58 protein-coding genes, 1 tRNA gene, 2 pseudogenes and 1 riboswitch (2 of these 62 cut by a window edge) are annotated in these 57,671 nt (G+C 42.3%); of the genes and pseudogenes, 34 read left to right on the top strand and 27 right to left on the bottom strand.

Annotated elements, in window-relative coordinates:
• Positions 1 to 166 carry the end of a GNAT family N-acetyltransferase gene (locus tag EAE90_RS11670; protein WP_214053641.1) on the top strand. 434 nt of this gene lie to the left of the window's left edge, so the window shows 166 of its 600 coding nt (coding positions 435–600); its start codon lies beyond the left edge, outside the window; its stop codon occupies positions 164 to 166.
• Between the two features lie 55 nt (positions 167 to 221).
• Here the strand turns inward: EAE90_RS11670 and EAE90_RS11665 are convergent, their stop codons facing one another.
• The gene (locus EAE90_RS11665) at positions 222 to 1,157 is read right to left on the bottom strand and encodes a VirK/YbjX family protein (RefSeq protein ID WP_036780354.1); all 936 of its coding nucleotides are present in this window, start codon (positions 1,155 to 1,157) and stop codon (positions 222 to 224) included.
• A gap of 552 nt (positions 1,158 to 1,709) precedes the next feature.
• On the opposite strand from EAE90_RS11665, the gene idi reads away from it, so the two are divergent.
• Positions 1,710 to 2,237 carry an isopentenyl-diphosphate Delta-isomerase gene (gene idi / locus EAE90_RS11660; protein ID WP_214053640.1) on the top strand — a complete coding sequence of 176 codons (528 nt, stop codon included), beginning with the start codon at positions 1,710 to 1,712 and terminating at the stop codon, positions 2,235 to 2,237.
• A 136-nt stretch (positions 2,238 to 2,373) separates the two neighbouring features.
• The gene (locus EAE90_RS11655; protein WP_214053639.1) at positions 2,374 to 3,318 is read left to right on the top strand and encodes an SAM-dependent methyltransferase; all 945 of its coding nucleotides are present in this window, start codon (positions 2,374 to 2,376) and stop codon (positions 3,316 to 3,318) included.
• A 663-nt stretch (positions 3,319 to 3,981) separates the two neighbouring features.
• Here EAE90_RS11655 and EAE90_RS11650 read toward each other — a convergent pair.
• Positions 3,982 to 4,194, bottom strand: a complete 213-nt coding sequence (locus EAE90_RS11650) for a hypothetical protein (RefSeq protein WP_214053638.1) — start codon at positions 4,192 to 4,194, stop codon at positions 3,982 to 3,984.
• On the opposite strand from EAE90_RS11650, the gene dinQ (EAE90_RS24690) reads away from it, so the two are divergent.
• From dinQ (EAE90_RS24690) to dinQ (EAE90_RS24685), 3 genes and pseudogenes are all read left to right on the top strand, one after another.
• Positions 4,187 to 4,258, top strand: a complete 72-nt coding sequence (gene dinQ, locus EAE90_RS24690) for a damage-inducible type I toxin DinQ (RefSeq protein ID WP_376744740.1) — start codon at positions 4,187 to 4,189, stop codon at positions 4,256 to 4,258. The genes EAE90_RS11650 and dinQ (EAE90_RS24690) overlap by 8 nt on opposite strands.
• Positions 4,259 to 4,308: 50 nt before the next feature.
• Positions 4,309 to 4,608 (top strand): annotated as a pseudogene (locus EAE90_RS11645) (hypothetical protein); the annotation flags it as partial.
• A 488-nt stretch (positions 4,609 to 5,096) separates the two neighbouring features.
• Positions 5,097 to 5,168, top strand: coding sequence for a damage-inducible type I toxin DinQ (gene dinQ / locus EAE90_RS24685; protein WP_369293964.1), 72 nt, complete (start codon positions 5,097 to 5,099; stop codon positions 5,166 to 5,168).
• Between the two features lie 446 nt (positions 5,169 to 5,614).
• On the opposite strand, the gene EAE90_RS11640 is transcribed toward dinQ (EAE90_RS24685), so the two are convergent.
• Complete coding sequence (locus EAE90_RS11640) at positions 5,615 to 5,842, bottom strand: hypothetical protein (RefSeq protein ID WP_214053636.1); 228 nt, start codon at positions 5,840 to 5,842, stop codon at positions 5,615 to 5,617.
• Between the two features lie 142 nt (positions 5,843 to 5,984).
• On the opposite strand from EAE90_RS11640, the gene EAE90_RS11635 reads away from it, so the two are divergent.
• Positions 5,985 to 6,158, top strand: coding sequence for a type II toxin-antitoxin system HicA family toxin (locus EAE90_RS11635; RefSeq protein WP_214053635.1), 174 nt, complete (start codon positions 5,985 to 5,987; stop codon positions 6,156 to 6,158).
• Between the two features lie 53 nt (positions 6,159 to 6,211).
• Positions 6,212 to 6,622, top strand: coding sequence for a type II toxin-antitoxin system HicB family antitoxin (locus tag EAE90_RS11630; RefSeq protein ID WP_036780360.1), 411 nt, complete (start codon positions 6,212 to 6,214; stop codon positions 6,620 to 6,622).
• Between the two features lie 628 nt (positions 6,623 to 7,250).
• Here the strand turns inward: EAE90_RS11630 and EAE90_RS11625 are convergent.
• The 5 genes from EAE90_RS11625 to EAE90_RS24255 all read right to left on the bottom strand — a co-directional run bounded on the left by EAE90_RS11625 (position 7,251) and on the right by EAE90_RS24255 (position 11,982).
• Positions 7,251 to 7,327: transfer RNA gene (locus EAE90_RS11625), tRNA-Ile, on the bottom strand.
• Positions 7,328 to 7,738: 411 nt separating this feature from the next.
• Positions 7,739 to 9,589, bottom strand: coding sequence for an RNA polymerase sigma factor RpoD (gene rpoD / locus EAE90_RS11620; protein WP_214053634.1), 1,851 nt, complete (start codon positions 9,587 to 9,589; stop codon positions 7,739 to 7,741).
• Between the two features lie 170 nt (positions 9,590 to 9,759).
• Entirely contained in the window at positions 9,760 to 11,502 is a 1,743-nt protein-coding gene (gene dnaG, locus EAE90_RS11615; RefSeq protein ID WP_214053633.1) for a DNA primase, read from the bottom strand.
• A gap of 120 nt (positions 11,503 to 11,622) precedes the next feature.
• Positions 11,623 to 11,838, bottom strand: a complete 216-nt coding sequence (rpsU, locus tag EAE90_RS11610) for a 30S ribosomal protein S21 (protein ID WP_001144069.1) — start codon at positions 11,836 to 11,838, stop codon at positions 11,623 to 11,625.
• Between the two features lie 12 nt (positions 11,839 to 11,850).
• Entirely contained in the window at positions 11,851 to 11,982 is a 132-nt protein-coding gene (locus EAE90_RS24255) for a hypothetical protein (RefSeq protein ID WP_281422333.1), read from the bottom strand.
• A gap of 150 nt (positions 11,983 to 12,132) precedes the next feature.
• Here EAE90_RS24255 and tsaD point away from each other — a divergent pair, with 150 nt between their 5' ends.
• Positions 12,133 to 13,146 (top strand): tRNA (adenosine(37)-N6)-threonylcarbamoyltransferase complex transferase subunit TsaD, encoded by a 1,014-nt coding sequence (tsaD, locus tag EAE90_RS11605; protein WP_214053632.1) that lies wholly within the window; start codon positions 12,133 to 12,135, stop codon positions 13,144 to 13,146.
• Between the two features lie 59 nt (positions 13,147 to 13,205).
• On the opposite strand, the gene plsY is transcribed toward tsaD, so the two are convergent.
• Complete coding sequence (gene plsY, locus EAE90_RS11600; RefSeq protein WP_214053631.1) at positions 13,206 to 13,853, bottom strand: glycerol-3-phosphate 1-O-acyltransferase PlsY; 648 nt, start codon at positions 13,851 to 13,853, stop codon at positions 13,206 to 13,208.
• A 106-nt stretch (positions 13,854 to 13,959) separates the two neighbouring features.
• Here plsY and folB point away from each other — a divergent pair, with 106 nt between their 5' ends.
• Positions 13,960 to 14,310, top strand: coding sequence for a bifunctional dihydroneopterin aldolase/7,8-dihydroneopterin epimerase (gene folB / locus EAE90_RS11595; protein ID WP_214053646.1), 351 nt, complete (start codon positions 13,960 to 13,962; stop codon positions 14,308 to 14,310).
• A 176-nt stretch (positions 14,311 to 14,486) separates the two neighbouring features.
• Positions 14,487 to 15,305, top strand: a complete 819-nt coding sequence (gene bacA / locus EAE90_RS11590; protein WP_214053630.1) for an undecaprenyl-diphosphate phosphatase — start codon at positions 14,487 to 14,489, stop codon at positions 15,303 to 15,305.
• A gap of 64 nt (positions 15,306 to 15,369) precedes the next feature.
• On the opposite strand, the gene EAE90_RS11585 is transcribed toward bacA, so the two are convergent.
• Positions 15,370 to 16,635: a multifunctional CCA addition/repair protein gene (locus EAE90_RS11585; protein WP_214053629.1), complete on the bottom strand. Its 1,266-nt coding sequence runs from the start codon at positions 16,633 to 16,635 to the stop codon at positions 15,370 to 15,372.
• 16 nt (positions 16,636 to 16,651) lie between these two features.
• Positions 16,652 to 17,272, bottom strand: coding sequence for a TIGR04211 family SH3 domain-containing protein (locus EAE90_RS11580; RefSeq protein ID WP_214053628.1), 621 nt, complete (start codon positions 17,270 to 17,272; stop codon positions 16,652 to 16,654).
• 262 nt (positions 17,273 to 17,534) lie between these two features.
• On the opposite strand from EAE90_RS11580, the gene EAE90_RS11575 reads away from it, so the two are divergent.
• The 6 genes from EAE90_RS11575 to EAE90_RS11550 all read left to right on the top strand — a co-directional run bounded on the left by EAE90_RS11575 (position 17,535) and on the right by EAE90_RS11550 (position 25,065).
• Positions 17,535 to 18,473 carry a CYTH domain-containing protein gene (locus EAE90_RS11575; RefSeq protein ID WP_214053627.1) on the top strand — a complete coding sequence of 313 codons (939 nt, stop codon included), beginning with the start codon at positions 17,535 to 17,537 and terminating at the stop codon, positions 18,471 to 18,473.
• Positions 18,474 to 18,506: 33 nt separating this feature from the next.
• Positions 18,507 to 21,362, top strand: coding sequence for a bifunctional [glutamate--ammonia ligase]-adenylyl-L-tyrosine phosphorylase/[glutamate--ammonia-ligase] adenylyltransferase (glnE, locus tag EAE90_RS11570; protein ID WP_214053626.1), 2,856 nt, complete (start codon positions 18,507 to 18,509; stop codon positions 21,360 to 21,362).
• A gap of 85 nt (positions 21,363 to 21,447) precedes the next feature.
• A complete protein-coding gene (gene hldE, locus EAE90_RS11565; protein WP_214053625.1) occupies positions 21,448 to 22,872 on the top strand; it encodes a bifunctional D-glycero-beta-D-manno-heptose-7-phosphate kinase/D-glycero-beta-D-manno-heptose 1-phosphate adenylyltransferase HldE in 1,425 nt (474 codons plus the stop codon).
• Positions 22,873 to 23,347: 475 nt separating this feature from the next.
• A complete protein-coding gene (locus tag EAE90_RS11560) occupies positions 23,348 to 24,019 on the top strand; it encodes a CsgG/HfaB family protein (protein WP_214053624.1) in 672 nt (223 codons plus the stop codon).
• A gap of 21 nt (positions 24,020 to 24,040) precedes the next feature.
• The gene (locus EAE90_RS11555; protein WP_214053623.1) at positions 24,041 to 24,400 is read left to right on the top strand and encodes a DUF4810 domain-containing protein; all 360 of its coding nucleotides are present in this window, start codon (positions 24,041 to 24,043) and stop codon (positions 24,398 to 24,400) included.
• Positions 24,397 to 25,065, top strand: coding sequence for a DUF799 domain-containing protein (locus EAE90_RS11550; protein ID WP_214053622.1), 669 nt, complete (start codon positions 24,397 to 24,399; stop codon positions 25,063 to 25,065). The genes EAE90_RS11555 and EAE90_RS11550 overlap by 4 nt, the downstream gene beginning before the upstream one ends.
• A 69-nt stretch (positions 25,066 to 25,134) precedes the next feature.
• On the opposite strand, the gene ubiK is transcribed toward EAE90_RS11550, so the two are convergent.
• Positions 25,135 to 25,425, bottom strand: coding sequence for a ubiquinone biosynthesis accessory factor UbiK (gene ubiK, locus EAE90_RS11545; RefSeq protein WP_214053621.1), 291 nt, complete (start codon positions 25,423 to 25,425; stop codon positions 25,135 to 25,137).
• 136 nt (positions 25,426 to 25,561) lie between these two features.
• Positions 25,562 to 25,739, top strand: a riboswitch (FMN riboswitch).
• A gap of 154 nt (positions 25,740 to 25,893) precedes the next feature.
• Here ubiK and ribB point away from each other — a divergent pair.
• Both ribB and ygiD read left to right on the top strand, forming a co-directional pair.
• Positions 25,894 to 26,547, top strand: coding sequence for a 3,4-dihydroxy-2-butanone-4-phosphate synthase (gene ribB / locus EAE90_RS11540; RefSeq protein ID WP_214053620.1), 654 nt, complete (start codon positions 25,894 to 25,896; stop codon positions 26,545 to 26,547).
• 194 nt (positions 26,548 to 26,741) lie between these two features.
• Entirely contained in the window at positions 26,742 to 27,527 is a 786-nt protein-coding gene (gene ygiD / locus EAE90_RS11535) for a 4,5-DOPA-extradiol-dioxygenase (RefSeq protein ID WP_214053619.1), read from the top strand.
• Positions 27,528 to 27,765: 238 nt separating this feature from the next.
• Here the strand turns inward: ygiD and EAE90_RS11530 are convergent, their stop codons facing one another.
• On the bottom strand, positions 27,766 to 28,041 hold the full coding sequence (locus EAE90_RS11530; RefSeq protein WP_011148093.1) for a type II toxin-antitoxin system RelE/ParE family toxin: 276 nt from the start codon (positions 28,039 to 28,041) through the stop codon (positions 27,766 to 27,768).
• Between the two features lie 2 nt (positions 28,042 to 28,043).
• Complete coding sequence (locus EAE90_RS11525) at positions 28,044 to 28,292, bottom strand: CopG family ribbon-helix-helix protein (protein WP_036778328.1); 249 nt, start codon at positions 28,290 to 28,292, stop codon at positions 28,044 to 28,046.
• 542 nt (positions 28,293 to 28,834) lie between these two features.
• Between EAE90_RS11525 and EAE90_RS11520 the strand changes: the two genes are divergently transcribed.
• Positions 28,835 to 29,200, top strand: coding sequence for a hypothetical protein (locus EAE90_RS11520; protein ID WP_214053618.1), 366 nt, complete (start codon positions 28,835 to 28,837; stop codon positions 29,198 to 29,200).
• A gap of 256 nt (positions 29,201 to 29,456) precedes the next feature.
• Here EAE90_RS11520 and EAE90_RS11515 read toward each other — a convergent pair whose 3' ends face one another.
• From EAE90_RS11515 to EAE90_RS11505, 3 genes are all read right to left on the bottom strand, one after another.
• Complete coding sequence (locus tag EAE90_RS11515; protein ID WP_214053617.1) at positions 29,457 to 29,936, bottom strand: Hcp family type VI secretion system effector; 480 nt, start codon at positions 29,934 to 29,936, stop codon at positions 29,457 to 29,459.
• 113 nt (positions 29,937 to 30,049) lie between these two features.
• Entirely contained in the window at positions 30,050 to 31,210 is a 1,161-nt protein-coding gene (locus tag EAE90_RS11510) for a glutathionylspermidine synthase family protein (protein WP_214053616.1), read from the bottom strand.
• 6 nt (positions 31,211 to 31,216) lie between these two features.
• Entirely contained in the window at positions 31,217 to 31,924 is a 708-nt protein-coding gene (locus tag EAE90_RS11505) for a DUF1190 family protein (protein ID WP_214053615.1), read from the bottom strand.
• A gap of 424 nt (positions 31,925 to 32,348) precedes the next feature.
• Here EAE90_RS11505 and EAE90_RS11500 point away from each other — a divergent pair, with 424 nt between their 5' ends.
• Positions 32,349 to 32,750: a DUF2628 domain-containing protein gene (locus EAE90_RS11500; protein ID WP_214053614.1), complete on the top strand. Its 402-nt coding sequence runs from the start codon at positions 32,349 to 32,351 to the stop codon at positions 32,748 to 32,750.
• 121 nt (positions 32,751 to 32,871) lie between these two features.
• On the opposite strand, the gene tolC is transcribed toward EAE90_RS11500, so the two are convergent.
• The gene (gene tolC, locus EAE90_RS11495) at positions 32,872 to 34,245 is read right to left on the bottom strand and encodes an outer membrane channel protein TolC (protein WP_214053613.1); all 1,374 of its coding nucleotides are present in this window, start codon (positions 34,243 to 34,245) and stop codon (positions 32,872 to 32,874) included.
• A gap of 359 nt (positions 34,246 to 34,604) precedes the next feature.
• Here tolC and nudF point away from each other — a divergent pair, with 359 nt between their 5' ends.
• The 7 genes from nudF to ftsP all read left to right on the top strand — a co-directional run bounded on the left by nudF (position 34,605) and on the right by ftsP (position 43,822).
• Positions 34,605 to 35,246 carry an ADP-ribose diphosphatase gene (nudF, locus tag EAE90_RS11490; RefSeq protein WP_214053612.1) on the top strand — a complete coding sequence of 214 codons (642 nt, stop codon included), beginning with the start codon at positions 34,605 to 34,607 and terminating at the stop codon, positions 35,244 to 35,246.
• A gap of 99 nt (positions 35,247 to 35,345) precedes the next feature.
• Positions 35,346 to 36,185 (top strand): 3',5'-cyclic-AMP phosphodiesterase, encoded by an 840-nt coding sequence (gene cpdA, locus EAE90_RS11485; protein WP_214053611.1) that lies wholly within the window; start codon positions 35,346 to 35,348, stop codon positions 36,183 to 36,185.
• A 131-nt stretch (positions 36,186 to 36,316) separates the two neighbouring features.
• Complete coding sequence (gene yqiA / locus EAE90_RS11480) at positions 36,317 to 36,925, top strand: esterase YqiA (RefSeq protein ID WP_214053610.1); 609 nt, start codon at positions 36,317 to 36,319, stop codon at positions 36,923 to 36,925.
• A gap of 72 nt (positions 36,926 to 36,997) precedes the next feature.
• Positions 36,998 to 38,893: a DNA topoisomerase IV subunit B gene (parE, locus tag EAE90_RS11475; RefSeq protein WP_214053609.1), complete on the top strand. Its 1,896-nt coding sequence runs from the start codon at positions 36,998 to 37,000 to the stop codon at positions 38,891 to 38,893.
• A gap of 43 nt (positions 38,894 to 38,936) precedes the next feature.
• Positions 38,937 to 41,198, top strand: a complete 2,262-nt coding sequence (parC, locus tag EAE90_RS11470; RefSeq protein ID WP_214053608.1) for a DNA topoisomerase IV subunit A — start codon at positions 38,937 to 38,939, stop codon at positions 41,196 to 41,198.
• Between the two features lie 68 nt (positions 41,199 to 41,266).
• Positions 41,267 to 42,010: a 1-acylglycerol-3-phosphate O-acyltransferase gene (locus tag EAE90_RS11465; protein WP_214053607.1), complete on the top strand. Its 744-nt coding sequence runs from the start codon at positions 41,267 to 41,269 to the stop codon at positions 42,008 to 42,010.
• 390 nt (positions 42,011 to 42,400) lie between these two features.
• On the top strand, positions 42,401 to 43,822 hold the full coding sequence (gene ftsP / locus EAE90_RS11460; protein ID WP_214053606.1) for a cell division protein FtsP: 1,422 nt from the start codon (positions 42,401 to 42,403) through the stop codon (positions 43,820 to 43,822).
• A gap of 98 nt (positions 43,823 to 43,920) precedes the next feature.
• Here the strand turns inward: ftsP and dkgA are convergent, their stop codons facing one another.
• Both dkgA and EAE90_RS11450 read right to left on the bottom strand, forming a co-directional pair.
• Positions 43,921 to 44,799: a 2,5-didehydrogluconate reductase DkgA gene (gene dkgA / locus EAE90_RS11455; RefSeq protein WP_214053605.1), complete on the bottom strand. Its 879-nt coding sequence runs from the start codon at positions 44,797 to 44,799 to the stop codon at positions 43,921 to 43,923.
• A 273-nt stretch (positions 44,800 to 45,072) separates the two neighbouring features.
• On the bottom strand, positions 45,073 to 45,744 hold the full coding sequence (locus EAE90_RS11450) for a DedA family protein (protein ID WP_214053604.1): 672 nt from the start codon (positions 45,742 to 45,744) through the stop codon (positions 45,073 to 45,075).
• A 111-nt stretch (positions 45,745 to 45,855) separates the two neighbouring features.
• Between EAE90_RS11450 and EAE90_RS24250 the strand changes: the two genes are divergently transcribed.
• On the top strand, positions 45,856 to 45,981 hold the full coding sequence (locus tag EAE90_RS24250; protein ID WP_281422332.1) for a hypothetical protein: 126 nt from the start codon (positions 45,856 to 45,858) through the stop codon (positions 45,979 to 45,981).
• Here the strand turns inward: EAE90_RS24250 and EAE90_RS11445 are convergent.
• The 4 genes and pseudogenes from EAE90_RS11445 to metC all read right to left on the bottom strand — a co-directional run.
• Positions 45,978 to 46,184: pseudogene (locus EAE90_RS11445) on the bottom strand (type II toxin-antitoxin system RelB/DinJ family antitoxin); the annotation flags it as partial. The gene EAE90_RS24250 and the pseudogene EAE90_RS11445 overlap by 4 nt on opposite strands.
• Positions 46,151 to 46,378: a type II toxin-antitoxin system YhaV family toxin gene (locus tag EAE90_RS23805; RefSeq protein WP_339921306.1), complete on the bottom strand. Its 228-nt coding sequence runs from the start codon at positions 46,376 to 46,378 to the stop codon at positions 46,151 to 46,153. The gene EAE90_RS23805 and the pseudogene EAE90_RS11445, both read right to left, overlap by 34 nt.
• A gap of 185 nt (positions 46,379 to 46,563) precedes the next feature.
• Positions 46,564 to 46,914 carry a type II toxin-antitoxin system PrlF family antitoxin gene (locus EAE90_RS11435; RefSeq protein WP_214053602.1) on the bottom strand — a complete coding sequence of 117 codons (351 nt, stop codon included), beginning with the start codon at positions 46,912 to 46,914 and terminating at the stop codon, positions 46,564 to 46,566.
• 149 nt (positions 46,915 to 47,063) lie between these two features.
• Positions 47,064 to 48,254, bottom strand: coding sequence for a cystathionine beta-lyase (gene metC, locus EAE90_RS11430; protein WP_214053601.1), 1,191 nt, complete (start codon positions 48,252 to 48,254; stop codon positions 47,064 to 47,066).
• A 356-nt stretch (positions 48,255 to 48,610) separates the two neighbouring features.
• Between metC and exbB the strand changes: the two genes are divergently transcribed.
• The gene (gene exbB / locus EAE90_RS11425) at positions 48,611 to 49,573 is read left to right on the top strand and encodes a tonB-system energizer ExbB (protein WP_214053645.1); all 963 of its coding nucleotides are present in this window, start codon (positions 48,611 to 48,613) and stop codon (positions 49,571 to 49,573) included.
• A gap of 3 nt (positions 49,574 to 49,576) precedes the next feature.
• Positions 49,577 to 50,002 (top strand): TonB system transport protein ExbD, encoded by a 426-nt coding sequence (gene exbD / locus EAE90_RS11420; protein WP_015835631.1) that lies wholly within the window; start codon positions 49,577 to 49,579, stop codon positions 50,000 to 50,002.
• A gap of 107 nt (positions 50,003 to 50,109) precedes the next feature.
• On the opposite strand, the gene EAE90_RS11415 is transcribed toward exbD, so the two are convergent.
• The 3 genes from EAE90_RS11415 to EAE90_RS11405 all read right to left on the bottom strand — a co-directional run bounded on the left by EAE90_RS11415 (position 50,110) and on the right by EAE90_RS11405 (position 52,866).
• On the bottom strand, positions 50,110 to 51,225 hold the full coding sequence (locus EAE90_RS11415) for a helix-turn-helix domain-containing protein (protein WP_214053600.1): 1,116 nt from the start codon (positions 51,223 to 51,225) through the stop codon (positions 50,110 to 50,112).
• A 21-nt stretch (positions 51,226 to 51,246) separates the two neighbouring features.
• The gene (locus EAE90_RS11410; protein WP_214053644.1) at positions 51,247 to 51,537 is read right to left on the bottom strand and encodes a helix-turn-helix domain-containing protein; all 291 of its coding nucleotides are present in this window, start codon (positions 51,535 to 51,537) and stop codon (positions 51,247 to 51,249) included.
• A 138-nt stretch (positions 51,538 to 51,675) separates the two neighbouring features.
• Entirely contained in the window at positions 51,676 to 52,866 is a 1,191-nt protein-coding gene (locus tag EAE90_RS11405; RefSeq protein WP_246550629.1) for an MFS transporter, read from the bottom strand.
• 181 nt (positions 52,867 to 53,047) lie between these two features.
• Between EAE90_RS11405 and EAE90_RS11400 the strand changes: the two genes are divergently transcribed.
• The 3 genes from EAE90_RS11400 to EAE90_RS11390 all read left to right on the top strand — a co-directional run.
• Positions 53,048 to 53,941, top strand: a complete 894-nt coding sequence (locus EAE90_RS11400) for a LysR family transcriptional regulator (RefSeq protein WP_214053598.1) — start codon at positions 53,048 to 53,050, stop codon at positions 53,939 to 53,941.
• A gap of 384 nt (positions 53,942 to 54,325) precedes the next feature.
• Positions 54,326 to 56,074 carry a GH39 family glycosyl hydrolase gene (locus EAE90_RS11395; RefSeq protein ID WP_214053597.1) on the top strand — a complete coding sequence of 583 codons (1,749 nt, stop codon included), beginning with the start codon at positions 54,326 to 54,328 and terminating at the stop codon, positions 56,072 to 56,074.
• Positions 56,075 to 56,606: 532 nt separating this feature from the next.
• Positions 56,607 to 57,671 carry the 5' portion of a GH39 family glycosyl hydrolase gene (locus tag EAE90_RS11390; protein ID WP_214053596.1) on the top strand. 690 nt of this gene lie beyond the right edge of the window, so the window shows 1,065 of its 1,755 coding nt (coding positions 1–1,065); the start codon lies at positions 56,607 to 56,609; the stop codon falls past the right edge of the window.

The raw sequence follows: 57,671 nt of genomic DNA, 5'->3' as shown, positions 1-57,671 counted from the left end.
TCGGAAGGCGATAGAGCGACTGGGCGCAAAACTTGATGGGATTCTGCGTAGTCATGCTGTATCTAAAGATGGCAGTATCAGGGATACTTGTGTTTACAGCATTATTAATTGTGAATGGCCTGCGGTTAAAATGCATCTTGAATGGCAGATGGTTAAACCGAGGTAAGAGTCGTCGTAAAATTAGGCCGTCTCCGGTGAAAGGTAGCGGCCTGATATCTGATTTAATTTGAAGGTAGGGAATGCCGCATGCCATTGTCCAGTTCATCTAGTAATTGATAACGGCGACGATATTCCGCCCGTTTCTTGCTGGCTATATCTTCAAGAGGTTTTCTTTCAATAGATAATGGCAGATGGAAATCTTTATTTTTTTCCTTTGTTCCACCTAATGATTCCCAGAAAGAATCGTAATCAGCGACTAATTTATCTTTCTTTTTATGCCAATAGCGTAGGCTTTTATAGATGTGGGTATCGTTGCTGGCTGCCAGAATTTGCTGACATTCAAAGTGGGCAGCAAAACGGCAAATAGATTCAAGCAGTAAGCGTTTTGGAAATAATCCGAAACAATCTTTTGTTGCATCGCGGATAATTTCAAGGGTTGCATCGCCTTTGGAGCCTTGTAGCCCACCGATGAACAATGTTTTTTTACCGGCAATAGTGAGTAGTGTGAAGGCGCATCTTGCCAAAGTTTTATTATCTTCTGTTGTAATAAATAGAGTAAGCTCGCCTTCTTTATTAAAACAGTCCATAGAATCTAAAGAAATAGTATATGTTCCACTCTTACCATTGATAACCGCTAATGGATATGCATTGGAACGAAATATTTTATTAACAATAGATTGATTCAAACCAGTAAACAGTAGCTGGTAATGTTCATTTATTGCACGTAACGTCTGCCCTCTATTGAAGTTTATGCTTAGATAGGGACGATGTAGTTTAGAAGGTAAACAAGGTTGTTTCTTCAAAATATCCAGATAAAACGGTGTATTAACTATCTGGTTTAATAGTTTTAACGTCGATATTGGCATCAGGGCGCTGCGTAAAGCAAATTTAGTGCGATTCTGCGCAGAATACCAATGGGGACTCGGGCTGATTTTTTTTCCGACTAAATCTGTGAACAGTCGGATTCCTGAACTGGCAGGTTGATACATATATTCCATGTCTTTATCTAGCTATAAAATACGGGAGGAAAGATGAATTGTAAGTGATGAGTATACTTCCCTAGTATTAAACAAAACTTCAACGGATGTTTATTTTTGTTTTTTTAAGGTAAAAAATCAACAGTTGTTTAATGATTGTTTAGTTATTGAGGGGGTTTTTTCTTGTTTGTTTATTATTCGTTTAGTTTTCTGTTGTAAAAGCACATCCAAAAAAATGAGAGAAATGGCTATGATTTTGGTGTGATACCTGAGGTCATGAGCTGTAACAAATTTAGCAGATGAATATTGGTGGTAAATGATTAATATTAGATATATTCTTTTTTGAATCCATTTAATGAAGGCATTAATAATTATTCTATTAATTTATTTTTTTTCATTGATGCAGAATGGAATGGATGAAATGTTTTTATTTTGTGATTTATATCATATTGTTATGAAAAATATTCTTATCCTTGTGAAGTTAATTTAGTACTTGCTGAATATGGATTATATTTTATTGTTAATTAAAGTTTGTGATTTTATGTTATTCAATACACACAAAGGCTATTAATAATGGATGAAATACTTGTTCTTGTTGATAAATATGACAATCCCATTGGTTCGGCGGGAAAAAATGATATTCACCAGAAGGGTATGTTACATCGGGCCTTTTCTATCTTTATTTTTGATAATAAAGGGAATTTACTCCTACAGAAGCGGGCGGCAACCAAATATCATTCAGCCGGACTTTGGACTAATAGCTGTTGTGGTCATCCCAGAGTTGGTGAAGCTCTGGAAGCCGCTGCGTGCCGGCGTCTTGGAGAAGAGATGGGTTTGGACTGTCCATTGAAAAAGGTTTCGTCATTTATTTATCACGCAATACTGCCTAATGATTTGATTGAATATGATCATGTTTTTATCGGGCGCTTTGATAAAGGACCGATAATTAACCCTGATGAGGTGTCCGATTACAAATGGGTTAATCCACTGAAATTGAGTGAGCTAATTAACAATGATCCTGATGTGTATACGGTTTGGTTCAAAAAAATTATTGATGGTCTTTCGTATCAAGATATTGAAGAGTGGCAAAGACTAATCTGATAGTAATGTAATTTATCAGTAATCACGGTATTAAATTAATTAGATATGAATATTTTATTGATATTTACCAATACGCCGCAAATCCCAGCAAATTAAGGGTGCGACGCTTTTAAAAACCTTTAATAAGGAAAAGCTCATGAGTAGCTTTAATAATATGTTTTGCACTGATGTTGAACCTGTCCTGCCCTATCACATCATCCGAGGGGAAACTACCAACGACTACGAAAGTAAAGTGGTACAAACTTATTGCGAAGATCCAGAACGTTGGCGCAAGGTGATTGGCGATACACTGTTATTCCAATGTGGTATTTATGATGATCCGGCTTCAAAACCACCAATTTCATTGGATGAGTCAGGTATTCGTTATTTTGATCGTCAATTGCTTTTAGCTGGTTTGGAAACAAAGATTGAAAGGCCACCAATTCGGCGTATTTTGGATATCGGTTGTGGTTGGGGTTATATCTTGAAATATCTGGCTGAGCGTTTTCCTGAATGTAAGCGTTTGGATGGTGTGAATATCAGCGAGCAGCAGTTGCGGTATTGTGCTGAATTTCATGCACAATATGGACTTTCTGAGCGTATCAATCTGTATCTATGTAATGCACAGGATATTGATCGCTTACCTGATCCGCAGGAACCTTATGATCTGGTGATTATCCGTGGTGTTATTTCACATTTTCCGAACTCGTTGTATGAAAAGGCTATGTGTGCATTATTCAAACGTATGAACACGGGTGGTCAGGTGATTATTTCTGACAATCTCTATAATGTGGAGTTGGACAACTATAAATCGGATACTCCTGACATTATTGATCGTCTCGCTTGTGCTAACCGCAAAACATCTGGTTATTTTAGACAGGTGTTAGAGGAAAGCGGTTTCGTCATTAAAGATATGAGGGTACTGCCGTCTAATATTGATGCAATGCATTGGTTATTAGATGTTAAGGCCAATATCGAACGAAACTTTCCTAAAGGCGTTGGTGGTCCTCTGGAAGAGTTGCGTGTACTGGCTGAAAACTTTTCGGTCGCTCTGGTGAAAAACTATATGTCGGTCTATAGCGCTGTTGTACAAAAGCCATAGCAAGTAGCCTTGTTTTCTTGGCTGAAGGGTAGAGCGGTCAAGAAAATCTTTGTCGCCGTTTTGTTGTTACTGACCGTTAGAAATAAAATCTATGGTTCTCCCTCTTTTTTACGGAGTAGCCTCATCAGATTGCGTCAGCATTGATGGCGAGAGAGAAATTGCTAATTGAAAAGTTTTCAATAAATTTTAGTTTTTGGGCCTTACACACTTATGGTTTGAGGGGGAAACCAGCAAATTAATGTCATGCAATTGATGTTAAAGACGTTGGATGTGTTAAAGCACTGGCGGAGCTGGCTGCTGTCCATACTTACTACAACACAGGCACGTCGGAGAACGCCAGCGCCATTAGGAACACGGTTTATAAATCCGATGGATTGAAACAGAAGTATTCGTCTGTGACTGGATGAATATCATTCTATTTATGTGAGGTTGTTACGCTATAGCATAAGTTGATAACACCTTTTTTAAGGTGTAGACTGATTGTGTTAGCAGGAGAATGTCGCGCTGGAACCGAGGCTACCAATCTCGTATAGCGCAAAGACGAATCGCCCTATCCAAGGGTAAAAGTAAAAAAACCAACCTCACCAGTTGGTTTTTTACTTTTATCTACTCATCATTTTAATTGATTGAATCATTTGAAAATAAACCTATAATCAACGGCTGTTAGTTTGGGGTAGTGTTCTGACCTGTGTATCTCTGACGCAAGTTTTCGTAAGTCCTGGCTGAGTACAGGTGGTGCTGATTCAGTGCCTCGGTCAGAGCGCGATATTCTCCTGCTAACACAGATGAGGGCCAGCCAGACAGGCAGCGTAAAGGCAATGGCTGGTTAAGTCGTGCTCCTAACTGGAGCAAACGGGTGAAAGCATTTATTGACATTGCTATCATCGTTCTCAAAGCGTTAATCGCGCTTTTAGAGCTGATCCGTGCATTTCTGAAATAGATAACGGAAACGTAGCTAAGGCCATCGGGGGAACCTCCCGGTGGCCTTTAACATCATCAAATTTCGTTGCCAGTGTGGGGAAAGAGACCAATGTTGAAGTCGGGCAAAAGCTGATAGAGAAGATTGTCCTGCTTAAGCAGAGCATCGCCGGAGCCAGGCAAGAAATCATTGCGCCCGTGGTTTGGGTGGGCAGCCAGCAAATCAACGTCATGACCTTGATGTTAGAGACATTGGATGTGGTTAAAGCACTGGCGGAACAGACTGCCGCCCATACGCACTACAACACAGGTACGCCGGAGAACGCCTGTGCGATAAGGAACACGGTCTATAAATTCGATGGATTGAAATAGAAGTATTCACCTGTGATTGGGTGAATATCATTCCATTTATGTGAGGTTTTTTTACTCCGCACCCTAGGTTGATATTTTATGCTATAGGCATTAGACTGGTTATGTCAGTTAAGGAATATCGCGCTAGGACTGAGGCCACCAATCTCGGTAATAGCACAAAAGATACCCGCGCCCTTTATGTGTAAAACAAAAAAGCCAACCTCACCAGTTGGTTTTTTGTTTTTACCAACTCACCATTTTAATTGATTGAATCATCTGAAAATAAACCTATAATCAACTGCTGTTAGTTTTGGGTAGCGTTCTGGCCTGTGTATCTCTGACGTAAGTTTTCGTAAGTCCTGGCTGAAGAACAGGTGGTGCTGCTTCAGTGCCTCGGTCAGAGCGCGATATTCCTTAACTGACTTGATGGAAGTCAGCCGGACAGGCAGCGTAAAGGCAATGGCTGGTTAAGTCGTGCTCCTAACTGGAGCAAACGGGTGAAAGCATTTATTGACACTGCTATCATCGTTCTCAAAGCGTTAATCGCGCTTTTAGAGCTGATCCGTGCATTTCTGAAATAGATAACGGAAACGTAGCTAAGGCCATCAGGGGAACCTCCCGGTGGCCTTTAACATTTACCGCCTTTGATCAAGCAAGCCACTCTTGTTTAAGTGGCCCAATATATTGATCTAACAGCTTAAATTTGGTAATCCCGACTGGACTTGAACCCGTGTTCAAGCGGTTATTGCTCCGGTAGTATGGGAGGATAGCCAACAGATTAGTGTAGTTTACCGCGAGTCATACACATAATAACATTGGGACACCTTTTTAAATGCGGTTTCAATCAATGCTACTGGTTCGTGTTTTGATGGTCTGAAATAAAATTATCTCGCCCGCAACATGCGGATTTTTTTACGCTTTTATAGCGCTATGAATACAATTCTGATATTAAAGAATGGGAAGTGAGTGTAATAAAAAAACCGAGAATTCATAGCGTTATATTAGTTTAGTGGTTTAAAAGTTGCCGTTACTTTTTCGGATATAGAAATAATTTATGTGATATCAGGATTGCTTGGTAAATCATTTCGAGCGGTTCGTTTGATAGGCTGCTTATTTTCATCAAAATACCGACTGTCCATATCTCAGCAGGTGTGACACCAATTTCCTGAGCAATCATACGCGCCACAACACAGGTACGACGGGGAACGCTAGTGCGATAAGGAACACGATTTATAAATCCAATGGATTGAAACAAAAATATTCTCCTGTAATTAGCTAGATTGATTGGCCTCTCTTTGATGAGGTTTATTTTTACCCTTTCATATGGTAAACAAGAATGTTGACATGGTAATCATAAATGTTTACTGTGTTTGTATGTTCAACAGAATGGAGAAGTGGTGAAGCAAAGCGAGTTTAGGCGGTGGCTGGAAGCTCAAGGCGTCGAAGTTTCAAATGAGACAAACCATCTGAAACTGAGATATCAGGGGAAACGAAGCATTATGCCGAGACACCCTAGCCAAGAGATCAAAGAGCCGCTGAGGAAAGCAATCATTAAGCAATTAGGATTGTGATAAAAACCCGCCTCGCAAGGGGCGGGTTCTCGCACAGGTTTACCATTAAAAATATGCGATATCCAGTCACACTAGAGCCAGTAGAAGAGGGCGGTTATTTCGTCTCGTTCCCGGATATCCCCGAAGCTTTAACCCAAGGGGATACACGGGAAGAGGCGCTAGAGATGGCGCTCGATGCGCTAATAACCGCCTTTGAATTTTACTTCGAAGATAATGAAAAAATCCCGCTTCCTGGCCCCGTAGGGCAGGATTATGTTGATGTGCCCTTAAGCGTGGCCTCTAAGGTGCTTATGCTCAATGCGTTTCTTGATTCCAAATTAACGCAAATTGAATTAGCCAACCGTATGGGGGTGAAAAAGCAGGAAGTGACCCGTATCTTTGATTTACGGCACGCAACTAAAATTGATACGGTGGGTAAGGTCGCATCGGCTATCGGACATCAGTTAACTTTGTCCATTGAATGAAAATCACCATTAATTAACAGGCTGCGTTAATACGTGGCCTTTTTTATATCCTGATAAACTGCAACCAGATGCACACAGCACTGTTATCAATCAAACCAATATGTACCAGATTAATCATGTGGTATCAATCAGCGCTACGGGTTCGTGTTGTGATGGTCTGAAACCTGCCTGAACCACCATAGAAGCGATAGCAAGGCGCACTGGTATTGTGGGAGAAGCGGCAAACTGAAATTGATTGAAAAGATTTTCAGGACATTTCAGTTTGTAGATCTAGGAAGGATCATGGCAGAAAAGTTAACATAATGATAGTAAGGAAATATTTCTATTTTACGTAAGAAGTAAGATCACGAAGATAAGCCGAAGGAAATTTCAAAACACAGTACTAGAGCGGTCTCGTAGCTATTAGAAAATTGAAATCAACTAAGTTAAGTAGATATATTTTCATTGGCAGAAAATTTTTTTCGCGTTTGGTTCGTTAGGTCAAAAAACAATCTTCCTTGTGTATGAACAATGGCACAACAGGGACATGAAAATTTTCTCAGGGGACAAAAAGGGGACACTGGCTAAAAGACATAAAAAAACCACTCTTGCTTGAGTGGTCTATCTATCTGTTTTCACATAGAAAATCTGGTGGCCCCTACTGGACTTGAACCAGTGACCAAGCGATTATGAGTCGCCTGCTCTGACCAACTGAGCTAAGGGGCCGTTGGATGGGAGGGATTATACGTACAGTTTTGCTCGCGGTCTAGCTTTGTAAATTCGTATGATCATTTTATGTGCAAAATTGCGTTTTTAGTAAGTAGTGAAAACGGGGAGTGATATATATTAGCTGTTTTTATGGTCTATTTAACATTTCTATCCGTCACTGAATTAATTTTTCCGAAGCGATTTTGCGTTATCTGGTCATATTATTATTCCGATGAAAATCTATTTTATGAACGATTATTTGAATGACAACTATATGCCTTTCATTATGCCTTTCATTGTTATTTAATCACTAAGTGGAAAACGGCTTCTTTATCTATCGGCTGGAGAGAATGTTAATTGAGTGAGATCAAAAGATAAAAGCGTCTACCGGAGCAGACGCTTTTTAGTCAGAATGAATAAAATTTTTGATTATTCATCAAGGAAGCTACGCAGAACTTCAGAACGGCTTGGGTGACGTAGTTTACGTAGTGCTTTCGCCTCTATCTGGCGGATACGTTCACGGGTAACGTCAAACTGTTTACCAACTTCTTCCAACGTATGGTCGGTATTCATATCAATACCAAAACGCATACGCAGTACTTTTGCTTCACGAGCGGTCAGACCCGCTAAAACATCGTGGGTTGCTGAACGCAGGCTTTCTGAGGTTGCAGAGTCCAGCGGCAGTTCCAGCGTTGTATCTTCAATGAAATCACCTAAATGTGAATCTTCATCATCACCAATTGGCGTTTCCATTGAGATAGGTTCTTTGGCAATTTTCAGTACCTTACGGATTTTGTCTTCCGGCATCAACATTCGTTCTGCCAGCTCTTCCGGCGTTGGTTCACGTCCCATTTCCTGCAACATTTGACGGGAAATTCGATTGAGTTTGTTGATTGTCTCAATCATATGAACGGGTATACGAATGGTACGAGCTTGGTCAGCAATTGAACGTGTAATTGCCTGACGTATCCACCATGTGGCGTAAGTTGAGAACTTATAACCACGACGATATTCAAATTTATCAACCGCTTTCATCAGGCCAATGTTGCCTTCTTGAATCAGATCCAAGAATTGCAGGCCACGGTTGGTGTATTTTTTGGCAATTGAAATAACCAAACGTAAGTTGGCTTCAACCATCTCTTTTTTCGCTCGGCGGGCTTTTGCTTCACCGATGGACATACGACGGTTGATATCTTTCACCTGTTCAATGGTTAAACCCGTTTCTTCCTCAATTTGACGAAGTTTTTGCAGGCTGCGCTGTACTTCTTCTTCCACCTCAAGTAGTTTTTCAGACCACGGTTTGTTCATTGCTTTTGCAGCAGTAAACCAAATGTCGCTGGTTTCATTACCGGAAAACAAAGTGATGAAGTTCTTCTTCGGCATTTTGCACTGTTCAACACACATTTTCATGATTTGGCGTTCTTGAAGGCGAACGCGATCCATCATAGAACGCATGTTGTTGACCAGATAGTCAAACTGCTTTGGCACCAGACGGAACTGTTTGAAAACTTCTGAAAGTTTTAAAATCTCGGCCGCAGTATTTGGATGGTTGCGACCGTTTTCCTTAATTTCCTGACGGGTGATGTCATACTGTTGTCGCAGTTCTTGGAATTTCTGGCGCGCTAATTCTGGATCGATGCTGTTGTCATCATCACCATCGCCATCGTCATCACTGTCTTCATCATCGTCGTCTTCATCATCATCAAGTTCTTCCTGTGGAAGCTCAGAACCAACGTGAGTAGCAGTAGGCGCAAGCTCTTCTTCTGCGTTCGGGTCAACGAAACCGGTAATGAGATCTGACAGGCGAGCCTCACCTGCTTCCACACGGTCATATTGTTCCAGTAAATAGGTGATTGCTTCAGGGTATTCAGCAACGGAGCACTGTACCTGATTGATGCCATCTTCAATGCGTTTAGCAATGTCAATTTCACCTTCCCGGGTCAATAGCTCAACGGTACCCATTTCACGCATGTACATACGTACCGGGTCGGTGGTGCGACCGATTTCAGATTCAACACTAGACAGGACTTGCGCAGCAGCTTCCACAGCGTCTTCATCTGTGTCGTTAGCGGTTTCTGCTAGCATCAGATCATCGGCATCAGGTGCTTCTTCCATTACCTGAATGCCCATGTCATTGATCATCTGGATGATATCTTCGATCTGATCGGAATCGACGATATCTTCCGGCAGATGGTCATTGACCTCAGCATAGGTCAGATAGCCTTGCTCCTTACCACGGGTGACAAGTAGCTTTAGCTGTGACTGCGGGTTTTGCTCCATAAGACGGTATCCACACTTCAGAGTATTTGGGTTGGTGTCGGTCGGCGAAATTAATCTGCCAACAATAACTTTTAAGGGCGTTTTCGTTATATTGCCGCTGCCCACTTATAGCGGCAAAATGTAGGGTTATTTCCCTACCAAATGCGGCACTTAAGCCGTGAATTCAGTGTTTACTTTCTGGCACGGGATTCATTAATCAAGCGAACTTCTTCGCGCTCTTCCGGTGTCAGACCTTCGGTTCTTGCCTTGGCGATAAGAATGTCTAAACGTTCTTCTAACGCTGAATCAACGAGATGATCCAATGCGTCACGAAATGTATTTTCTGCTATTTCTTCTACTTGTATATCGTTCCATGTAGCTAATTTTTCAAGTTGTTTACTAAATTTATTATCACGATATTGTTCTAGCAGTTGTCCAGTTGTCAGCCCTGGCTGAGTAAGACAAACCTCCACAAGCTCCGTAAATAATGATAAGCCTGCGATTTTGGCCTGCATAATTCCCTGTAGGGGAACTAAAGCGGCTAAGTGTGGGTTTTGTACCAACAGTCCTATAAGTATACGCATAGTTGTCGGTTTTAGCTGCGGCATCTGATAATTATTCCCACTTTCCAGACGCTGCGGCAATAAACGTTCCAACTGTACTGCATCAGGAATGCCTATCATATTGCCAAGTTCTTGTCTCATATAGAGACGCAAAGTTTCCCCAGGAATCTGGTTAATCAATGGTACAGAAAGTGAACTGAGTTTTGTTTTCCCTTCAGGGCTACTCAGGTCAACTTGTGGCAGTAATGATTCAAACAGAAATTCAGACAATGTATGAGATTGTTCCATTCTTTGTTCAAATGCTTTCCGGCCTTCCTTACGGACTAGTGAATCAGGATCTTCGCCATCAGGCAAAAACATAAAACGTAACTGCCTACCATCATTCAGATAAGGTAGCGCTGTTTCCAATGCTCGCCATGCTGCATCACGCCCGGCTCTGTCGCCATCGTAACAGCAGATGACGTTATCAGTAGCACGAAAAAGTAATTGAATATGTTCCGATGTAGTGGAAGTACCTAGAGAGGCAACAGCATAATCAATACCAAACTGCGCCAGTGCTACCACATCCATATAACCTTCAACCACTAATAACCGTGAAAGGTCACTGTAATTTTGTTGTGCTTCATAGAGGCCGTATAGCTGACGGCCTTTATGGAAAATTTCAGTCTCTGGTGAGTTGAGGTATTTTGGGAGTGCATCCCCTAAAACACGTCCACCAAATGCAATCACGCGCCCTCTACGGTCACGGATTGGAAACATTATTCGTTCGCGGAAGCGGTCATACGTGTGGCCATTGTCATTTGTGACCAGCATGCCGGCATCATTTAATTGTTGATGCTCTTCCGCGTTATGAGCAAACCGTTTCAAGGTGTTATCCCAACCAGCGGGAGCGAAACCAATCGAGAAACGGTGGATAATTTCTTCACTAAGCCCACGCTGAGCCAGATATTGCCGGGCTTGTTGTGCAGCGGGGGTGTTTAATACATTTTGATAGAAGCTGTTAAGCTTATCCATCAGTTGATAAAGGTTTTGTCTTTGGTGACGTTCTATCTGACTGCTACTGGAACCCGCTTCATAAGGGACTTCCAGACCATGCATGGCAGCTAATTCTTCGATGGATTCGACAAACTCAAGTCTGTCGTAATTCATCAGAAAATCGATGGCGTTGCCGTGAGCTCCGCAACCAAAGCAATGATAAAACTGTTTATCGCCATTAACAGTAAACGAGGGTGTCTTTTCGTTATGAAATGGACAGCACGCGTGGTGATTTTTACCCTGTTTTTTAAGCGGCACACGAACATCGATCAGATCGATGATATCGGTACGAGCTAATAAGTCATTGATAAATGCGCGCGGAATTCGTCCAGCCATAAGCCCTTTTACGCCTGTTGATGAACGACAATAAGCCGCGCTCCCTTTCGGAAAGCACGGCCTTTATCTGCAACTACTGTTGTCTGCAAATTCAATCACTATGCGGATCAACCGCAAGGATTAGTACAGACGAGTGCGGCGTGCGTTTTCACGAGCCAGCTTCTTAGCGTGACGTTTTACAGCAGAAGCTTTAGCGCGTTTACGTTCAGTCGTTGGTTTTTCATAGAATTCACGACGGCGAACTTCTGCTAATACACCTGCTTTTTCGCAGGAACGCTTAAAGCGACGCAATGCTACGTCGAATGGCTCGTTTTCACGTACTTTAATTACCGGCATGTGCCTCTCACCTCAATAGAAATCGGTCTTGCTGGCGTGGGATGCCAGCCATCTTAAAATGGTGCGGAATTTTACTTCAATGAACACGGCTTTGTAAAGCGCCGCAGCAAATTGAAACAACAACATCACGACGGTGGTCTGCAAATCAGTTCCGTAATATTGATGATAACCACACAGGGATTTTATGTAGAAGAGTGATTATAGACTAAGCAGCAAAAATAGTCAGCATGTAAGCCGCGCAAATTATCTTATTAATGATAAACTGACTCTCTTCTGTGGAATATAGGTAGTGTAATGCGAGTTTTAGGTATAGAAACGTCCTGCGATGAAACCGGGATCGCAATTTATGACGACAAAGCCGGTTTATTGGCAAATCAATTATACAGTCAGATTAAACTGCATGCTGATTACGGTGGTGTCGTGCCTGAATTGGCTTCACGTGACCATATCCGCAAAACAGTGCCTTTGATTCAAGCTGCTTTGAAAGAGGCCGGATTAACCCGTAAAGATATTGATGCGGTGGCTTATACGGCAGGTCCTGGTCTGGTTGGCGCGTTGTTGGTAGGGGCGACGATTGGCCGTTCTCTGGCGTTTGCTTGGAACGTTCCTGCGATTCCTGTCCATCATATGGAAGGGCATTTACTAGCCCCGATGCTGGAAGATAACAGCCCTGAATTCCCGTTTGTGGCTTTGCTGGTGTCTGGTGGTCATACACAGCTCATTAGTGTAACGGGTATTGGTAAGTATGAGCTGCTTGGTGAATCAATAGATGATGCCGCTGGTGAAGCATTTGATAAAACAGCTAAGTTACTGGGATTGGATTATCCCGGGGGGCCGATACTCTCTGGGATGGCTCAGAAAGGAGAAGCTGGGCGTTTTGTATTTCCTCGTCCGATGACAGATCGTCCTGGGCTGGATTTCAGTTTTTCAGGATTGAAAACTTTTGCTGCTAATACTATTCATAGCAACAGTGATGATGAGCAGACTAGAGCGGATATTGCTCGTGCTTTTGAAGATGCGGTAGTTGATACATTAGCGATTAAATGTAAAAGAGCGCTTGAGCAGACCGGATTCAAGCGACTGGTAATGGCTGGTGGTGTCAGCGCCAATCGTACATTGCGCACCAAGATGGAAGAGGTCATGGCAAAATTGGGTGGCGAAGTATTTTATGCGCGTCCTGAATTCTGTACAGATAACGGCGCTATGATTGCGCTTGCCGGTATGATCCGCCTAAAAGGAGGAGTGAATGATTCACTTGGCGTGACAGTCAAAGCCCGCTGGCCGTTGTCGGAATTACCCGCATTATAAATCTTCAAATAAAAGACCAGTAACTCAATGAGTTGCTGGTTTTTATCCGGTTATGTTGTTTATCTTCGTTCTTTTTTTGTTTGGTTTTTTTCTTTTTCGGTCATCTCTTTTTTCTTTTTGAGCTTGTTCCAGATACGACTTTCTTGGCCACGCCACAGACGCTGGATATTATCATGGTGACGTAGTAGCACCAGACAGCAGAGCATGGCGACGGGGAAAGTAAATTCAGGTTTAAACCACCAGACATAGAACGGTGCTATCAAGGCACTGATAATTGCCCCTAAAGAGGAATAGCCGCTTAGTAATATAGTTAGCAGCCAGGTACCCATCATCAAACCTGTTAGATCCCAACCGATTACCGCAATAGCGCCAAAAGCAGTTGCGACACCCTTACCGCCTTTAAATTGGAAAAAGATCGGGTAAATATGACCGAGACAGGCCGCCATTGCTGTAATCCCTAAATAGAACGGGGGAACATAGAGTTGATAAGCCAACCAGACGGGGATCATCCCTTTCAAAACATCACAAATTAGTACTATTGCCGCGGTACTGCGGCCGCCAATTCGCAGTACATTTGTCGCGCCAGGGTTGCCTGAGCCATATTGACGAGGATCAGGTAAACCAGCCAGACGACAAATAAGTATTGCGCTGGAGATTGAACCGCAAAGATACGCGAAGATGATCATACCAAGCGCGATAGCACTCATAATGTCTCCCCAATAATAATGGTCGTTTTCTTAGCCTAGTCATGGATAATACGCATATTTAGTCGGAAGTGGTATCCGACAAATTGAAAAACAGGAAAATGACGTGATGGATATCGTATTTATTGAGGAATTAGTCGTTATTACTACAATTGGTGTTTACGACTGGGAACAGACCATTAAACAGAAGTTAGTGTTCGATATCGAAATGGGATGGGATAATAAACGCGCATCTTCCAGTGATGATGTCGAATATTGTCTGGATTATGCCAGAGTTAGCGAAGCGATCATCAGCCATGTAGAAAATCAGAATTTTGCTCTGGTTGAAAGAGTGGCTGAAGAGGTAGCGGATCTGCTGTTAAACCGTTTTAATTCGCCGTGGGTACGGGTAAAAGTCAGTAAACCGGGCGCTGTCGCGCAGGCTCGTCAAGTTGGTGTTATTATTGAAAGAAAAAAATAATCTGATCAGTAGTGAATTCGGCTGCCATATTATTGTCATTGTTCTTACATAGACTGGCATGCAGTGATGCCAGGCTTGATAATTATGTCAATTGATTAATGACAATGGGAATAATGGTAGCTGAGTTTATTCTATGCTACTTGTTTCGGATATTTATTAATGGGCGATCTCTCTATATGACTGACCTTTCTACCTTGTTTCATGCAGCTATTCTTGGTGTTGTTGAAGGGCTAACTGAATTTCTTCCTGTTTCCTCTACCGGCCATATGATTATCGTTGGCCATATGTTGGGATTTACTGGCGATAAAGCTGAAACATTTGAAGTTATTATCCAGCTTGGATCTATCCTTGCGGTGGTAGTGGTGTTTTGGCGTCGTTTGTTTGGGCTTATTGGCATCCACTTTGGTGAAGTTCCTCACGAAGGTAAAACCAATGGTAAACTGAAATTAAGCCATATTATTTTAGCAATGTTACCTGCGGTGACGCTTGGGTTGCTGTTCCATGATGTCATCAAATCGCTGTTTAACCCACAAAGCGTGATGTACGCCTTGGTTATTGGTGGTGTGTTGCTGATTACAGCAGAAATCTTGAAACCTAAAACACCGAGAGCAGAAGGGCTGGATGATATTACTTATCGTCAGGCTTTTATGATTGGTTGTTTTCAGTGTCTGGCGTTGTGGCCGGGATTTTCCCGTTCAGGCGCGACAATCTCTGGTGGAATGCTGATGGGAGTTAATCGTTATACGGCATCAGAGTTCTCGTTTATTCTGGCTGTACCTATGATGATGGGGGCAAGTGGATTAGACTTATATAAGAGCCTGCATTTTTTGAGTGCTGCTGATATCCCAATGTTTGCTGTTGGTTTTATTACTGCATTTGTTGTCGCGTTAGTCGCCATTAAAACTTTTCTGGCATTGATTAAGCGTATATCTTTTATCCCATTTGCTATCTACCGCTTTATTGTGGCCGCCGCTGTTTACTGGGTATTTATGTAGCGAATGGTTCCCCTGATATCAATTTAATTCGAATATTATCCAATATTTGATATCAGGGGATGTTTCAGGTAGCTGTATTATTTTGAACGGTATTGCCTTGAACAGTATGGTCTTGTTGTTTCCATTCCGCTAATGCGTGCTGACGTTGACGTCGTAACTCATGACCAATGTCAGCACCAAGCAACCCACTGTCTACAATGTTTTTTACTTGAACCTGGCTGGCAATGTTGAAAGCCTGTCGCAGATAATCACCTTGTGGATATGGCGTGTTTTCAAAGCCAGTACGACCCCGTGCATCGGCTTCACTGATGATAATCAATTGCTCTATGCGCTGAGGTTTACGCCATGCATCAATGGCGTCAAACAATTTAAGTAATGTTTTTGGCCGCAATTGAGCGACGGTATGCACTAAATCATGATATTGAGCAGCCAGTTTTGCCAAATCACGGGCAGAATTCGGAATGCGCAGGCGTTGGCACAATTGATCAACTAACTTAACACCTGCTGGCCCATGTCCATAATGGTGAGGCCACTGTTCTGGCGGAGTCAACCCTTTGCCAAGATCATGGCATAGAGCAGCAAAACGGCTATCGATTTCATCTGTTAATTCAGTCGCTACTTTCAGCACCATTAACGTATGAATACCGGTATCAATCTCAGGATGCCACTTCTCTGGTGCGGGAACGCCAAACAAATTATCGATTTCAGGAAACAACACCGCCAATGCGCCACAATCACGTAAAACTTGAAAAAAGATCTGAGGGGAATGGGTGGCAAGCGCTTTTTCGGTTTCTTTCCAGACACGTTCTGGTGTGAGTGCTGATAGTTCGCCGTTAATTGCCATATTTGACATTAACGCTTGTGTTTCTGGGGCGATAGTAAACCCTAAATGGGCGAAACGAGCGGCAAAACGAGCCACTCGTAATACCCTTAGTGGATCTTCAAAGAAAGCATCAGAAACATGGCGTAAGATACGATTGTTTAAATCATCAACACCATGATAAGGATCGACAAGTTTACCTGTGGGTGTTTGAGCAATCGCATTAATTGTCAGATCACGGCGCTGCAAATCGTCTTCCAGTGTGACATCTGGCGCAGCATAGCAAGTAAAACCGGTATATCCCTGACCGGATTTTCTCTCGGTGCGTGCCAGTGCATACTCTTCGTGGGTTTTGGGATGCAGGAATACCGGAAAATCTTTGCCAACTTGCTGATATCCTTGGGATAGCAGCTCTTCTGGCGTTCCACCCACAACAACCCAATCCCGCTCATTTACAGGAAAATTTAGCAGGCGATCACGTACTGCGCCGCCAACCAGATAGACTCTCACTTAATATGTTCCTTAATCAACTCATCCAACGGTCATTACGCTTACGGCGTGGAAGCATATGTGGCAGTAATAACCCAAAGATTAAACCAGCGCCTGCAACGCCACCGCCGTACATGAACCATTGCAGAATGATATTGCGTTGTTTGTCATCAAGTTGCAGATTTGCAGCATCGAGCTTTTTTTCTGCTACCGTCAGTTTGTTTTTCAACTTCTCATTCTCTTTTTTCAACTCTGCAATAATGTTACTGCTATTGGCAACTTTCAGCTGCATATCGGCAGTGCGCTGATTCCAGTTATTGTCTATATTGGCTAACTTATCCGTCAATGTTTTTACTTCCTGTTCTAATCCTGGCAGACGGGTACGCAGGCTGGGTTTATTACTAAGCTGGTTAACTGGTAGCCAGACAACACGGCCTTTATCATCTTTAACTTGGGCGTAATTACTGTCCCGATTGATGCTTATCAATGTGACTGCATCACCGGCATTGAGTGTACCGGCTATCCGGTATTGATTACCCGGTCCGGCGTGTGTGTAGGTAGATAACTCATCAGATACATAGCGCTTTTCTTCCGCATGGGTAGTCAGCGAAAAGCTTAGGCTCAATAGTGCCGTAAGAAGTAAATGTAATTTTCGCATTGTGATTTCAACTGTTCTTTATCTATGGTGAGTTTAGAATTTGATAGTAAAGAGTTAAGTTTGCTAGAGCAATCGGTAAACCAACATGACACTTTTCTAATCGATTGAATACATGGCTTGTTGTCTGCTGAACGAAACATTTCCTGTTAATTACTATCATAACTTGCAGGAAAGAGAAATTTTAATTTTCTTCTTACTCATCGTGGAAAAAAGCGAAATCAAGGTAAGATGAAGGATAAAGATTGTTATCAATGGTACAGATATGAGTGTAGAAATTGAATTAAAACTTATCGCCAGACCGCAAGCTATTCCTGCAATTCGTCAGCAGTTACTGTTGTTTCCTCATGACTATTTTTCTCCCCAAAAGTTGACCAATATCTATTTCGAAACGTCGGATAACCAACTGCGCAGTCTTGATATGGGGTTGCGGATCCGTGGTTTTGATGATCAGTATGAGATGACGATCAAAACAGCTGGTAAGGTGGTTGGCGGGTTGCATCAGCGACCGGAATATAATGTGCCATTGGTAAAACCGGAACTGGCATTGACTCTGTTTCCACAGCATATCTGGCCCGACAATTGTGATGTGGAAGCGTTGCAATCCCGTTTGAATGCGTTATTCAGTACTGACTTTATACGCGAAAAGTGGGTGGTAACTTATGGACAAAGTGAGATCGAAGTGGTGCTCGATCAGGGCGAAATTATTGCGGCCAATCGTAAGGAGCCAATTTGTGAGTTTGAACTGGAGTTAAAGCAAGGAACTATAACCGATGTATTAGCATTGGCGGTTGAATTGGCAAAATCAAACGGCTTGCGGCAAGGAAATAAAAGTAAAGCCGCTCGTGGTTATCAGTTAGCTCAGGGAAAACCAAAGGCAGCTTTACTTTCAACTCAGGTAGAAATTGATATGCAGCAGTCATTACCTTCGGTACTCACGTCAATGTTGGCCCATTGGCAAGAACAAGAGGAGCGTTGGTTGGCCGGTTTATCGGATGGTCGGGATGGTTTAAAGCAAGTACTGACTTTGATTCATCAGACGATCGAATATCCTGGTGCGCCGGGACAGTTAGATAACCAATTAGTTGCTATCAACCAGAAATTATTGGATACGGAAACAGAAGCTGAAACGCTATGTTATAGCTCGCTCTATTTACAATGTAAGTTGGCACTGACTATGTGGTTAATAAATCCATGTGGTTAATAAATCTCTCCGCTTAAATAACAGGAATTTTCTATGTTGCCACTTTCAACCCCGCTTCTGGCTCAACTACAGCGTGTGACGGAACATTTTCAACAACTGGTATTAAGTGTTGAGCCTTTTTCTGCTCATGAGCAGGCGGTATTGTCACTGAGTGATTTTGTTGTTGAAAACCTGCAAGCTCATCCTGAGTGGTTAGCCGAGATCCGCCAACATCCACCTAGAGCGCAGGAGAGGCATCAATATGCTGAATGGCTGCAACAGTTACTCGCATCGGTAGAGGATGAAAATACCCTTATGCGGGTTTTACGTCAGTTTCGTAACAAGATTCTGGTGAGAATAGCCTGGTCGCAGGCACTGTATAGCATTACGACTCAGGAGACGCTGCAACAACTCAGTATGTTGGCTGAAACATTGATTATTGCGGCTCGTGACTGGTTATATCAGCGTTGTTGTCAGGATTGGGGAACCCCTTGTAATGAGCGGGGAGAGCCTCAACCACTGTTAATTCTCGGTATGGGAAAACTTGGCGGTGGCGAGTTGAACTTCTCTTCTGATATTGATTTGATTTTTGTCTATCCTGAAAACGGTCTTACCCAAGGCGGCCGTCGTGAAATGGATAACGCTCAGTTTTTTACCCGTCTGGGGCAGCGTCTTATCAAAGTGCTTGATCAGCAAACTGTGGATGGTTTTGTGTATCGGATGGATATGCGTCTGCGTCCGTTCGGTGATAGTGGCCCATTGGTGTTCAGTTTTGTTGCATTGGAAGATTACTATCAAGAGCAAGGGCGTGATTGGGAACGTTATGCGATGGTGAAGGCGCGGATTATGGGTTCGGGCGACCAAGTGTATGGTGAAGAATTACGCAGGATGTTAAGACCGTTTGTCTTTCGCCGTTACATTGATTTCAGTGTGATTCAATCCTTGAGAAATATGAAAGGTATGATTGAACGGGAAGTGCGTCGCCGTGGCTTGAAAAACAATATCAAACTGGGCGCTGGTGGTATCCGTGAAATTGAATTTATTGCCCAAGTGTTCCAGCTTATTCGTGGTGGGCGTGAACTGTGTTTGCAATCTCAGGCGTTGTTGCCAACTCTTCAAATATTAGCGCAGTTGGCGATTTTGCAACCATTGCAGGTGAAACAACTTGCTGATGGTTATCTCTTTTTACGGCGGCTAGAAAATCTTTTACAGTCAATTAACGATCAACAAACCCAGACTCTGCCAGAAGATGAGTTGAATTGTGCACGACTGACGTGGGGCATGGGATTTGAAAGTTGGGATGCTCTGATAATTGAATTGAACAGCAAGATGGGCGCTATTCGGGCCATTTTTACGCAATTAATTGGCGATGACAGTGATAATAGTGAAGAGGAACTTGGTCATGCGCCATTTAAAAGTCTGTGGCTGGAAGATCTCGAAAAAGAAGAATTAATCATACTAGCTCCGAATTTGGATGAAGCGATTGCACAACAGATATTGCATATCATTTCTGTATTCCGTCATGATGTGGGTAAAAGAACCATTGGTCCTCGTGGGCGTGATGTACTCGACCATTTGATGCCACGTTTGTTGACAAAAGTTTGTTTGCGACAAGATGCTAATCAAAATGCCAATATAGTGCTAGAACGGGTTATTCCGTTGCTGTTAAGTATCGTCAGCCGTACAACTTACCTGGAACTGATACTTGAATCGGAAGCTGTATTGACACATGTTATCCGGTTGTGTGCAGCTTCACCGATGATTGCGGATCAGCTTGCCTGTCACCCATTGTTGTTGGATGAACTGCTTGATCCACAATTCCTGTATAAACCTTTGCCATTGGATGCCTATAAAGATGAGTTGCGGCAATATTTGTTGCGGATACCAGAAGATGATGAAGAGCAACAACTAGAAGCGCTCCGCCAGTTTAAGCAGGCGCAATTACTGAGGATTGCGGCGGAGGATATCACTGGCGTATTGCCGGTGATGAAAGTCAGTGATCATCTCACTTATTTGGCAGAAGCGATTATTGAAGCAGTCGTTCAACAGGCGTGGGGACAAATGGCAAAACGCTATGGTGTTCCATCACATCTGAGTCAGCGGCAAGGTCTGGGATTTGCTGTGATTGGTTATGGCAAATTAGGTGGTTGGGAGTTGGGTTATAGTTCTGATCTTGATTTAGTTTTCCTGCTTGATTGCCCGGTGGATGTGATGACTGATGGCGATCGATCGATTGATGCCCGGCAATTTTATTTGCGTCTTGCCCAACGAATTATGCACTTATTCAGTGCTCGAACCTCCTCTGGCGTGTTGTATGACGTGGATGTCCGCCTGCGTCCTTCCGGGGAATCTGGCATGTTAGTCAGTACCATCGGCGCATTTGCTGATTATCAGCAAAATCAAGCGTGGACTTGGGAACATCAGGCGTTGGTACGTGCTCGCATGGTATTTGGTGATGAAAACTTACATCGGGATTTTGAGCGGATACGCCATCAGACGTTATGTACGCGACGAGAACCCGCTTTGTTGCGTCAGCAGGTAAGGGAAATGCGGGAAAAGATGCATAAACATTTAGGCAGTCGCCATTCAGATCAATTTGATATTAAAGCTGATCCGGGGGGGATCACAGATATCGAATTTATCGCTCAATATTTGGTGCTTCGTTACGCGGCTGAAAATGAGCGTCTGGTGCGTTGGTCGGATAATGTGCGGATTTTTCAATTAATGGCGGCCTATGAAATTATGGATGAAGATGAGGCGGCCGGATTAACGCAGGCTTACGTTTCTATGCGTGATGAACTGCATCATCTGGCGCTACAGACGCTTTCCAGTCGAGTATCAACCCATTGTTTCAGCGAGCAACAGGAACGGGTACGCCGTAGTTGGCAACAGTGGTTGGGTGAACAATAACGGGTTTTACTGGTTTGGTGTAGGGATTTTACAGTCGTATGATAATATTTGGCACCAATTTAATATCTAATATTTGGAGCAAGGGATGAAAATGACACTCCCGGATTTTCACTGTGCAGGAGTTTTAGTCGTCGGTGATGTGATGTTAGATCGCTACTGGTATGGGCCGACCAGCCGGATTTCACCGGAAGCGCCGGTGCCTGTTGTAAAAGTCAATACCATTGAGGAGCGTCCGGGAGGCGCTGCCAACGTTGCTATGAATATTGCGGCTCTTGGAGCAAATTCGCATTTAATCGGTTTGACTGGGATTGATGACGCAGCACATGCGCTGAATGAGAAACTGAGTAGCGTTAAGGTGCGCTGTGATTTTGTTTCTGTTCCGACACATCCGACAATTACCAAACTGAGGGTACTTTCCCGTAACCAGCAATTAATTCGCTTAGATTTTGAAGAAGGTTTCGATAATGTCGATGCGCAACCGATGTTTGAGCGCATTGAACAGGCGTTACCCCATATTGGCGCATTGGTTCTATCTGACTACGCCAAAGGTGCGCTGAGTCAGGTTCAGGACATGATCAAACTAGCAAACGCGGCCAAAGTTCCGGTGTTAATCGATCCGAAAGGTAATGATTTTGAGCGTTATCGTGGGGCAACTTTACTCACACCGAATCTGTCTGAATTTGAAGCGGTGGTGGGCCACTGCAAAGATGACAATGAATTGGTTGAGAAAGGTACTCGGCTAGTTAAGGATTTGGATCTTCAAGCATTATTGATTACCCGCTCTGAACAGGGGATGAGTTTATTGAGTGTTGATCAACCTCCATTACATTTGCCTACACAGGCGCAGGAAGTGTTTGATGTTACGGGTGCTGGCGATACGGTTATTGGCGTGTTAGCAACGGCGATTGCGGCTGGAAAGCCACTGAATGAAGCTTGTTTCCTGGCGAATGCTGCTGCGGGGGTTGTCGTTGGCAAACTGGGAACGTCGACCGTTTCGCCGATTGAATTGGAAAATGCTATCCGTGGCCGCGCTGAAACGGGTTTTGGTGTGATGACTGAATTTCAGCTTAAACAGGCTGTTGCTGATGCTCGTCAACGTGGTGAAAGGATTGTGATGACTAATGGCTGCTTTGATATTCTGCATGCAGGTCATGTCTCATATCTGGAGAATGCTCGTAAACTGGGTGATCGGTTAATTGTTGCTGTTAACAGTGATGCATCAACTAAACGTCTGAAAGGTGAGAGCCGTCCTGTTAATCCACTAGAACAACGCATGATTGTGTTATCTGCTCTGGGCGCGGTGGATTGGGTTGTGCCGTTTGAGGAGGATACGCCACAGCGATTGATTGCGGATGTTTTGCCGGATGTATTGGTAAAAGGGGGCGATTATAAACCGGGAGAAATTGCTGGCAGTGAAGAAGTTTGGGCTGCGGGCGGAGAAGTCAAAGTATTGAACTTTGAAGATGGTATTTCAACAACCAATATCATCAAGGCGATTAAAAATCAGTAAATAATGCTTTAGTTTGTCATTGAAAACAGCCGGAAGATATTACTGCATTGAACGCTGTAGATTATTTATTTGATCATATTATTAGAATGAAAGCCGGGTAAGAGATGAAATCTTCCCGGCTATTTTTTATTTAATTTGTACTTAATTGAGTGATATTTCATCATAAATAATATAGATATTTGTAATATCAGGTGCGAGTAATTTAATTAACGACACAAACATTATCAAAATATTATAAGTAAAATTTAATTTAATGTGATTTTACTATCTATACCGGTGGGGTATTAATCTGAAAAAGTGTGATGTAACAGATAGTTTTTTATCTTTGTGGCATAAAATGCTGGTCACATAACGCTGGCTTATTCATAATGATTTCTGATGTAAATGATTTTTTAATGAAATATGTTATCTATAACTTTTACCTTTTAAAGTTAGTAGATAAACGGATAAATTTTTTACGCAGGAATAAGTCTTTATGCAAGGTAAGTTGATTTTATCTTCAATTTGTTTAGCTTCGGCAATATTAGCAGGGTGTACAACTGAATCTTCTAATACCGTCCAGGTACAAAAAGTTAATTCTTATAATACGGTATATCAGGGTGTTCGTAGTCCAATTGCGATCGGTAAGTTTGAAAACCGTTCCAGTTATCAAAATGGCATTTTCTCCGACGGCGTTGATCGCCTTGGTAATCAATCTAAAACGATTTTAATCTCGCACTTACAGCAGACAGGGCGTTTTACGGTGCTGGAACGCACTAATATGGCGGAACTGAAAGCAGAAGCGGGTTTACAAGGTAAATCGCAGAAGTTGAAAGGTGCTACTTACGTTATTACCGGTGATGTGACTGAATTTGGCCGCAAAGAAGTGGGTGATCATCAGTTATGGGGCTTGTTAGGGCGTGGTAAATCACAGGTGGCTTATTCTAAGGTCATGTTGAATGTGGTGAATGTAGAAACTTCCGAAGTGGTTTTCTCTGTGGCAGGAGCAGGAGAATATAAATTATCTAACCGTGAAATTATCGGCTTTGGTGGTACTGCCAGTTATGACTCCACACTAAATGGTAAAGTATTGGATCTGGCTATTCGTGAAGCAGTAAACCGTCTGGTTGAAAGTGTTGAAACCGGTGCATGGAAGCCATCTAATTAAGAAATATAGGGATATATATTCATGATATTAATGAAAAAAGCGGGTTTATTGCTGGCAGCTATGACCTTAGCGGGTTGCGTCACGCAGCCAAAAACAATTTATGAGTGGGATAAATATCAACCTACAATTTATCAATATTATCAGCAAGATAAGATGGGGTTTGAAGAGCAGTTACAGGCTTTGCAGCAGGTAATTGAAAGAGCGAAAGCGAAAGATAAGCCTGTACCGCCTGGGTTGCATGCTCAGATTGGTCTGCTTTATAGCAAAACAGGTCGTGTTTCAGAAGCATTCCATCAGTTTGAAACAGAGAAAAAATTATTTCCTGAGTCAGCGCCATTTATGGATTTTTTATTAAGTAAAAATAAAGGAACTATGCAATGAACCGTATTCTCGTCGCATTAAGTCTATTGGCGGCATTTGTGCTGACAGGATGTAGTAAATCTGTCCCTTATGATTACACCGCATTTAGAGAAAGCAAACCTAAATCTATTCTGGTTCTGCCAGCGGTAAACAAATCTTTGGAAGTTAAAGCAGGGCACAGCCTGATTTCTCATGTGACATATCCATTGGCAGAATCTGGCTATTACGTTTTTCCTGTTGCTGTTGTGGAAGAGACATTTCAGCAAAATGGCGTGACAGCGGCACAGGATGTTCAGAATATCAGTTATAAAAAATTGCATGATATTTTTGGTGCAGATTCAGCGCTCTATTTGGATATTGAAGAATATGGTACGCAATATCAGATTATCAACAGCGATACGCGTGTAACGGCTTCAGCGAGGTTGGTGGATTTGCGTAATGGTAAACAACTGTGGTATGGCCGTGCAACGGCTTCATCAACTGAAAATCAAAACAATTCGAATAATCTTGTTGGCATGTTGGTATCTGCCGTAATTTCACAGATAGCTAATACCATTATGGATAAAGGTCATGAAATTGCTGGCATTACAAGTAACCGCTTACTGACAGCCGGTGGTAGTCATAGTTTGCTTTATGGCCCACGTTCTGAGCATTACGGCAAAGAACAGCATTTAATTTCTAATTAAGTGTGGTGATGGTAATGAGCAGATATGATATCTGCTCATTATCGCGGTTATTTTTATGTATGGTAATAATTACTCTTCTTTTTTTGCCGTGTAATCAGCAGATAGAACATTCTTATTCTCAAGCTTCGCTTCTAGTTCACTTAAACGCTGTTCCATTGCGGTTAATTTTTCACGAGTACGTAACAGAACCTGAGTTTGAATATCAAATTCTTCACGATTCACTAAATCAAGCTTGCCAAGTTGGGATTGCAAAATCATCCGTAATTTTTTCTCTACATCACCACCGAACTCTTTAACCCCCTTTGGTAAAGAATCCTGGATCTGGCGGGCAATTTGTTCAATTTTTTTGGGATCGAGCATGATGCATCCTTTTTATGACATAAATAATTTCTGAATAGTGTAATACCAGATAGTAAAACCACAAACCATTGTGAGCCAGGTTTCACATTTGATTTTGTTGATTGCTGCCGACAAATATTAGCGTTATAGTTCACTAGCTTATCTCAGGGCGGGGTGAAAGTCCCCACCGGCGGTAAACATCAGTCCATCTTTTGGATGGCATGATGAAGCCCGCGAGCGCTCCGTTTGTGGTTATCTTTATGATAAAGCGGAGGTCAGCAGATCCAGTGTAATTCTGGAGCCGACGGTGATAGTCCGGATGGGAGAGAATAACGGCATCTGTCGGGCTTTGTGCTCGTCTGTTGTTCCGGCTATGGTATTCACACATGATATTAATAATATTAATGTTATGGCGTGATGTTATAGCGAGAACTCCTCAAGACCGCCCTGATTCTGGTAATCCATAAATTTTAATGAGGTTTCTTTACCATGAATCAGACGCTACTTTCTGAATATGGCACATCATCAGAACGTGTTGAACACGCCATTAACGCTTTGCGTGATGGAAGGGGGGTGATGGTGCTGGATAATGAAGATCGTGAAAATGAAGGTGATATTATCTTTGCGGCCGAAACAATGACCGTAGAGCAAATGGCACTGACTATCCGTCATGGCAGTGGCATTGTCTGTTTATGTCTGACAGAAGAGCGCCGTCAGCAATTGCAATTGCCTATGATGGTGGAAAATAACTCTAGCCAGTTCCAGACCGCATTCACCATAACCATTGAGGCCGCTCAGGGAGTGACGACGGGGGTTTCTGCGGCTGACCGCATCACGACCATTCGTGCAGCGATTGCAAATAATGCCAAACCCAGTGATTTGAACTGTCCGGGGCATGTTTTTCCACTACGTGCCCAACCTGGCGGTGTATTGGTTCGTCAGGGGCATACTGAGGCAGCAATTGATTTAGTCAGTTTAGCCGGATTTAAACCAGCGGGTGTATTGTGCGAATTAACCAATGATGACGGTTCAATGGCGCGTACTCCGGAGGTAGTGCAATTTGCGAAACTACATAATATGCCGGTAGTCACTATTGAGGATCTAGTGATTTATCGCCAGGCAATGGAACAGAAAGCAAGCTGAAATCTAATTGTCCGATAACCGGATGAAATATCAGTTATAACCTACACGTTCTCTAAAGTCACAGTTCGCGCAAGCTGTGGCTTTTCAGTTTTTTTGACAAACTTCATCACCGTTAGCCCACTGTTTTGCTTATCTGAAAGGCGTAACCTGTCCGCAAGTATTAAAATTACCTATATTTGGTGTGAGAGGTCATTATGAATATTTCCAGAATGCCGGCTCTGTTTATTGGTCATGGCAGTCCAATGAATGTACTGGGAGAAAATCGCTATACCAATGTGTGGCGTGAACTTGGTGAAAGGCTGCCTGTACCCAGAGCGATTTTAGCGATTTCTGCTCATTGGTATACCAATGGCACAGCGGTAACAGCCATGACTCAACCGAAGACTATCCATGATTTTCGTGGCTTCCCTCAGGAATTGTATGAAACTCAGTATCCAGCGAAGGGATCGCCTGAACTGGCGGTTTTAGTGCAGGAGATGCTGGAACCAGTGGAAGTTTATGCCGATCATCATCAGTGGGGATTGGATCACGGAACTTGGGGAATTCTGATTAAGATGTATCCTCAGGCTAATATTCCAGTGATTCAACTGAGTATAGATGACGCCAAGCCAGCGACGTACCACTACGAATTAGGGAAAAAGCTGGCTGCTTTACGAGATGAAGGTGTTTTAATCTTGGGGAGTGGTAATGTGGTACACAATCTTCGTACCATGAAGCGTCAAGAACCTAATGCTGAACCCTACCCGTGGGCAGAATCATTTAACCATTATGTGCGTGATAACCTTACCAGTTATGAGCAACCTTATCCTTTGATTCATGCACTGGACAGAGAAGATGGTCAATTATCGAACCCATCTCCTGAACACTTTTTACCGTTGCTGTATATCATGGGAACGTGGGATAGAAAAGAAACGGTTTCCATTCCTGTGGATGGAATTGAGTCTGGCTCGCTGAGTATGTTGTCTGTGCAGGTTGGTTGAATTGAACGTTCTTGTCGTTATTATCCTCATTTGACACAAGAGGAATTCATTCAACAGCACAGCTGGTTGAGTGATGCTCAGGGGGTAATTGCCCGTGAATTGGGGCTTTCAAGTTGGGTTAAACTGAAAGCCCATGTCGACGTACTGGAATAGGTCAGAATGGCTAGTCGAATTCAGAATTTAGCACCAGATCATGAACTTGTTATACTGCATATCCTTTTGTGAGGATGGTTTTTAACTAACGGTTTTCGCGGGTATGCCAAAGGTCTACAATGTAAATTGTATCGTTGGATATCTCGTAATGGACTTCGTAATCACTAAAAAGTACCTTACGTACCTCGCGGGGCTTATATCTAGGCTGAGGAATTCCTATCTTAGGTTGCAGTGCCAGATCTGTAGTGCTGATAATTAGATGGTCTAACACATTATTAGCATGTGATTTACTGTATTGACAGGCAAAATGATAGATGCGCTCCAAATCATTTTGAGCTTTAAGTGTCCAATAAACCTCCATGATTATGATTTTTTCAGCTTGGATGCAAAATTAATAACATCTGAATGATTCACAATACGGCCTGTATCGACATCCGCGAGGCCAGCCAAAATCATTTGGTGGCGATGTTCACGTTCCTCAATCATTGAGGTAAGAGCCTCTTTAATGATCCACGATTTTGAGCGGTCTAACTCTTTGGCTAAATCGTTTATGGCTGTAGCTAGTTTGATAGGTATCTGTGCGGTAATCGTCTGTTTTGCTGATATGGACATAAGAGCTCCCAATAAAAACCAATAATAGTTATTGAACACTATAGCATCAATAACGGCTGGATTCTTTATTTTTTAAGGCTTGATAGCTGACCGGTGAGACAGAGATTTTCTTGCCCATTGTGTGAAAATGCATTGATGTTTCGTCACCAAAAATTTTATTGGTTCAATTATCTTTGTGTTATATACAAAGGAATCGATTTCGTGAGCAGTCTAATGGAATGAGGTCAAAAAAGATTGTAAAGTGATAACACTAAATTTTAGCTTAAAAATATAGACAGTTATAACCGAAATTTTAATATTATGAGCTACAAGATATTGTTATTAGTCATTATAAACCTACAACGATTTATGGCCTGAAATTATGAAGAAATTAACCATAACAATAATTATGATATTAATGGTGGCGTTATCTTGTATATACCGAATGAACTTCAAGATGCTTGAGTCATCAGACATAAAAACATTTAAATTCAACAATATAATCGTTTTTCAAACATGCACTTTGAAGTATCTTGAGTATATGTGTATTTTTATGGTTATTTATGATGCCTAATGTTCTTTATAAAGAAAGTGATTTTTTAAAGTATCATCTTCTTACTAATGAAAAAATAAAAGAAGCTCCTCGTGTTTCTAAAAATTATTTTTTTGAATATTATCCTAATGATGAATCATCGCCTATATATAGCTCCGTTTATTTTTGTGATTTGATAGATATGGATAATAGCTATAATATAATGATTAATTATATGAAATCAACTGGTTACACAGTAAATAATGACGAAATATGGTATATGAAAGGTTTTGAGACTATATATGATGATTCTTTTATATTGTCAAAATCGTCTGTAGTTGAGAATGAGAAAAAAGAACATTGCTTAACATTAACCTTCGCTGAAAATGTTAAATGAGTTTAATAAACTCTAATGATTGTTTGATATTATGAAAAATTATCCATAAAGGAAATAAATGTTTAATATTGGTTTTTTCAAAAGAGATAAAATTGAGAATATATTGGGGATTTCTCCCCAATATATTCCCTATGGATTTCAAGTTGCATCGCAACGGCAAGGGAGCGAATCCCCGGGAGCATAGAGAACTCTGTTACCGGGGTGAGTGAGTGCAGCCAACAAAGAGGCAGCTTGAAAGATAACGGGTATATTGATTTTAACTAACTCGTTCATCCCATATACTATATCCAGATGTACCTGCAATATGGTGTTTCCATGTTATATTGCCATAAGCAATGGATATTATTTCGTAGGGTTGTGCGTCATTATGGGTGAGTGAATTAGGATAATGAGTGGATATGCTTTTGATCGAGGCGTGCATGATATCAATTGAGTAGTATTTTTCCTGAGCGCCATTACTTGATGTTCTATAAAAGTCTAATCTACAATTGATAGATTCGTTTTCTGATATTGCTATGCCTAATAGAGGAGATGATTTATCTATAGGCTTAGTGATTGAGATAGGTGAATGATTAACATTCTGTTCTCTGCTGATATCGTGGTCAAATGAGTAAACATAAATTTCATTTTCATGACCAGTTTGATATTTATTGCCGATAGAATCATAGGTAGAACAACCACTGGATATAAGCCCTTGTTTTTTACCTGTAATGGTTAAATATATTGTGTTCGCCATAGTATTTACCTTTATTAATTATAAGATTAAAAGGATACAACGTCTTATCGGATTGTTGAAGGAGGAATCTTTAGCGTTGTGGCAACCTACTTTAATTCCTCCCTGGTTAGTAATTAATCCAAAATAATATGTGGATAGAAGCGAGATAAATCCTGAGTTATGAGTTCGCTGTCTTCCCGCAAACCAATACCGCAAGGCTGATCATTCACCAGCCAGCTACCAATTAACGTATAATTGTCACCGAATTTTGGCAGTGTATGAAATTGCTGAACGATCATACCTTCTTTACCGTAAGGGCCATCAACATTGGCAATTTCCTTGCCATTTTCAATAATACGGATATTAGCCCCCTCCCGTGAGAACAGTGGTTTAATAACATAGCTCTCCATTGCCGGATAATTATCATCGGCAAAATAAGCGGGTAGCAGGTTTGGATGATTTGGAAACATCTTCCACAACATCGGTAGTAATGCTTTGTTGGAGATAATACTCTTCCAGGCAGGCTCTAACCAGCGAACGCCAGCATCTTCTAATTTGGTCGCGAAAATCTCACGGAACATCAATTCCCAAGGGTAGAGTTTGAACAGATTGCTGATCACTTGGTCTTTTAGATCTGTAAATTGTCCTTTCTCCCCCAAACCGATATCTTCAATAAATAAGAATTCAGTTGGAACACCGGCTTCCAGCGCACAATCTTGCAAATATTGAACGGTACCGCGATCTTCTTCCGTATCCTGACAACAAGCCATGTGCAGTAAGCCAAAGCCATGTTCATCACGCAACTGAGCAAAGCGTTCAATTAATTGCTCTTGCATGCTGTTGAATTGATCAGCATGTGCTGGCAGTAACCCGGCATTCATCTGATCTTCTAACCAGATCCATTGGAAAAAAGCGGACTCATACAGCGAAGTTGGCGTATCAGCATTATTTTCCAACAATTTTGCCGGGCTTTTACCATCGTAAACCAAATCTAAACGGGAATAGAGTGATGGCTGGCTGGTAATCCAGGAGCTACGAACAAAATCCCAACAATGCTTTGGAATCTGAAACTTAGTCAGTAACTCTTCACTATCGACAACTTTCTCCACTACTTGTAAACACATTTGGTGCAGTTCAGCAGTGGTGGCCTCGATTTCTTCAATTTGGGCAAGCGAAAACTGGTAATAAGCCTCTTCACACCAGTAGGGTTTGTCATACATGGTGTGAAAATTAAAGCCATATTCTATCGCTTTTTCACGCCAATCCGGGCGTTCAGTAATAGCAATACGTTTCATCCTTGGTTAGCCTCCCGCTGAACGAGATGTGGAGCTCGAAGAGGCGCTGCTGCGTTGCATGGCTGACTGTTTTGCAACAGAGTCACCGAAGCCGCCACGGGTAATGGTTGTGGTTGTTGCTGGTTTTGGCGCCATAGCCGTTTTAGGCACTGTCATGGAACGACCACCTGCGGTTGCCGGGCCATAGCTTTTACCCGACGCATCAACGAATTGACCATTTGCCGGGCTGGTGGCGGATTTAGAGCTAAACAGAGGCTGTGATGGCGCTGAACCACCTCCCATTAGACGCCCCATCATATAACCTGCCATCAGCGGCATCCAGAAACTGCCGCTTTGCTGCTGCTGTGCCTGTGCTTCGCCATTGGTGGTGGTACTGGAAGCAGTGGCGCCAAGGCCAGCTTGCGCCGGGGTTTGAGTACATTGTGCTTCACCAAATTCGGCAATACAGTCTTCTTTGGTGGCATATTTAGGCGCTGTTTTTTCCGCTTCTTTCAACGCATTGTTGTAAGCAGTAGTACATTGCTCACTTTGTGATGGATTGGCTTGAGAACATTCATCTGCATTCATGTAAAGAGAGACAGTTTCATCACTCTTTTCACAGGCAGATAACATGAAAACCGCACTGACAGCCATTGCCACAGGTGCAAGGCGATAGCTACGCCAAGCCTTACGGAATGTGTCGTGATTGATATCTTTGGTCCGCTTTATTGTCATCGTCGTATACCCAGATTTTAGATGTCTATGATTCTTTATGAAATAGCCTTAAGGATAGGGGAAATATGAACAAAATTAAAGCATAAACCTTCGAATTGTTAGCCTGATTTTTTGTCTGACAAAGAGGTGGTTGGATATTGATTATCTGGTGTTCTGTTGTTTAATCTGGTTTTAATGTTGCAAAATATTTTTTTAGAAAAATAGTGCTGAAATTAATATTTTATGGTATTAGTCCGAGCCAAATAAATTCCGGTAAGTTTAGGGCGGTTGAATATGTAACCTTATGATGTAAGTAAATCTACTAATTATATTTTCTACTTTATAGCTCCAGAAAATAATTTTAGAAATATAATCTTAAATTAATAACGGGAGTTATTATATTGTTGGTGTTGTATTTTCTATTTTAATTAAGGAATTAAGTAGCATGGATAAAGTCCAATATTCAGAAAAGTGGCAGACACGTTTTGCATTCTTTGAACAGCATGGCGCCCCTAAAACGCCTGAGCACAAAGCTGCCATGAAAGCAGAACCCTCTATGCGTCGTATATTGTTGAACATGAATTTTATTGCCTTCTTTTTTGGTTTTATTTACTTCTTTGTTCTAGGATTATGGCGGAAAAATCTGACGTTATTTGGCATTGCTGTTGTAGTGATGATGATATTGGGGGCTATGGAAGGTGTTCTGGGGATTGAGCTTCCTTTTGCTACTATTTTGGCAGTTCAGTTTAGTTTTGCGGCAATATGGAGTACTACTGCTAATTATGCTTATTATTTGAAAGAAACAGTGAATAGCAAGAGCTGGAATCCATTTGAAGGACTTTTCTGAGTTATATATTTTCTGCATTAAGGTAAATATCGGATTTTCTTTCGGAGTAAATTGCTGCTGGTTGGAAATAAAACAGCCCGCTTTGTGGCGGGCCGTTAATTAGTGAAAGTGAAGGGTTGAATCAGTTACGAACAGATGTTTCTGGCGTTGCTATTTCTTGAACAATGCTATTAGCGGAAGTTGAGAGCTGTTTACCTAGCGAATTATTCAGAGCAACTAAATCCTTCTCGTTTAGCGTACCCAGTGCATGCTGAATATTCAGTTGATTAATCAGATAATCATAGCGAGCATTGGATAGCTTCTGTTTGGCATCGTATAACGTTGTCGTGGCATTCAGTACATCAACAATGGTACGTGTACCAACTTGATAACCCGCTTCCATTGCGTCGAGTGAGCTTTGAGCAGAAACAACAAGCTGTTTATAGGCGTCGATACTGCTTATGGAAGCAGATATGTTGTTAAAGGAAGAACGGACAGTCTGTACAACATTACGGTAAGCGCTCTCTAATTGTTCACTGGCGCTGACAAAACCATATTGTGCCTGTTCAACGCGGGAACTGGTGGCGCCGCCGCTATAAATTGGCAGACGAAGCGTCAGGCCGACGCTGTTTTCACCGCTATAGTTGTTTGATCTGCCTGGTGCATGATTCTGGCTATTTGAAACATTGGTGGAAGCGCCTAAATCAATAGTTGGCATATGGCCGGTTTGGGCCGCTTTGATTTGTTCACGGGCCAGATCCTGACCTAAACGAGCAGATAATAAACTTAAATTACGTTTCTCTGCCTCTTTTAGCAGAATATCTACCGCTTCTGGTTTCTGTATTTTGAAATGATCAATATTTAGCGAGGCTAACCGCGGGTAATAAATCCCCGTTACCTGACGCAGGGCTTCCAATGCATTATCCAGATCATTACGTTTGGCAACTTCCTGAGCGAGTACGTCATCATAATTAGCACGGGCGTTCTGGACATCAGTAATTGCAACCAGACCGACATTAAAACGTTGAGTCATTTGGTCCAACTGGCGGTAAATGGCCGCTTTCTGAGCTTCAATGTAGGAGAGCGTATCAATGGTGCGCAGTACTTTGAAATAAGCTGTTGCACTATCCAGAATCAGTTTTTGTTCACTGCTTTGATAGGTAACATCAGCAATACTTGCCGTTTTTTCTTCTAAGTTCAATTGGCGCCATTTAGACATATCAAAAATGGTCTGACTTAAGCCAAGCTTCGCATTCAATGTATTGCTTTCTGTGTCACGTTGATCGCGGTAACCACTGTTATAGGAGTATCCGGTATTTAATTCCAACTGAGGTAATAATGGGCTACGGGATTCATTAATTTTTTCAAAAGCTTTATTACGTTCAGCTATTGATTTACGTAGTTCAGGGTTACTCTCTTTTGCTTGCTTATAAACTTGCAAAAGATCTTCAGCCTGACCCATCGAACTAAATCCCGTCAGGCTCATAGCGATAAAAATGGAGAGCAGTTTCTTCATTGTAATTCCTTGATTGCACAGCTATTTTGCTCGTTGTTTATCCCATTAGGCTATTTTATTTGCCATGCTTTGTGATAAAAAGTGAACGCTCCGGGGGCTGCCCGCGGCCCGAGTTCACTGTTCATTTACAAGAACGGCCTGCACCAATTACGCCTATTGGGATAGACTCTTACGTTGCCTTGGTGAAAAACGAAATATTACTGATTCTAGCAGAGTATGCTATCAGCCAAAGGTAGCCGTTTGTGCCATATTGCCTTAATTTAGCTTAACTTTACACCACCAAAGGATGAATTTTTTAACTCCGCTTGATTAATATCATCTTAGTGGCTAGCAAGTAAGGAACTATTTAGGAGAATTTTATGCATAAGAAGCCGTCAACGCCAGTCATGTTGGATAAGCAGGATGTGGAAATTATCACGAAAAAAAGTTTATACAATGGGTTCTTTAAGCTGACAAATTACCGCTTCCGCCATCGCTTGTTTGCGGGTGGTTGGAGTGAAGAGGTTAGCCGTGAAGTTTTTGAGCGGGGCCATGCCGGTGCGTTGTTGCCTTATGATCCACGTCGTGATGAGGTTGTATTGATAGAGCAGATACGTATTCCGGCAATAGAGACGAGAGCAACGCCGTGGTTACTGGAAATTGTTGCCGGTATGATTGAAGAAGGCGAAGAAGTGGAGCAGGTGGTGCGCCGCGAAACAATGGAAGAGGCAGGAATTGAAGTTAAACGTTGCAAACCGGTGTTGAGTTATCTCTCCAGCCCAGGAGGAACAACGGAACGTATCTCGGTGATGGTGGGGGAAGTGGATGCGACGACAGCTACCGGTATTCATGGATTGTCTGGTGAACATGAAGATATTCGGGTGCATGTGGTCAGTCGTGAACAAGCTTATCATTGGATGGAAGAAGGAATTATTGATAATGCTGCTTCAGTTATTGCGATACAATGGCTGGCATTACACCATGAAAAGTTAAAAAAAGAGTGGAATTCAGATAATTCCTAATTTTTAACCGAGAAAAGGGAAGTGTGTGCCAGTCAGCAGATCTCTTGCGTTAAAACGAGTTATGATGCTCGCCGATGACTTATAGGACAAGGAAACCATTTGGAAAGCCAGTTTGAACTGCCTGTGGTAGAGGGAACCACAGCCAAAATATTGCAAATAACAGATACGCATCTTTTTGCCAACAAAGAAGATACTTTATTGGGTATCAATACGTATCGCAGTTACCAGGCGGTGCTGGATGCCATCCTAAAACAAAATGCTGATATTGATTTAATCGTAGCGACAGGTGATTTGGTGCAAGATCAGTCGCTGGAAGCTTATCGACATTTTGCTGATGGTATAGCTCGTTTACCGGCGCCTTGTGTCTGGTTGCCGGGTAATCATGATTACCAGCCTGCGATGGTGGATGCTTTGGCGGCGGCTGGCGTTTCTCCGTCGAAACAAATTTTAGTCGGTAAGCACTGGCAACTTCTGATGCTTGATAGTCAGGTGCAGGGCGTTCCTCACGGGGAGTTGTCGGAATATCAGCTTGAATGGATGAAAAAGTGCCTGGATCAGTACCCTGAACGTTACACGGTGATCCTGCTTCATCATCATCCATTACCATCAGGTTGTACCTGGCTGGATCAGCATAGTTTGCGCAATTCACATATTTTGGCCCAGTATCTGCAAAGTTACTCACGGGTTAAGGCGATGCTTTGTGGGCATATCCATCAGGAGATGGATCTGGATTGGAATGGCATCCGTATGATGGCGACGCCATCAACATGCGTGCAATTCAAACCACATTGCACCAATTTTACGCTTGATACTGTTGCTCCGGGATGGCGTTATCTCGAATTGTCTGTTGCCGATAATGGCGAATTTGGTTTGGCAACTCAGGTCCATCGACTGGAAAGCAATGAGTTCTGCCCTGATTTAGATTCGGATGGATATTAGGTTGTGTTTGTCTCCTTGTGCTGCTGTGTTACTCTCTGCTTATTGGATTTATCAAGCTTCGCCATTTGTGGCTTGTTGCACAGGAGCATAGTGGCCGGTGGTATTTACGCACAATTGAGGGGCACGGCCTGATGTCAACGTTACTCTATTTGCACGGTTTTAACAGTTCCCCACAGTCTGCAAAAGCAAATGCTTTAAAAGCGTGGTTGCATCAGCATCATCCTGACATTGAAATATTGGTGCCGCAGTTACCCCCTTATCCTGAAGAAGCGGCTGAGTTGCTGGAAAATTTGGTGATGGAGCGTGCCGGGGATAATTTGGGTATTGTTGGCTCTTCTCTCGGTGGTTATCTGGCGATATGGCTTTCACAATGTTTCAGTTTGCCCGCTGTCGTTGTTAATCCAGCCGTGCGTCCGTTTGAGTTACTGCGGGATTATCTTGGGGAAAATATTAACCCCTATACCAACCAACGATATACGTTGGAACCGCGCCATGTTCATGATCTTAAAATCATGCAGATTGAACCGCTGGAGTCACCGGATCTTATCTGGTTATTGCAGCAAACCGGAGATGAGGTACTGGATTACCGCCAGGCGGTTGCTTATCTGGTATTATGTAAGCAAACTATTGAATCTGGTGGTAATCATGCCTTTATCGGGTTTGAACACTATTTCCCACAAATCGTCAATTTTCTTGGGCTTTCTAGTGATGGTGAGAAAAAACTTGCCAAAAATGTTTGAACGACTGGTATTATCAACAGTATACAAAACTGATTAGCCCTTTAATCAAGAAGCAACCAACAGAATTACAACATGACTCAATCTAGTTACAACGCAGATGCCATTGAAGTTCTCAGTGGTCTGGAGCCGGTTCGCCGTCGTCCGGGAATGTACACTGATACAACTCGTCCGAACCATTTGGCACAGGAAGTGATCGATAACAGCGTGGATGAAGCTTTGGCGGGGCACGCTAAACATATTGAAGTGATCCTTCATAGCGATCAGTCACTGGAGGTCATTGATGATGGCCGTGGCATGCCGGTTGATATTCATCCAGAAGAGGGCGTTTCAGCGGTTGAATTGATCCTGAGCCGCTTACATGCCGGTGGTAAATTTTCGAATAAAAACTATCAATTTTCTGGTGGTCTCCACGGTGTGGGGATCTCGGTGGTTAATGCTTTGTCCAAGCGGATTGAAGTCGCCGTTCGTCGTGATAGCCAGATTTATCAGATTGCTTTTGAAAATGGCGATAAAGTGCAGGAACTGGCAGTGATTGGCAGTTGCGGCAAACGCAACACCGGTACCAGTGTTCACTTCTGGCCTGATGAAAGTTTCTTTGACAGCCCACGTTTCTCGGTTTCTCGCTTGACCCATTTGTTGAAAGCGAAAGCGGTGTTATGTCCGGGAGTGGAAATTGTTTTTAAAGACAAGATCAACGATACCGAACAGAAATGGTGTTATGCCGATGGTCTGACCGACTATTTAATGGCGGCGGTGAATGGCCTGATAACATTGCCGGAAGCGCCTTTTGTCGGTACGTTCAGTGGTGCGACCGAAGCGGTTGACTGGGCGTTGCTCTGGCTGCCGGAAGGGGGAGAATTACTGGCTGAAAGTTACGTGAACCTTATCCCGACGATGCAGGGCGGAACACATGTAAACGGGCTGCGTCAGGGGTTACTAGATGCAATGCGTGAATTTTGCGAATTTCGCAATATCTTGCCACGAGGTGTGAAGCTTGCCGCCGATGATATCTGGGATCGTTGTACTTATGTTCTGTCGGTAAAAATGCAAGATCCGCAATTTGCTGGTCAGACTAAAGAACGCCTCTCTTCGCGTCAATCTGCTGCTTTCGTTTCTGGTGTTGTCAAAGATGCTTTCAGTTTGTGGCTAAACCAGAATGTTCAGGAGGCAGAGCAACTGGCTGAATTGGCGATTGCCAGTGCACAACGTAGAATGCGTGCCGCGAAAAAGGTGGTGCGTAAAAAATTGACCAGCGGCCCGGCATTACCGGGAAAACTGGCTGATTGTACATCACAGGATCTCAATTTCACGGAGCTGTTTCTAGTGGAGGGGGATTCTGCGGGAGGTTCGGCAAAACAGGCTCGTGACCGTGAATATCAAGCGATCATGCCGCTGAAAGGGAAGATTCTGAACACCTGGGAAGTCTCTTCGGATGAAGTGTTGGCATCACAGGAAGTTCATGATATCTCCGTTGCGATTGGGATTGACCCGGATAGCCACGATCTCAGTCAGTTACGTTATGGCAAAATTTGTATTCTGGCGGATGCGGACTCAGACGGTTTGCATATTGCGACACTGTTGTGCGCACTGTTTGTCCGCCATTTTCCAACATTGGTTAAAAATGGCCATGTTTATATGGCAATGCCGCCTTTATATCGTATTGATCTAGGTAAAGAAGTGTATTACGCACTGGATGAAGAGGAAAAAAGTGCGGTGCTGGATCGCCTTAGCCGCAAACGGGGTAAACCTAACGTACAACGCTTTAAAGGATTGGGTGAGATGAATCCAATGCAATTGCGTGAAACGACGTTAGACCCAAATACCCGTCGTCTGGTGCAGTTGACTATCGATGATGAAAACTATCAGGAAACCTTCTCTGTGATGGACATGCTTCTGGCGAAGAAGCGTTCAGAAGATCGCCGTAACTGGCTGCAAGAGAAGGGCGATACGGTAGAAATTGAAGTGTAACACCCACAGGGATAGTCAAAGAAGATTCTGAGGAAATTAGCGAATGAGTGAGATAACTCATGATGGTGTGGAGCGATTACCGCTTCACTCATTTACGGAAACCGCCTACTTGAACTACTCCATGTACGTCATCATGGATAGGGCGTTGCCTTTTATCGGTGACGGTTTGAAACCGGTTCAGCGCCGTATTGTTTATGCCATGTCGGAATTGGGCTTGAACAATACCGCCAAATTTAAAAAATCCGCCCGTACCGTAGGTGATGTACTGGGTAAATACCATCCACATGGCGATGGTGCTTGTTATGAAGCTATGGTGCTAATGGCGCAGCCATTTTCTTACCGCTATCCTTTAGTGGATGGACAAGGAAACTGGGGGGCGCCGGATGATCCCAAATCGTTTGCCGCGATGCGTTATACCGAGTCTCGCCTGTCCAAATATGCCGAGTTGTTGCTAACTGAGTTAGGCCACGGTACCGTTGACTGGGTGCCAAACTTTGACGGCACGTTGCAGGAACCGAAAATGCTGCCGGCGCGTCTGCCAAATATTTTGCTGAATGGCACCACCGGTATTGCGGTGGGGATGGCGACAGATATTCCGCCCCATAACGCTCGTGAAGTGGTGAATGCGCTGGTCACGCTGCTGGATAAGCCTCAGAGTTCCCTTGATGATCTGATGGAACATGTTAAAGGCCCTGATTATCCAACCGAAGCGGAGATCATTACTCCTCACGAAGATATCCGTAAGATTTATAAAAGTGGTCGTGGTTCGGTACGGATGCGTGCTGTTTGGTCGAAAGAAGATGGCAATGTCGTGATCACTGCGTTGCCGCATCAAGTTTCTGGCGCCAAAGTGTTGGAACAGATCGCCAACCAAATGCGGGCTAAAAAGCTGCCAATGGTTGATGACTTGCGTGATGAATCTGATCATGAAAATCCAACCCGTCTGGTGATTGTCCCTCGCACAAACCGGGTTGATTTGGAACAGGTGATGAATCATCTGTTTGCGACTACAGATTTGGAAAAGAGTTATCGCGTTAACCTGAATATGATCGGGTTGGATAACCGTCCGACCGTGAAAGGGCTGGTTGAGATCCTCTCCGAATGGCTGGTATTCCGCCGGGAAACCGTTCGTAAGCGTCTGAACCATCGTCTGGAAAAAGTCCTTAAGCGCCTGCATGTGCTGGAAGGCTTACTGATCGCATTTCTCAATATTGATGAAGTCATTCACATTATCCGTAGTGAAGATGAGCCAAAACCGGTATTAATGTCACGTTTTGGTTTAAGTGAGACGCAAACAGAAGCCATTCTGGAGCTGAAATTACGTCACTTAGCTAAACTGGAAGAGGTGAAAATCCGTGGCGAACAGAGTGATCTGGCAAAAGAGCGCGATAAGTTACAGGCGATTCTGGGTTCTGAGCGCAAACTGAACACGTTGTTGAAGAAAGAGATTATGGCTGATGCCGCCACTTATGGTGATGAACGCTGTTCTCCAATGAGAGAACGAGATGAAGCCAAAGCGATGAGTGAGCATGACATCACACCTTCTGAGCCAGTGACCATTGTATTGTCTGAGATGGGTTGGGTTCGTAGTGCGAAAGGTCATGATATCGATCCGGCCGGGTTGAATTACAAAGCGGGCGATAGCTTCCGTGGTGCAGCCCGAGGTAAGAGTAACCAGCCGGTTGTTTTTATGGATACAACAGGTCGCAGTTACTCGCTTGATCCGCGGGATCTGCCTTCTGCCAGAGGGCAAGGGGAACCACTGACGGGGAAATTGACTTTACCTGCCGGGGCAACGGTGGAGCATGTATTGATGGCGCCTGATGAACAGAAGTTTCTGATGGCCTCTGATGCCGGTTATGGCTTTATCTGTAATTTTAGTGATTTGGTTGCTAAAAACCGAGCGGGTAAGGCACTGATTACATTGCCGGAAAATGCTCGCGTTATGACGCCGCTGGAAATAACTAACCCGCAGGATGATATGCTGCTGGCAATTACCAGCTCAGGCCGGATGTTAATGTTCCCGGTTGCAGATTTGCCTCAGCTCTCTAAAGGGAAAGGAAATAAGATAATTTCTGTTCAGTCAGCCTCAGAAAATGACCTGTTGAGTTGGTTATTGATACTATCGCCACAATCGTCTATTACACTTTACTTTGGAAAGCGTAAATTGACGCTGCGTCCTGAAGATCTTCAGAAATTCCGGGCAGAACGTGGTCGTAAGGGAACGCCTCTACCTCGTGGGTTGCAGCGTATTGAACGGGTACAGGTTGAGACTCCACCTTCTGCTACTAACGTAACTAAATAGTGGGATTAAATCTACCCTACGGGTATAAGATTAACGGGCTAAAGAGGCCCGTTAAATAAGAGGGGACTATGTTAGCAATTATTCGCGGCATTATTGTTATTTTGTTTTCAATTGTAGTGTGTGTCTCTGGCGTTATTTACTGTTTATTCAGGCCACGTCACCCTGACCATGTTATGGTGTTTGGGAATATGTTTGGTCGGTTGTCGAAAATATTTGGCGTCAAAATTATTGGGCGTATTCCTGCTGAAGCCAGGCATTATGGTCCGAGTATCTACATTGGCAACCACCAAAACAACTATGACATGATAACCATGTCCAATGCGGTTCAGCCGGGCACAGTGACAGTAGGTAAAAAAAGTCTGGTGCTGATCCCATTTTTTGGTCAGCTTTATTGGCTGGCAGGTAATATCCTAATTGATCGTGCTAACCGTGCTAAAGCACATGGCACGATTGCTCAGGTTGTGGAGCAGATTAAAAATCGTCGTCTTTCTATTTGGATGTTCCCAGAGGGTACTCGCAGTCGTGGCCGGGGCTTGTTGCCGTTTAAAACCGGTGCTTTTCATGCTGCGATCTCGGCGGGAGTACCGATTGTACCTGTTTGTGTCTCTTCTATCACTGATGGTCGTATTAAGTTGAATCGTTGGGATAATGGCTCCGTCATTGTTGAAATGTTGCCCCCCATTGAGACTTCTGGATATACCAAAGATCAAGTGCGTGAACTGGCGGAATATTGTCATCAGATAATGAAAGCTAAAATAGAGGCGCTGGATGAGGAATTGGCTGCAATGGAGAAACAGGATAAGTACTCATAACAGGTTATTCCTTACCACTCTTTTATAAAAAAGAGTGGGACTGACAAAGGCGATAGCTTTTAAACGTACTTTAATCCTCACATATTTAGTCTATGTGAGGATTTTTGTTCGTTGTCCATGCTCACAATTTATTATTAGTCGGAAATGACATGTACTGATCACTGACCGGGAAAGATTCGTGTAATGCATTCAGATAGTTTAATTCCCTCCATATTCGCGATATGATGAGCGCTTGATAAATAATGTTTTTGTTAAGCGCAATCAAAAGGATAATAAGCTTCAATAACTTCAATAATGAGTTATTCGCTGCCGGGGTGAATGATTGCAGTGTCTCAACTATTTTTGAGCCATATAAACCCGGAATTTAATTAGGTTTATCGCGGAGAAAATATGTCATTTAGTCGGCGCCAATTTATTCAGGTATCAGGCTTGGCGATGTGTATCGGCGCCGCTCCTTTATTGGTTCGGGCCAGCAAAAATCAGCAGACTGCTTTGCCGGTTCCCCCTTTATTGGAATCTCGTGGTGGGCAGCCGTTATTTCTGACTTTACAAAAAGCGCATTGGACTTTTGATGGACAATATAAAACCAGTGTATGGGGAATTAATGGTCAATATCTTGGTCCGACTGTACGGGTTCATAAAAACGATGATGTCAAACTGATATACAGCAATCGGTTAGCGGAGCCGGTTTCAATGACCGTCAGCGGATTACAATTACCGGGTACATTGACCGGTGGAGTTGCCCGTCAGATTTCTCCGGGTGCTGACTGGTCGCCCGTGTTGCCTATTCGCCAGCAGGCGGCAACTTGCTGGTATCATGCCAATACACCTAATCGGATGGCGCCACATGTTTATAAAGGTTTGGCTGGCATGTGGTTGGTAGAAGATGAAACCAGCCGCCATTTGCCGTTGCCAAAACATTATGGTGTTAATGATTTCCCGGTTATTCTTCAGGATAAACGGTTAGATAACTTTGGCGTTCCTGAGTATCAACCGACTTCTGATAGCGGGTTTATTGGTAATACTCTGTTAGTTAATGGCGTACAAAATCCTTTTATTGAAGTATCTCGCGGCTGGATTCGTTTACGTCTACTAAATGCATCCAATGCCCGCCGATATCAGCTACAGATCAGCGATGGCCGCCCTTTCTATATGATAGGCACTGATTTGGGGCTGTTGCCTGCGCCGATAGCTGTTCAGCAACTCTCCCTTGCGCCTGGAGAACGGCGTGAAGTATTGATTGATATGTCCAAAGAGGATGAAGTTGTTATTACCGCCGGTGAATCAGCCGGGGTACTTGATAAGTTACGAGGTTTGTTTGAACCCTCCACGGTGTTGATTTCCAGCACTGTTCTGACCATCAAAGCAACCGGCTTATTATCTTTGGTGACAGATGATCTGCCATCTCGTTTGGTTGATGATGTGACGCCGGTTTCCAATGCAATCCGTAACCGGGAAATTTATCTTGATGGCAATATGCCGGGAATTAACGGTGCGTTATGGGATATGAATCGGGTAGATATTACTAGCCAGCAAGGAACTTGGGAGCGTTGGATCGTAAATGCTTCTGTCCCACAACCGTTCCACATTGAAGGCGTACAGTTTAAGGTGATTAACCACAATGGTGGGACGCCTCAACCGCAAGATTATGGTTGGAAGGATACCGTTTGGGTTGATGGGCGGGTGGAATTACTGGTTTATATGAACCAGCCCTCTTATGAACACTTCCCATTCCTCTATTACAGCCAGATTCTGGAAATGGCCGATCGCGGCTCTGTTGGGCAATTAGTGACTATACCGGTCAATCAATAATGAAAATAGCTCAGCAAAATCGGGGCGCGGCGTTGATGCCGCGCACGTTTTAATTCTGCTTTGCCCACTATCACTTTATCAATGTTATCCGCTATTTTTCAGCACTGATCATTAGCATTCCTTTGCTCAAGAAGCTCAAGGAATTCACTGAAATCAACAAATGTTTCAGGGGTTGGCCCCAGACGTTTACCGATATCTAGCGTAGTCATCGCGGTCAGATCTTCTTTTTCTAGTTTGAAGTCGAACACATCAAAGTTCTCTTTAATTCTTGATAACGTAGTTGATTTTGGGATCACAATCATGCCGTTATCAATGTGCCAGCGGATAACAACCTGCGCGGGTGTTTTGCCATACTTCTGTGCCAGATGTTGAATCAGTTGATTATCAAATACATTTTCACCGCCTTGCGCCAGTGGGCTCCAGGATTCGGTAACGATATTATGTGTAGCATTCCAGGCATGAAGCTGACGTTGCTGTAACAGCGGGTGCAACTCAATCTGATTAATAACGGGATGAACGCCGGTTTCATTGATCAGTCGCTGGATATGTTCAGGTTGGAAATTAGAAACACCGATACTACGAATAAGCCCCTCTTTTTGCAATTCAATCAATTGTTGCCAGGCGTTAACATATTGATTTTGCGGTGGTGCAGGCCAGTGAATGAGGTAAAGGTCAACGTAATCCAGTTGCAACTTTTCCAGACTTTCTGACAGGGCGACGCGGACATCATTATGTCTGTCATTCCACAATTTAGTTGTAACAAAGATATCTTCACGGGGGATATCTGTTTCTTGTAATGCGTTGCCTACGCCTTTCTCATTGTTGTAGATAGCGGCGGTATCAATTGCCCGATAACCGATATCCAATGCAGCATGGATTGTTTCTGCTATCTGTTGGTCATCTGCGGCCCATGATCCAAGTCCCAATTGTGGCATATGATTCCCATCAGCAAGTCTGATAATAGGTTGATTATCCATTACTAACTCCTATAAAAAGATAGACTTAAAATATCAGTTAAAATCATGACGATTGATATTAAGTTGATATTAAGAGTAATTGAAGAAAGTAATACAATTGGCGTGATCCAAGCCATGATTGTGATCAACACATGGCCAAGTACATAGATTGACCGGTTTGGTGATGCATCGATACCAAGAATATCACTTAGTGGCAGAGCCTTAGTCCATATAATATTGTTACATTAAGTTAAGGATAAAAACCCTGCTGCTGCTTGTAAACCATGATGACTTTTATTTACGTTTTGTCGCCGAGATTTTTTTGTGGCGCCAGTACATCAGTAGGGAGGCGCTTAAACCACTTAACAACAACACTATGGGTAAAATTATCAAAATGTTCATCACCAGATCTTGGTGATTCTTAATAAACGGGATCTGATTGAGGAGATAACCAAAACTGACCACGATGACGACCCATAGCAAGCCGCTCAACCAGTTAAAAACTTGAAAGCGTTTACTGTTAAGGCCGGATATACCCGCCAATGTTGGTAACAGTGTGCGGACAAAAGCCAAAAAACGGCCAATCAGTAAAGCGGCCAGACCATGTTTGAAAAACAGCTCGTTAGCTCGTTGGCGATACTGAATAGGAAGTTGTGCCAGCCAATTCTTAACCCGTTTGGTATCACCAAGCCATAGCCCTTGAAGATAGCCAAGCCAGCAACCGATACTTGCCGCCGTTGTTAATATAAAAATAGCTGGGATAAAGCTCATGACTCCCTTGGCAATTAATGCACCGGAAAGGATTAACAGAGTATCACCGGGTAGAAAAGCGGCGGGTAATAAACCATTTTCTAGAACCAGTGTCACAAATAGAATGCCATAGATAATCCAGACAACATCGGGGTTGGCAAGTTTAGAAAAGTCATGCTGCCATAATGCCTGCATGATTTCGTTTAGTACTTCCATTGCTTATCCTGTAACTGTTATAAAATAAATTTATTGCATCTGTATATATAAAGCCAGTTTACAGTAAAAGCTTTGGCATGGCTTGACTTTATCCCTGATAAGGGAAAATTAATGGCTGATACTGATGAATCAATTGGGACACATAACCAGCAAATAAAAGTTAAAAAAATAGAAAAGGAACGATTCATTGCAACCTTGTCAAAATACATTTTAAGCCTTGCTCAAAATCGATGTTAAATTTCATCTAGGTTAACTCTGATCCGCTTTGCTGGATTTTTAATGCGTTCACGAACCACATCCAGAATATCTTCATCATTATCAGCAACAATCAAAGATACCTCTGAAAAAGGGAGTTTCTCATTTTCAACTACATAACGCAGAAACAACCGTAATGTATCGGATATACTCATTTTTTCAAACTTATCGTAAGACGTTTTTTTAGGTCATGCATATCATCATATGCCCCTTTTGTTCTCTCATCATTTACCCAGCCAAAGATAATAATTTTACTTTCAGCGTGAAAACGGAAAAAAAGGCAATATCGTTGGAAAAATTTTGCTCTGAACCAGTGTCTTCTTTTGTCACCTAATGTATCACTTAAACGAAAGGTTATATTAGTTGGATCACTGGGAATAATTTCAGTAACGAGTTTTATGATTGCAGCTAAGCGTTTTGTATCATTTTTTTCAGGTAGTCATTTGGATATTTTTGTTGAAGTTGTTCTACCTTATCTATTGCTTGTTTTAATTGTTCGATAAAGCATGGATAAGCAAAAATAGCCCATCCGTTTATTACACATACTCGATCATACATAGTTCTTTACTCATCGTCATCGGATAATAGATTGTTCAGATCTATGTCTATTCCAGCGGTAAGTGACTTCGCCTGGTTAATGAGTTGTTCATCTAATTGTCGTACTTGTTCAGGATGTTTCTGAATGTCTTTTACTAAAAAGTTCAAAAATGACTCCATGACAGGGTTTTTTTCTTCTTCGCTGTTTTTATGACTAACAAGTCCATCATCCGAAGATAAAATCTTATATGTGATGCTATCATGGTCTGGTTTTTGCTTAAGCACTTTACGGACAGATGTTGGGATGGTTGTTTGGCTGCGATTGGTAAGCTTGGATTCTGCACCAACTTCGAACTCAACACTTGGTAAGACATGCATATTTCTACCTCGTTATGCTGATTTGAGAATCTGTTTAACGAAATGTAATGCAAATACATCGTACCGGCAATATATCTATATTATCGCTTCATTATGACTTCCAAGTGCTAAGTTTTTCAGTTTATTACATTGAATAACAATAAGATTAATCAAGTCGAAATTCGACTAAATCCCTCTGCGAGATCATCAATCAAATCTTGAACATTTTCCAGCCCGACATGCAGGCGAAACAGGGTGCCCGTTCTTTGCGGCGCACCATACTGGCGCATAATTTTTATCTCTTCTGGTTGATAACCTAAGATTAGGGATTCAAAACCGCCCCATGAGAATGCCATTTTAAAATGGTGAAAATTATCCAGATAATCCGTAAATTGTTGCGGAGTTAATTTTTCTTTCAATTGAAAAGAGAACAGGCCATTGCTGCCGCTGAAATCACGGATAAAATTCTTGTGGCCGGGGCAGGAGGGCAGAGCAGGATGATAGACTGCGGCAACTTCGGTTCGTTGTTGCAGCCAGCGTGCTATTTCAATACTGCTTTTTTCATGTTGTTTCAGACGAATGGCTAAAGTACGTAACCCACGACTGGCCATATAAACCGTATCGGCATCTGCCATTTGTCCCATCAAATAGGAACTCTCTCGCAGTTGTACACAACAGCGTTCATTCGCCACAGCAATACCTAACATGGCGTCTGAGTGACCAATAATATATTTGGTGCCGGATTGAATCGAAATATCGATGCCGAATTCTAGCGCTTTAAACAGCACGCCTGCCGCCCAGGTATTATCGATCATGATGACAATATCTGGATTAACGCGTCGTACCGCACGGACAATCGCGGGAATATCCTGTACCTCCATTGTGATAGAGCCGGGGGATTCAAGAAACACCACTTTGGTATTGGGCTTAATCAGATCTGCAATCTCCTCGCCGATCATAGGATCGAAATAATCGGTAGTAATATTCATCCGTGACAATATCTTATCGCAGAAGCCTTGCGTCGGATCATAAGCCGAACCGGTTAATAGAATATGATCACCGGCGGCGGCAAAAGCGAGAATAGAGTTACTAACCGCAGCGGCGCCAGAAGGGTAAAGCACACAGCCTGCGCCACCTTCTAGTTCAGCCATTGCTGCTTGAAAAGAGAAATGAGTTTGTGTACCACGGCGGCCATAAAACAGTTCGCACTTGTCCCGGTTTTGCGTCGCATGTCTTTTGGCGGCGACAGAATCGAAGATCACCGATGATGTTCGCTGAATGATGGGATTGACTGCGCCTTGAGTAAATTTTTGACTTCTACCAGCATTGACCAGTGAAGTTTCCAGTTTTTTTTCTGCCATGATCCGTTGCTGCCTTAAACACTTCAATTTTTGAAATGGTGTAAAAAATAGAGTTAACACGTTAAAAGATTTAGACCTTTTTGTACAAAGGGATTAGGACAACTTGACGAAAATTCATTCTGATCACCTGTGAGTGGGAGCTCTTCAACTTTATTTTGTGAAGGGGTAATACTTTTTTATTAAACAATAATGATAATTACTATCAAATCACTTAAGGTTTGATATTATCAGCCTGCATTTTCATTCAATTTGATGAAGATGAGTAAAGACTCAGTATAAATAAGGTTAGTGAGATGACGAAAAGTAATTCACTGCTAAATAACAAGGTTTATCGTAAAGGGAGTAAAGGCCAACTGATGCGAAATTTGACTGCTTCAATAATATTAGCGTTCGGGCTGACAGGTTCAGCATTGGCTGATACAGCACCAGCGGCGGCAACAGATAACAATAACACGGCAAAAACCGCACAGATTACTCCGGCTACCCCCTCGGCAACGACGGGCACAACGGCACCACCTGCAAATCAGATTGCACCGCAAACGGCATCTGCGACGGAGGCCGCGCAAGTGACGCCGGTTGCAACGGATGAGGTTGCTCCTAGCGTTCCTACTGATGAAGCCAGCCTTTCCAGTGGTTTTGCGACTGATCTGTCTATTTGGGGTATGTATCAGAACGCTGATATTGTTGTTAAGACCGTTATGGTTGGTCTGGTGATTGCTTCTGTGATTACTTGGGCTTTATTCTTCTCGAAAGGTACTGAACTGTTGGCGGCTGGTCGTCGTTTACGTAAAGAGCAACTGGCTTTGGCGGATGCTAAAAGTCTTGATCAAGCGGCGGAAATTGCTGAAGGTTTCAGTAAACTCAGTATCAGCCGCTTGTTACTGAGTGAAGCGCGGGCAGAACGTCAGTTATCTTCCGAGAGTACTGATCTGAATAGTACGAAAGAACGTGCTTCTTTCCGTCTGGAACGTTCTGTTGCGGCGATCAGCCGTCATATGGGGCGTGGCAATGGCTATCTGGCAACCATTGGGGCGATCTCTCCTTTCGTTGGTCTGTTTGGTACGGTATGGGGCATCATGAACAGCTTTATCGGTATTGCTCACTCACAGACAACCAACCTCGCGGTTGTGGCGCCGGGTATTGCGGAAGCCTTATTAGCGACAGCACTTGGTCTGGTGGCGGCGATTCCTGCTGTTGTGATTTATAACATCTTCGCCCGCATGATCGCGGCTTACCGTGGTCAGATTGGCGATATGGCGGCACAGTCACTATTACTGCTTGGCCGTGATTTGGATTTAGCAAATAGCAAGACAAGGTGATTTATGGCAATACGTCTTAATGAAGATTTGGACGATAGCGGCGAATTGCACGAAATCAACGTCACGCCATTTATTGACGTGATGTTGGTGCTGTTGATTATTTTCATGGTAGCAGCGCCACTGGCAACCGTTGATATTAAAGTGGATCTACCTGCTTCGTCGGCAAAACCGCAGCCGCGTCCAGAAAAACCGGTATTCTTGACGGTTAAAGCTGATCGCCAGCTTTATGTCGGTGATCAACAGGTTGATCATGATACTTTGGCGGCGGTATTGGATCAGACCACCCAATCTAATAAAGAGACCACCATCTTCTTTCAGGCTGACAAGACCGTGGATTATGAAACACTGATGAGTGTGATGGATTCTTTGCGTAAATCGGGCTATTTGAAAGTGGGCTTGGTAGGGATGGAAGCGGTTTCATCAGGTTAATTGTCACTGATTCTTCCATTGAATAACCGCGCTGGAAAGCGCGGTTAAGATAAAATGATAATTGGTTTGTATTAATAAGAGCTTAATTTAAACAGGATGGGGGATAATCACGCTATTCTGGAGCGATAAGAAAACATCGAAATGACATTTACAGAATCTGTCTGATCATGAAGCTCATAAAGTGAACGATCGTTAGCGAGTTCAAGCAGCATTGGCACTGTAATTTTCAGACGCTTAGCTAATGTTTCAATATCAATACAAACATCATTAATAAGCACTTTTATTGCTCGATGAAATAATTCAGGTTTTTCATGGGGAATAAGATAATCCTCTTTTTCCTCAATAGCTTCTCCCTTACGTTTAAGCCCCAAAAAAACCGTTTTATATTGCGTATCGGTTAAAAGGGAAAGCTGATGTGCCCGATAAATAATTGCTGCTTTACTTACTTTCCAAGTTAACTTGAACTCACTTAGACCTCGCCAGTTGATTCTTCCGTTTATCGGGGCAGGGAAATATTTAGCCATCGCACTTCGTGGTAAAAGTAGGGCAGAGGCAAATTGGTTGGCTTGAGATTCGGTTATTCTGTCACCGGTAGATATTCCGCCGTGTAACACAAGATGTCCAATTTCATGTGCAATATCAAACCGTTGTCGGCATGGTGACTTCTTGGCTGTATTTCTGACAATGAAAGGTCGATCTAATGGAACGGATAACGCGTCAACATCATCAGATACTGAGTCAAACGAGGTGACAAATGCACCTAGCTTTTCAGCCAGGCGAGTCACATTTTCAATTGGCCCAAACCCTAATCCCCAATCAATCCGACATTTCTCTGCTGCTCGTTCAACTTCTTCCGGGGAGTTTGCTTTTAATTCAGGAAATAACACTGACGGTAAATTTAGATTTTCTTCAAAAACGACGATTAATCGTCTGTATAATTCAGCCTTTGCAAGTGCTGCTAATTTTGTTGCTACTCTAATTGCGCTGCGTTTACGGAAATGAACAATCTCTTCGTTCACAGGAGATTGTATTTGGGTTTCAAAGAACGCAGGAATAACCTGCAATACAGTCGCTAATTCATTAGAAAGTTCATTAGTTGGCATAGCAAAGCCGGATTCCAGCCGCTGAATATATTGGCGGGTTTTATTAACCCGCTCAGCCACTTGCTCAAGAGATAGCTCGTGATACAGACGAGCTAACCGCAAATTAGAACCATTGAACACTTGTCACCTACTACTTGTTCTTTAATTAGACTGAAAGCTAATACTTAAACTGGCCCCACAAGCAACAGCATAGCGCTCAAGTGTTAAGATACTGGCCTTCCCGGCATTTCTTTCCAGTTTGCTTACTGTGGGTTGAATGATCCCCATTCGTTCGGCAACCTGGGTGCTGTTTAGTCCTGCCTGATTACGCATATTAAGAAGAAGCTCCTTCAACTCTTCTTCTTTTTTCTCAGCCATATAAAGGGTGTGAACTTTTGGATCAGCAAGCAGTTCAGCTTTAACGTCGGAATATGGGACACCTTTAATGCTCATCATTCAACTCCTTAAGCCTCTTTAAGGCTATGGCTATTTCAGTAGCTGGCGTTTCTACTGGTTAATACCGTGATACCGGTTATCTTTTGGCTGGTGGCGATCTATCGCAAAAGATAGCTTGGGGCGCAGTGTGTAAAATCATATTTGCTTGTGGCTATTTGGATTAAATAGAACCCATAGCGCGGCTAATAATGCGCATCCTCCGCCGCTGAAAGCGACACCATACCAAGAAAAATACCAAGCGGCGACAGCTCCCAAAGAGGAACCTACTGCGCCACCGGCGAAATAGAAGGTCATAAAAACGGTATTAAGTCGACTACGGGCATCAGGTAATAATGTATACAACCGTGTTTGATTTGCCACTAAACCCGCTCTGCTGCCAAGATCTAACAGAATAATACCAGCGAATAAAAATAGAATACTGTGGCTGGTGCCGCTAATTAGGCATAAAGCCAGCATTACTAATAAAGCGCCTGCGGCAACAATTGCCCTTCCACCGAAGCGATCCGTCAATGAACCTATTATTGGTGAAGCTAGCATTCCCACAATGCCCGTCAAACCAAAAAGACCTGCGATATCACTCCCCCATCCGTAAGGTGGTTGGGAAAGTAATAAGGCCAGCGACCCCCACAGCGTATTAAAAGCGGCGAACAGCAAAAAACCGGATAATGCGGCTTCACGCAAAAGGGATTGCTGCTTTACTAATTTACCGAGTGAAATAAGAAGTTGGCCGTAAGTCATCGTGTGTGATGGTTCTATTTCTGGCAACACAAACCAGACCAGAAAAAATAGGTAGATATCGATTAAAGCGGCCAGTATAAACATTTCACGCCAGCCGAAATGCTCTCCGACTGCACCACTTAATGCCCTGGCAAATAGTGCTCCGGCGAAAAGGCCACTCATCAGACTTCCTACTGCTCGGCCGCGTTTTTCTGGTATTACCCAGCCGGATACGGCAGGAATGATGATTTGTGCTGAAATAGACGTTAGCCCCACAATCAAGCTACTTGCCAGAAGACATGTAAAATTTGGTGCTGTGGCACATAAAATAAGGCTGATTATATTGCCGATTAACAGGCAGAAAATTAGTTTGCGACGGCTTAACGTATCTCCAAGCGGCCCAAAAAAGAGCAGCCCCGCCGCATAGCCAATCTGCGTTAGTGTCGCGATCCAGCCGGATATTGAACCATTAACGTTAAAACTTGTCCCAATTATTGGCAATAATGGTTGGTTATAATAAATATTTGCTACAGCAAAACCACAAGCAATAGATAACAAGATGAGAGAGATAGAAGAAATAGGATTTGGTTTGGTTGCTGTATTTGACATGGGAACTCTCAGCGTTTGGCCGGAATTATGATGAAATGATTCTGGCACTATATTGAGATCGTGGGAATAAAAAGAGTGAGCGAAATTGTTTTGCATAGAATGCAAAAATGATAGCGCTAATAGGCGTTATTTATTATTTGTAATATATGAAGTGTTTGAATATTCGAAGGTAAAAATTGCGATGAAAGATTTATTACGTACCGATATGCTAACAACATTCATTCATGTTGCCCGCTCACAGAGTTTTTCTGCCGTTGCCCGTTTGCAAGGTATGGCTGCATCTTCTATCACACGTCAGATAGATAACCTTGAGCAGGTGTTAGAGACAAAACTATTCTTTCGCTCTACCCGTGGTTTATCGCTGACTGATGCAGGGGAGATTTTGTTTGCCAGGGCGCAAGGTATTATCAATGATCTTGTCGATGTCCAGGCTGAATTAGCGGCGTTGAATGGCGAGCCGCAAGGGGTATTACGTATAGCTTGCCTGCCAACGTTTGGACGCCAACATATTGTTCCGATGCTGGCAGAACTATTCATGCGATATCCTAAAATTCGGGTTGAACTTGATCAAACAGAACGGTTGACTGATCCGGTCAGGGATCGCCTTGATGTAGTTATTCGTATTGGTGAATTAAAGGACAGCACACTTTATTCCAAACGTATCGCCACACAAACTTGGATTATTTGTGCCAGTCCAAACTATATTCGAAAGCATGGAATACCGACAACACTTACTGAACTGGGTGAACACTATTTGCTTGATAAACATCATGACCCCGCGGGCATTTGCTGGTCACGCTATCGCAGTGTTATTAATTTCAGCGATAATAATAGGATCTTTCGTAGCGATGATTTTGAAACATTAAGAATGGTCGCAGTGAGTGGATTTGGAATAGCGCTTCTGCCTAATTGGGTGGTATCAGCAGATATTCATTCTGAAAAACTTGTGCCTTTATTTAATGATCCCGATGGACGTAAAGAAGATATTTATTTATTGCGGGCGCTTGCTCACCCGCCAGCAAAATTAACCGTATTTATGTCGTTATTGCAAAAGAGGTTTGCCAAGATTATTTAGTTGAATCCGTCTCATATATATTAATGATTTTATGCGATATTATTTAATATAATTTACTCACTATATGATTTTATTGGGTGTTTTTTTACTATCGTTATTAATATAAATTTCTTATTGAAGTATATGTTCTTTTATGCTTATTTCTTAAATAAATCATAGGTTGGATTATTGGCAAAAATAATTATATCTATGTAATTGTTGATTGCTGTAATAAATTAAAATTAATAGATGGTAATTTTAAAGCGCAACTAAAAATGATATTTAACTATTCTCTAAGTATTCGGTTCATTTATTGTTGTTGAATTGTCAGAGAAATATATTTATTCTTTTATATTATTTTTGATTTATAGCAATGTCATTTTTTAATGAATATAGAGGTTTATTGTGACTAAAACTTTTTCATTTAATAAAAATCATCGAGATTTATCAGCAGGTCACTATTCACGGCTTAAAGAGGTTAATGGTGTTAACGGTGTGCCTAAATCTTTGTTGCCGGGTTTTCCTGATTTAGATGATCAATTTAATCAAATGGGAATTACCCATATTCGGCTTCATGATGGTTTTGGTATTGGCGATATGGATAATTATTTCCAGGCGGATAGAATCAGTGATCAACATCAAATAATTATTAATGTACCAGAAGAAAATAAACCCGCCGCTAAGAAATTGCTCGCTGACATTGCAAATATTAGAAGTATTTTTCCCAATGCGGCTGCCGGGATGAGAAATAATGATATTAGTCTTGCATTAAAAGAGGCTAATTATAAAATGACTGACGATTATTTGCGCGACATTATGAATAATAAAGCTGATCTGAATCCAGATAATATTCAGCGGCAAATCATGTTTCGTATTGGACGTACCGGTGATGGCGGTTATGAAATACCCGATGATTTTGATATTTATGCCATATTAGTCAGCACGTTAGTGAATCGCTATACTTTAAATTATGCCAGAATCGGTTTGCCAGGGAAAATAACTTATTGGCAGGTTTGGAATGAGCCTGATTTGTTTTTTTTCTGGAATAGTGATGATCCTAAAAAATATTATGAATTATATGCAAAAATCGCAAGGATAATTAAAGCGGTTGATCCTTCGGTTAAAGTCGGTGGCGCGGGTATTGCGTTTGCTGATAGATCACAAGAAGATTATCTTGATGGGTTTTTACGGTATTGTAGAGATAATAATGTACCATTGGATTTCTTTTCCTGGCATGGATACGTTGAAACCGGAGACCCGCAAAACATTATTGATTTAGGAAATAAGGTTCAAAAAAGTTTGCATACTTATGGTTTTACCGATGCAGAAAGTTTTTGTACTGAATGGACTTCTTGTCCTATTGGGACAAAAAATACATATACAAAAGTACAAGGTATTAAAAATGCGGCATATATTGCTTCCACATTTATTTATATGCAATATATAAAAGCTGACAAAGCTTATTATTATCGGGGAGATGGCTTATCTTTTGGTTTGTTTAACAACCAGCCAAATCCTAAAAACCCAAGTGTTAAAAACTTCTGTACCTATTCAGCTCAATCCTTTTACCTGTTTGCCAGAATGTTCGAAACACCTTATATTTTAAGTGGTAATAAGGATTTTTCCACAGGTTTGACCGTTTTGGCCGCGGAGAATACCGAAGGTAATAAAATAAATATCCTTGCCGCAAATTACAAAGTTGATCAGAGTCTTGCCGATGGTAATGCGGCTCCTGATTATTTATATCAACAATATTATCTTGATGCTAGCCGATCACTGAATCAATTAACGGATACCTGGAGTAAGAATAAATGGTTTGGCGGCGTTGATCCGACAACCATTCACGTTGATAACGCGGTAGTACAACATGAACCTGTTAAGCCATTTCCGGGTAATAATATGTTGAGAGCTAAAAATCGTGATTATACTGATAGCGACCAAGGTGTTACCGTGGTAATTAATCATATAGGTTATAAAAAATTTAAAGTCAAAGCATGCCGTATTCAAGAAGGTGGATCACTGGCACAAATGACACCACCGGAAGTGACTAACCAGATCAATGTGTCTATAGCTAATAATAAATTAACGCTAGTGGATAAGGGAGCAAAGCCTGCGACAGTAACATTATATTCATTAGAGCTAGAGAATAATTAATTTTATATGCAATGAAAATATTATAGTAAATTATTTTAATCTGACAGGCTCTTATTAAGAGCCTTTTTTATATCAATTAATTGAATTATATGGTTTTTTATATTTGGTGATGGTTTGTTAAGGTTGTTTTTTTGATTAAAAATATGTTTTTAATATGTGTTAATGATCTTTTGTACGATATTTTTAAATATAATCTACTCTCTGCATGATTTTATTGTGTGCTATTTTATCATTGTTATTAATATCACTCTTGATTGATATGTATTTTTTCTCTTTTAATGATTCTGTGGTTAAATAAGTCATAGGGTCAATTTTATTATCAGTAATAATTGTGTTAATGTAGTTGTTTATTTAATGCAATAAATTCAAAGTAATAGCGGATAATTTCAAGTTGTAGTTGAAAGTGATATTTAACCATTATCTTGGTCTTCCATTCATTTATTGTTATTGAGTTGCCAGATAAATGTATTTATTCTTTGATATTGTTTTTGGTTTATAGGGATACAATTTCTTAATTAATATAGAGGGTATTATGACTAAAGTTTTTTCATTTAATAAAAATCATCGAGATTTATCAGCGGGGTATAACTCGCGTCTTAAAGCGGTTAATGGCGTCAATGGTCTTCCTAAATCGATAGCGCCAGGTTTCCCTGATTTAGATAATGAATTTAATCAGATGGGAGTGACACATGTCCGGCTGCATGACGGCTTTGGTATTGGGGATATCGATAATTATTTCCAGGTGGATAGGAAAAACAATCAAGATCAAATGATTATCAATGTGCCGGAGGAGAAGAAACCCGCGGCTAAAAAGCTTGTTGCTGATATTGCAAATGTCAGAAGTATTTTTCCTAATGCGGCTATCGGAATGAGAAATCATGATGTGAATCTTGCATTAAAAGATGCCAATTATGAAATGACGGACGCTTATCTATGTGATGTTCTGAATAATCAAGCAGATCTGAACCCAGATAATATTGAGCGACAACTCTTTTTTCGTATTGGGCGTTCACTTGATGGCGGTTATGAAATACCAGAGGATTTTGATGTTTATGCAGCATTAGTTAAAGCTTTGGTGAATCGTTATGGTGTAGACTATGCCTGTGTTGGATTGCCGAGAAAAATAAGCTATTGGGAGATTTGGAATGAGCCTGATTTGCTGTTTTTCTGGAATACCGATGATCCACAAAAGTATTATCAATTATATGAAAAAGTAGTGAGAGTCATTAAGGCGGTTGATCCTGATGCTAAAGTCGGTGGTGCAGGTATTTCGTTTAGTAATCATGCAGGAGGACATTATATCGATGGATTCTTCCGATATTGTCGGGATAACCATGTACCGTTAGATTTCTTTTCTTGGCATGGATATGTTGATACTGGAGATCCGCAAAACATTATTGATATGGGTAATACCATTCAGAATAGTTTGCATACTTATGGTTTTACTAAGACTGAGAGTATTTGTACTGAGTGGAACTCTACTCCTTTTGGATCGAGAAATACATTTACCAAAGTGCAGAGTCCTAAAAATGCAGCATATATCGCTTCCTCATTGATTTATATGCAATATACCAAAGTTGACTTGGCTCATTATTAT

Origin of the sequence: Photorhabdus caribbeanensis (assembly GCF_018448885.1) — a bacterium.
Lineage (GTDB): Bacteria > Pseudomonadota > Gammaproteobacteria > Enterobacterales > Enterobacteriaceae > Photorhabdus > Photorhabdus caribbeanensis.
Note: the sequence above shows the minus strand (reverse complement) of the source record. Positions and strands in the feature narration are given on the sequence as shown.

Coding starts and splice junctions, on each gene's coding strand:
- EAE90_RS11665 (WP_036780354.1), bottom strand. CDS start 1,157: ATGGAATATATGTATCAACCTGCCAGTTCAGGAATCCGACTGTTCACA.
- idi (WP_214053640.1), top strand. CDS start 1,710: ATGGATGAAATACTTGTTCTTGTTGATAAATATGACAATCCCATTGGT.
- EAE90_RS11655 (WP_214053639.1), top strand. CDS start 2,374: ATGAGTAGCTTTAATAATATGTTTTGCACTGATGTTGAACCTGTCCTG.
- EAE90_RS11650 (WP_214053638.1), bottom strand. CDS start 4,194: ATGTCAATAAATGCTTTCACCCGTTTGCTCCAGTTAGGAGCACGACTT.
- EAE90_RS11630 (WP_036780360.1), top strand. CDS start 6,212: ATGCGATATCCAGTCACACTAGAGCCAGTAGAAGAGGGCGGTTATTTC.
- rpoD (WP_214053634.1), bottom strand. CDS start 9,589: ATGGAGCAAAACCCGCAGTCACAGCTAAAGCTACTTGTCACCCGTGGT.
- dnaG (WP_214053633.1), bottom strand. CDS start 11,502: ATGGCTGGACGAATTCCGCGCGCATTTATCAATGACTTATTAGCTCGT.
- rpsU (WP_001144069.1), bottom strand. CDS start 11,838: ATGCCGGTAATTAAAGTACGTGAAAACGAGCCATTCGACGTAGCATTG.
- tsaD (WP_214053632.1), top strand. CDS start 12,133: ATGCGAGTTTTAGGTATAGAAACGTCCTGCGATGAAACCGGGATCGCA.
- plsY (WP_214053631.1), bottom strand. CDS start 13,853: ATGAGTGCTATCGCGCTTGGTATGATCATCTTCGCGTATCTTTGCGGT.
- folB (WP_214053646.1), top strand. CDS start 13,960: ATGGATATCGTATTTATTGAGGAATTAGTCGTTATTACTACAATTGGT.
- bacA (WP_214053630.1), top strand. CDS start 14,487: ATGACTGACCTTTCTACCTTGTTTCATGCAGCTATTCTTGGTGTTGTT.
- EAE90_RS11580 (WP_214053628.1), bottom strand. CDS start 17,272: ATGCGAAAATTACATTTACTTCTTACGGCACTATTGAGCCTAAGCTTT.
- EAE90_RS11575 (WP_214053627.1), top strand. CDS start 17,535: ATGAGTGTAGAAATTGAATTAAAACTTATCGCCAGACCGCAAGCTATT.
- glnE (WP_214053626.1), top strand. CDS start 18,507: ATGTTGCCACTTTCAACCCCGCTTCTGGCTCAACTACAGCGTGTGACG.
- hldE (WP_214053625.1), top strand. CDS start 21,448: ATGAAAATGACACTCCCGGATTTTCACTGTGCAGGAGTTTTAGTCGTC.
- EAE90_RS11560 (WP_214053624.1), top strand. CDS start 23,348: ATGCAAGGTAAGTTGATTTTATCTTCAATTTGTTTAGCTTCGGCAATA.
- EAE90_RS11555 (WP_214053623.1), top strand. CDS start 24,041: ATGATATTAATGAAAAAAGCGGGTTTATTGCTGGCAGCTATGACCTTA.
- EAE90_RS11550 (WP_214053622.1), top strand. CDS start 24,397: ATGAACCGTATTCTCGTCGCATTAAGTCTATTGGCGGCATTTGTGCTG.
- ubiK (WP_214053621.1), bottom strand. CDS start 25,425: ATGCTCGATCCCAAAAAAATTGAACAAATTGCCCGCCAGATCCAGGAT.
- ribB (WP_214053620.1), top strand. CDS start 25,894: ATGAATCAGACGCTACTTTCTGAATATGGCACATCATCAGAACGTGTT.
- ygiD (WP_214053619.1), top strand. CDS start 26,742: ATGAATATTTCCAGAATGCCGGCTCTGTTTATTGGTCATGGCAGTCCA.
- EAE90_RS11530 (WP_011148093.1), bottom strand. CDS start 28,041: ATGGAGGTTTATTGGACACTTAAAGCTCAAAATGATTTGGAGCGCATC.
- EAE90_RS11525 (WP_036778328.1), bottom strand. CDS start 28,292: ATGTCCATATCAGCAAAACAGACGATTACCGCACAGATACCTATCAAA.
- EAE90_RS11520 (WP_214053618.1), top strand. CDS start 28,835: ATGATGCCTAATGTTCTTTATAAAGAAAGTGATTTTTTAAAGTATCAT.
- EAE90_RS11515 (WP_214053617.1), bottom strand. CDS start 29,936: ATGGCGAACACAATATATTTAACCATTACAGGTAAAAAACAAGGGCTT.
- EAE90_RS11510 (WP_214053616.1), bottom strand. CDS start 31,210: ATGAAACGTATTGCTATTACTGAACGCCCGGATTGGCGTGAAAAAGCG.
- EAE90_RS11505 (WP_214053615.1), bottom strand. CDS start 31,924: ATGACAATAAAGCGGACCAAAGATATCAATCACGACACATTCCGTAAG.
- EAE90_RS11500 (WP_214053614.1), top strand. CDS start 32,349: ATGGATAAAGTCCAATATTCAGAAAAGTGGCAGACACGTTTTGCATTC.
- tolC (WP_214053613.1), bottom strand. CDS start 34,245: ATGAAGAAACTGCTCTCCATTTTTATCGCTATGAGCCTGACGGGATTT.
- nudF (WP_214053612.1), top strand. CDS start 34,605: ATGCATAAGAAGCCGTCAACGCCAGTCATGTTGGATAAGCAGGATGTG.
- yqiA (WP_214053610.1), top strand. CDS start 36,317: ATGTCAACGTTACTCTATTTGCACGGTTTTAACAGTTCCCCACAGTCT.
- parE (WP_214053609.1), top strand. CDS start 36,998: ATGACTCAATCTAGTTACAACGCAGATGCCATTGAAGTTCTCAGTGGT.
- parC (WP_214053608.1), top strand. CDS start 38,937: ATGAGTGAGATAACTCATGATGGTGTGGAGCGATTACCGCTTCACTCA.
- EAE90_RS11465 (WP_214053607.1), top strand. CDS start 41,267: ATGTTAGCAATTATTCGCGGCATTATTGTTATTTTGTTTTCAATTGTA.
- ftsP (WP_214053606.1), top strand. CDS start 42,401: ATGTCATTTAGTCGGCGCCAATTTATTCAGGTATCAGGCTTGGCGATG.
- dkgA (WP_214053605.1), bottom strand. CDS start 44,799: ATGGATAATCAACCTATTATCAGACTTGCTGATGGGAATCATATGCCA.
- EAE90_RS11450 (WP_214053604.1), bottom strand. CDS start 45,744: ATGGAAGTACTAAACGAAATCATGCAGGCATTATGGCAGCATGACTTT.
- EAE90_RS24250 (WP_281422332.1), top strand. CDS start 45,856: ATGGCTGATACTGATGAATCAATTGGGACACATAACCAGCAAATAAAA.
- EAE90_RS11435 (WP_214053602.1), bottom strand. CDS start 46,914: ATGCATGTCTTACCAAGTGTTGAGTTCGAAGTTGGTGCAGAATCCAAG.
- metC (WP_214053601.1), bottom strand. CDS start 48,254: ATGGCAGAAAAAAAACTGGAAACTTCACTGGTCAATGCTGGTAGAAGT.
- exbB (WP_214053645.1), top strand. CDS start 48,611: ATGCGAAATTTGACTGCTTCAATAATATTAGCGTTCGGGCTGACAGGT.
- exbD (WP_015835631.1), top strand. CDS start 49,577: ATGGCAATACGTCTTAATGAAGATTTGGACGATAGCGGCGAATTGCAC.
- EAE90_RS11410 (WP_214053644.1), bottom strand. CDS start 51,537: ATGAGCATTAAAGGTGTCCCATATTCCGACGTTAAAGCTGAACTGCTT.
- EAE90_RS11405 (WP_246550629.1), bottom strand. CDS start 52,866: ATGTCAAATACAGCAACCAAACCAAATCCTATTTCTTCTATCTCTCTC.
- EAE90_RS11400 (WP_214053598.1), top strand. CDS start 53,048: ATGAAAGATTTATTACGTACCGATATGCTAACAACATTCATTCATGTT.